General features: G+C 63.6%; 54 protein-coding genes and 1 pseudogene (2 of these 55 running past the window's edge). 28 read left to right on the top strand and 27 right to left on the bottom strand.

Annotated elements, in window-relative coordinates:
- Together EJO71_RS20520 and cueR are read left to right on the top strand one after the other, a co-directional pair.
- Nucleotides 1-182, top strand: the 3' portion of a protein-coding gene (locus tag EJO71_RS20520; RefSeq protein ID WP_019653627.1) for a cation transporter. 13 nt of this gene lie to the left of the window's left edge; the window shows 182 of its 195 coding nt (coding positions 14-195); the start codon falls outside the window, past its left edge; the stop codon is at nt 180-182.
- Nucleotides 179-580, top strand: coding sequence for a Cu(I)-responsive transcriptional regulator (gene cueR / locus EJO71_RS20515; protein ID WP_093300364.1), 402 nt, complete (start codon nt 179-181; stop codon nt 578-580). The genes EJO71_RS20520 and cueR overlap by 4 nt, the downstream gene beginning before the upstream one ends.
- A gap of 109 nt (nt 581-689) precedes the next feature.
- Here cueR and EJO71_RS20510 read toward each other — a convergent pair whose 3' ends face one another.
- A complete protein-coding gene (locus tag EJO71_RS20510; RefSeq protein WP_125950194.1) occupies nt 690-1,646 on the bottom strand; it encodes a TerB family tellurite resistance protein in 957 nt (318 codons plus the stop codon).
- A gap of 566 nt (nt 1,647-2,212) precedes the next feature.
- Here EJO71_RS20510 and creB point away from each other — a divergent pair.
- Nucleotides 2,213-3,004 carry a two-component system response regulator CreB gene (gene creB, locus EJO71_RS20505; RefSeq protein ID WP_125950195.1) on the top strand — a complete coding sequence of 264 codons (792 nt, stop codon included), beginning with the start codon at nt 2,213-2,215 and terminating at the stop codon, nt 3,002-3,004.
- 124 nt (nt 3,005-3,128) lie between these two features.
- A complete protein-coding gene (gene creC / locus EJO71_RS20500) occupies nt 3,129-4,568 on the top strand; it encodes a two-component system sensor histidine kinase CreC (protein ID WP_125950196.1) in 1,440 nt (479 codons plus the stop codon).
- Here the strand turns inward: creC and EJO71_RS20495 are convergent.
- The 5 genes from EJO71_RS20495 to creD all read right to left on the bottom strand — a co-directional run bounded on the left by EJO71_RS20495 (nt 4,557) and on the right by creD (nt 11,375).
- Complete coding sequence (locus tag EJO71_RS20495; protein WP_125950197.1) at nt 4,557-5,474, bottom strand: acyl-CoA desaturase; 918 nt, start codon at nt 5,472-5,474, stop codon at nt 4,557-4,559. The genes creC and EJO71_RS20495 overlap by 12 nt on opposite strands.
- A gap of 11 nt (nt 5,475-5,485) precedes the next feature.
- Complete coding sequence (locus EJO71_RS20490; protein ID WP_125950198.1) at nt 5,486-6,091, bottom strand: hypothetical protein; 606 nt, start codon at nt 6,089-6,091, stop codon at nt 5,486-5,488.
- Between the two features lie 97 nt (nt 6,092-6,188).
- Nucleotides 6,189-8,591 (bottom strand): PBP1A family penicillin-binding protein, encoded by a 2,403-nt coding sequence (locus tag EJO71_RS20485; protein WP_125950199.1) that lies wholly within the window; start codon nt 8,589-8,591, stop codon nt 6,189-6,191.
- Between the two features lie 16 nt (nt 8,592-8,607).
- Nucleotides 8,608-9,900: a glycoside hydrolase family 3 N-terminal domain-containing protein gene (locus EJO71_RS20480; protein ID WP_125950200.1), complete on the bottom strand. Its 1,293-nt coding sequence runs from the start codon at nt 9,898-9,900 to the stop codon at nt 8,608-8,610.
- Nucleotides 9,897-11,375, bottom strand: coding sequence for a cell envelope integrity protein CreD (gene creD / locus EJO71_RS20475; RefSeq protein ID WP_125950201.1), 1,479 nt, complete (start codon nt 11,373-11,375; stop codon nt 9,897-9,899). The genes EJO71_RS20480 and creD overlap by 4 nt, the downstream gene beginning before the upstream one ends.
- 202 nt (nt 11,376-11,577) lie before the next feature.
- Here creD and EJO71_RS20470 point away from each other — a divergent pair, with 202 nt between their 5' ends.
- From EJO71_RS20470 to EJO71_RS20440, 7 genes are all read left to right on the top strand, one after another.
- Nucleotides 11,578-13,638: a VIT and VWA domain-containing protein gene (locus EJO71_RS20470; protein ID WP_125950202.1), complete on the top strand. Its 2,061-nt coding sequence runs from the start codon at nt 11,578-11,580 to the stop codon at nt 13,636-13,638.
- A gap of 24 nt (nt 13,639-13,662) precedes the next feature.
- A complete protein-coding gene (xrtQ, locus tag EJO71_RS20465; RefSeq protein WP_125950203.1) occupies nt 13,663-14,592 on the top strand; it encodes an exosortase Q in 930 nt (309 codons plus the stop codon).
- Nucleotides 14,573-15,145 carry a hypothetical protein gene (locus EJO71_RS20460; protein WP_125950204.1) on the top strand — a complete coding sequence of 191 codons (573 nt, stop codon included), beginning with the start codon at nt 14,573-14,575 and terminating at the stop codon, nt 15,143-15,145. Before xrtQ ends, EJO71_RS20460 begins: the two co-directional genes overlap by 20 nt.
- Nucleotides 15,146-15,156: 11 nt before the next feature.
- On the top strand, nt 15,157-16,425 hold the full coding sequence (locus EJO71_RS20455) for a biosynthetic peptidoglycan transglycosylase (RefSeq protein WP_125950205.1): 1,269 nt from the start codon (nt 15,157-15,159) through the stop codon (nt 16,423-16,425).
- Nucleotides 16,425-17,195: a GNAT family N-acetyltransferase gene (locus EJO71_RS20450; RefSeq protein WP_125950566.1), complete on the top strand. Its 771-nt coding sequence runs from the start codon at nt 16,425-16,427 to the stop codon at nt 17,193-17,195. The genes EJO71_RS20455 and EJO71_RS20450 overlap by 1 nt, the downstream gene beginning before the upstream one ends.
- A gap of 84 nt (nt 17,196-17,279) precedes the next feature.
- A complete protein-coding gene (locus EJO71_RS20445; RefSeq protein ID WP_125950206.1) occupies nt 17,280-18,176 on the top strand; it encodes a pirin family protein in 897 nt (298 codons plus the stop codon).
- Nucleotides 18,177-18,361: 185 nt separating this feature from the next.
- Nucleotides 18,362-18,937, top strand: coding sequence for a Spy/CpxP family protein refolding chaperone (locus EJO71_RS20440; RefSeq protein WP_125950207.1), 576 nt, complete (start codon nt 18,362-18,364; stop codon nt 18,935-18,937).
- Nucleotides 18,938-19,027: 90 nt separating this feature from the next.
- Here EJO71_RS20440 and EJO71_RS20435 read toward each other — a convergent pair whose 3' ends face one another.
- Nucleotides 19,028-19,456, bottom strand: coding sequence for a serine/threonine protein kinase (locus tag EJO71_RS20435; RefSeq protein WP_125950208.1), 429 nt, complete (start codon nt 19,454-19,456; stop codon nt 19,028-19,030).
- A gap of 181 nt (nt 19,457-19,637) precedes the next feature.
- Here EJO71_RS20435 and EJO71_RS20430 point away from each other — a divergent pair, with 181 nt between their 5' ends.
- The 4 genes from EJO71_RS20430 (at nt 19,638) to EJO71_RS20415 (ending at nt 23,430) form a co-directional block, all read left to right on the top strand.
- Nucleotides 19,638-20,435, top strand: coding sequence for an endonuclease/exonuclease/phosphatase family protein (locus EJO71_RS20430; protein ID WP_125950567.1), 798 nt, complete (start codon nt 19,638-19,640; stop codon nt 20,433-20,435).
- 11 nt (nt 20,436-20,446) lie between these two features.
- Nucleotides 20,447-21,730 carry a cardiolipin synthase ClsB gene (clsB, locus tag EJO71_RS20425; RefSeq protein ID WP_125950209.1) on the top strand — a complete coding sequence of 428 codons (1,284 nt, stop codon included), beginning with the start codon at nt 20,447-20,449 and terminating at the stop codon, nt 21,728-21,730.
- An 18-nt stretch (nt 21,731-21,748) separates the two neighbouring features.
- Nucleotides 21,749-22,711, top strand: a complete 963-nt coding sequence (locus EJO71_RS20420) for a lysylphosphatidylglycerol synthase domain-containing protein (RefSeq protein ID WP_171022559.1) — start codon at nt 21,749-21,751, stop codon at nt 22,709-22,711.
- 221 nt (nt 22,712-22,932) lie between these two features.
- Nucleotides 22,933-23,430, top strand: coding sequence for a polyhydroxyalkanoate granule-associated phasin (locus tag EJO71_RS20415; RefSeq protein WP_125950211.1), 498 nt, complete (start codon nt 22,933-22,935; stop codon nt 23,428-23,430).
- 10 nt (nt 23,431-23,440) lie between these two features.
- On the opposite strand, the gene EJO71_RS20410 is transcribed toward EJO71_RS20415, so the two are convergent.
- From EJO71_RS20410 to EJO71_RS20400, 3 genes are all read right to left on the bottom strand, one after another.
- The gene (locus tag EJO71_RS20410) at nt 23,441-24,691 is read right to left on the bottom strand and encodes a metallophosphoesterase (protein ID WP_125950212.1); all 1,251 of its coding nucleotides are present in this window, start codon (nt 24,689-24,691) and stop codon (nt 23,441-23,443) included.
- Nucleotides 24,692-24,825: 134 nt separating this feature from the next.
- Nucleotides 24,826-25,317 (bottom strand): hypothetical protein, encoded by a 492-nt coding sequence (locus EJO71_RS20405; RefSeq protein WP_125950213.1) that lies wholly within the window; start codon nt 25,315-25,317, stop codon nt 24,826-24,828.
- Nucleotides 25,318-25,441: 124 nt separating this feature from the next.
- A complete protein-coding gene (locus EJO71_RS20400; RefSeq protein ID WP_125950214.1) occupies nt 25,442-25,963 on the bottom strand; it encodes a hypothetical protein in 522 nt (173 codons plus the stop codon).
- Between the two features lie 262 nt (nt 25,964-26,225).
- Between EJO71_RS20400 and EJO71_RS20395 the strand changes: the two genes are divergently transcribed.
- Complete coding sequence (locus EJO71_RS20395; RefSeq protein WP_125950215.1) at nt 26,226-26,879, top strand: hypothetical protein; 654 nt, start codon at nt 26,226-26,228, stop codon at nt 26,877-26,879.
- Nucleotides 26,880-26,931: 52 nt separating this feature from the next.
- On the opposite strand, the gene EJO71_RS20390 is transcribed toward EJO71_RS20395, so the two are convergent.
- Nucleotides 26,932-28,197: a radical SAM protein gene (locus EJO71_RS20390; RefSeq protein WP_164546856.1), complete on the bottom strand. Its 1,266-nt coding sequence runs from the start codon at nt 28,195-28,197 to the stop codon at nt 26,932-26,934.
- Between the two features lie 227 nt (nt 28,198-28,424).
- Between EJO71_RS20390 and EJO71_RS20385 the strand changes: the two are divergent.
- Nucleotides 28,425-28,505: pseudogene (locus EJO71_RS20385) on the top strand (XRE family transcriptional regulator); the annotation flags it as partial.
- A 575-nt stretch (nt 28,506-29,080) separates the two neighbouring features.
- Here the strand turns inward: EJO71_RS20385 and EJO71_RS20380 are convergent.
- Nucleotides 29,081-30,646, bottom strand: a complete 1,566-nt coding sequence (locus EJO71_RS20380) for a carboxylesterase family protein (RefSeq protein ID WP_125950217.1) — start codon at nt 30,644-30,646, stop codon at nt 29,081-29,083.
- A 193-nt stretch (nt 30,647-30,839) separates the two neighbouring features.
- On the opposite strand from EJO71_RS20380, the gene EJO71_RS20375 reads away from it, so the two are divergent.
- A complete protein-coding gene (locus tag EJO71_RS20375) occupies nt 30,840-31,607 on the top strand; it encodes a helix-turn-helix transcriptional regulator (protein WP_240651856.1) in 768 nt (255 codons plus the stop codon).
- A gap of 39 nt (nt 31,608-31,646) precedes the next feature.
- Here EJO71_RS20375 and EJO71_RS20370 read toward each other — a convergent pair whose 3' ends face one another.
- From EJO71_RS20370 to EJO71_RS34780, 3 genes are all read right to left on the bottom strand, one after another.
- Nucleotides 31,647-31,889 (bottom strand): hypothetical protein, encoded by a 243-nt coding sequence (locus EJO71_RS20370; protein WP_125950219.1) that lies wholly within the window; start codon nt 31,887-31,889, stop codon nt 31,647-31,649.
- 110 nt (nt 31,890-31,999) lie between these two features.
- Nucleotides 32,000-32,632, bottom strand: coding sequence for an OmpA family protein (locus tag EJO71_RS20365; RefSeq protein WP_125950220.1), 633 nt, complete (start codon nt 32,630-32,632; stop codon nt 32,000-32,002).
- Nucleotides 32,633-32,821: 189 nt separating this feature from the next.
- Nucleotides 32,822-33,055 (bottom strand): hypothetical protein, encoded by a 234-nt coding sequence (locus tag EJO71_RS34780; RefSeq protein ID WP_240651467.1) that lies wholly within the window; start codon nt 33,053-33,055, stop codon nt 32,822-32,824.
- Here EJO71_RS34780 and EJO71_RS20360 point away from each other — a divergent pair.
- Nucleotides 32,961-33,272, top strand: a complete 312-nt coding sequence (locus tag EJO71_RS20360; protein WP_240651464.1) for a hypothetical protein — start codon at nt 32,961-32,963, stop codon at nt 33,270-33,272. The genes EJO71_RS34780 and EJO71_RS20360 overlap by 95 nt on opposite strands.
- A gap of 470 nt (nt 33,273-33,742) precedes the next feature.
- Here the strand turns inward: EJO71_RS20360 and EJO71_RS20355 are convergent, their stop codons facing one another.
- Nucleotides 33,743-34,765, bottom strand: a complete 1,023-nt coding sequence (locus tag EJO71_RS20355) for a hypothetical protein (protein WP_125950222.1) — start codon at nt 34,763-34,765, stop codon at nt 33,743-33,745.
- Between the two features lie 67 nt (nt 34,766-34,832).
- On the opposite strand from EJO71_RS20355, the gene EJO71_RS20350 reads away from it, so the two are divergent.
- On the top strand, nt 34,833-35,864 hold the full coding sequence (locus EJO71_RS20350; RefSeq protein WP_164546857.1) for a hypothetical protein: 1,032 nt from the start codon (nt 34,833-34,835) through the stop codon (nt 35,862-35,864).
- Nucleotides 35,865-35,866: 2 nt separating this feature from the next.
- Here the strand turns inward: EJO71_RS20350 and EJO71_RS20345 are convergent, their stop codons facing one another.
- On the bottom strand, nt 35,867-37,465 hold the full coding sequence (locus EJO71_RS20345; RefSeq protein ID WP_240651452.1) for a helix-turn-helix domain-containing protein: 1,599 nt from the start codon (nt 37,463-37,465) through the stop codon (nt 35,867-35,869).
- Between the two features lie 356 nt (nt 37,466-37,821).
- On the bottom strand, nt 37,822-38,643 hold the full coding sequence (locus EJO71_RS34395) for a hypothetical protein (RefSeq protein WP_164546859.1): 822 nt from the start codon (nt 38,641-38,643) through the stop codon (nt 37,822-37,824).
- Between the two features lie 272 nt (nt 38,644-38,915).
- Between EJO71_RS34395 and EJO71_RS20340 the strand changes: the two genes are divergently transcribed.
- Complete coding sequence (locus EJO71_RS20340) at nt 38,916-39,248, top strand: hypothetical protein (protein WP_125950225.1); 333 nt, start codon at nt 38,916-38,918, stop codon at nt 39,246-39,248.
- 290 nt (nt 39,249-39,538) lie between these two features.
- On the opposite strand, the gene EJO71_RS20335 is transcribed toward EJO71_RS20340, so the two are convergent.
- The 3 genes from EJO71_RS20335 to EJO71_RS20325 form a co-directional block, all read right to left on the bottom strand.
- A complete protein-coding gene (locus EJO71_RS20335; RefSeq protein ID WP_125950226.1) occupies nt 39,539-39,964 on the bottom strand; it encodes a helix-turn-helix transcriptional regulator in 426 nt (141 codons plus the stop codon).
- A 337-nt stretch (nt 39,965-40,301) separates the two neighbouring features.
- A complete protein-coding gene (locus EJO71_RS20330) occupies nt 40,302-40,913 on the bottom strand; it encodes a histidine phosphatase family protein (protein WP_125950227.1) in 612 nt (203 codons plus the stop codon).
- A gap of 48 nt (nt 40,914-40,961) precedes the next feature.
- Complete coding sequence (locus tag EJO71_RS20325) at nt 40,962-41,171, bottom strand: helix-turn-helix transcriptional regulator (protein WP_346428059.1); 210 nt, start codon at nt 41,169-41,171, stop codon at nt 40,962-40,964.
- 111 nt (nt 41,172-41,282) lie between these two features.
- Between EJO71_RS20325 and EJO71_RS20320 the strand changes: the two genes are divergently transcribed.
- From EJO71_RS20320 to EJO71_RS20305, 4 genes are all read left to right on the top strand, one after another.
- A complete protein-coding gene (locus tag EJO71_RS20320) occupies nt 41,283-41,765 on the top strand; it encodes a hypothetical protein (RefSeq protein ID WP_125950229.1) in 483 nt (160 codons plus the stop codon).
- 776 nt (nt 41,766-42,541) lie between these two features.
- Nucleotides 42,542-43,285: an HNH endonuclease gene (locus tag EJO71_RS20315; protein ID WP_125950230.1), complete on the top strand. Its 744-nt coding sequence runs from the start codon at nt 42,542-42,544 to the stop codon at nt 43,283-43,285.
- Entirely contained in the window at nt 43,282-43,509 is a 228-nt protein-coding gene (locus EJO71_RS20310) for an ABC-three component system middle component 6 (RefSeq protein WP_125950231.1), read from the top strand. Before EJO71_RS20315 ends, EJO71_RS20310 begins: the two co-directional genes overlap by 4 nt.
- Nucleotides 43,506-45,251 (top strand): DUF2326 domain-containing protein, encoded by a 1,746-nt coding sequence (locus EJO71_RS20305; RefSeq protein WP_125950232.1) that lies wholly within the window; start codon nt 43,506-43,508, stop codon nt 45,249-45,251. The genes EJO71_RS20310 and EJO71_RS20305 overlap by 4 nt, the downstream gene beginning before the upstream one ends.
- 102 nt (nt 45,252-45,353) lie before the next feature.
- On the opposite strand, the gene EJO71_RS20300 is transcribed toward EJO71_RS20305, so the two are convergent.
- The 3 genes from EJO71_RS20300 to EJO71_RS20290 all read right to left on the bottom strand — a co-directional run bounded on the left by EJO71_RS20300 (nt 45,354) and on the right by EJO71_RS20290 (nt 48,005).
- Nucleotides 45,354-46,115, bottom strand: coding sequence for a hypothetical protein (locus EJO71_RS20300; RefSeq protein WP_125950233.1), 762 nt, complete (start codon nt 46,113-46,115; stop codon nt 45,354-45,356).
- A 19-nt stretch (nt 46,116-46,134) separates the two neighbouring features.
- Entirely contained in the window at nt 46,135-46,821 is a 687-nt protein-coding gene (locus EJO71_RS20295; RefSeq protein ID WP_125950234.1) for a DUF2971 domain-containing protein, read from the bottom strand.
- Nucleotides 46,822-46,925: 104 nt separating this feature from the next.
- Nucleotides 46,926-48,005, bottom strand: coding sequence for a DUF3800 domain-containing protein (locus EJO71_RS20290; RefSeq protein WP_125950235.1), 1,080 nt, complete (start codon nt 48,003-48,005; stop codon nt 46,926-46,928).
- A 219-nt stretch (nt 48,006-48,224) separates the two neighbouring features.
- On the opposite strand from EJO71_RS20290, the gene EJO71_RS20285 reads away from it, so the two are divergent.
- A complete protein-coding gene (locus tag EJO71_RS20285) occupies nt 48,225-49,940 on the top strand; it encodes a phage integrase family protein (RefSeq protein WP_125950236.1) in 1,716 nt (571 codons plus the stop codon).
- Nucleotides 49,941-50,134: 194 nt separating this feature from the next.
- On the opposite strand, the gene EJO71_RS20280 is transcribed toward EJO71_RS20285, so the two are convergent.
- Nucleotides 50,135-51,076 (bottom strand): DUF2971 domain-containing protein, encoded by a 942-nt coding sequence (locus EJO71_RS20280; RefSeq protein ID WP_125950237.1) that lies wholly within the window; start codon nt 51,074-51,076, stop codon nt 50,135-50,137.
- Between the two features lie 26 nt (nt 51,077-51,102).
- Here EJO71_RS20280 and EJO71_RS20275 point away from each other — a divergent pair, with 26 nt between their 5' ends.
- Together EJO71_RS20275 and EJO71_RS20270 are read left to right on the top strand one after the other, a co-directional pair.
- Nucleotides 51,103-51,393, top strand: coding sequence for a hypothetical protein (locus tag EJO71_RS20275; RefSeq protein WP_125950238.1), 291 nt, complete (start codon nt 51,103-51,105; stop codon nt 51,391-51,393).
- Nucleotides 51,383-52,369 carry a hypothetical protein gene (locus tag EJO71_RS20270; protein WP_125950239.1) on the top strand — a complete coding sequence of 329 codons (987 nt, stop codon included), beginning with the start codon at nt 51,383-51,385 and terminating at the stop codon, nt 52,367-52,369. The genes EJO71_RS20275 and EJO71_RS20270 overlap by 11 nt, the downstream gene beginning before the upstream one ends.
- A 473-nt stretch (nt 52,370-52,842) precedes the next feature.
- On the opposite strand, the gene gyrB is transcribed toward EJO71_RS20270, so the two are convergent.
- Nucleotides 52,843-55,449: a DNA topoisomerase (ATP-hydrolyzing) subunit B gene (gyrB, locus tag EJO71_RS20265; protein ID WP_125950240.1), complete on the bottom strand. Its 2,607-nt coding sequence runs from the start codon at nt 55,447-55,449 to the stop codon at nt 52,843-52,845.
- 136 nt (nt 55,450-55,585) lie between these two features.
- Nucleotides 55,586-56,276, bottom strand: the 3' portion of a protein-coding gene (gene dnaN, locus EJO71_RS20260; protein ID WP_125950241.1) for a DNA polymerase III subunit beta. 416 nt of this gene lie beyond the right edge of the window; the window shows 691 of its 1,107 coding nt (coding positions 417-1,107); its start codon lies off the right edge, out of view; its stop codon occupies nt 55,586-55,588.

The raw sequence follows: 56,276 nt of genomic DNA, 5'->3' as shown, positions 1-56,276 counted from the left end.
TCCAGGTCACAGGCATGAGCTGCGGCCACTGCGTGAATGCAGTGCAGAACGCGGTGCAGACGGTGGATCCCGAGGCGCAGGTCACGGTCGATCTGGAAACGGGTCATGTCGACGTGCTGAGCGAACAGCCGCGCAAGGACATCGTGGCCGCCATCGAAAACGCGGGGTACGCGGTTCAATGACAGTGGGCAACGTCACCATCGGCGAGGCGGCGCAACGCTCGGGCGTATCGGCCCGCATGGTCCGCCACTACGAGGGACTGGGCCTGCTGCCGGCGGTGGCTCGCACCGAGAGCGGCTACCGCCAGTACGGCGAAGCCGACATCCACACGCTGCGCTTCATCAAGCGCTCGCGCGACCTGGGATTCTCGATGGAGGAAATCGCCGAGCTGGTCGGGCTGTGGAACAACCGGCGGCGCACGAGTTCGAGCGTGAAGCGCATCGCCGAGAAGCATCTCGGCGAACTGGAACAGCGCATTGCCGACATGCAGTCCATGCGCAACACGCTGGCGCACCTGGTTCACTGCTGCCACGGCGACGCGCGCCCCGACTGCCCGATCCTCGACGATCTCGCGAACTAGGTACTCCCCCAGGCTTCGCGCACTTCGTGTCGCTTCGCCTTCCCCCTCGCCGGGGGCAACACCTGAGGCCCGGCAAAGCCGGTTCCTCGGTGTTCCTGGAACTGACGGCTCAGGCGCCGCGGACGAGCGAGAGCACTTTGCCTGCATCCAGGGTTCGGGCCTTTTCCTGGATGGCGGGCAGGTACTGCGTCTGCAGGCTCTGGCCTTCCTTCACCACGCCGGAGAACGCGTCCTTCAGCATCTGCGTCGACAGCGTGCGGCCGCCGGCGTAGTAGCGCTTGGCGACGTGGCCGAGCGCGTAGGTCGATGCGAAGCTCATTCCCGAACTCACGGCCTGGTTGCCCAGTCCGCGCAGCAGGCCGCCGCCGACCTTGCCGAGCAGGCCCCCGAGCAGCTTGCGTCCGGCCTGTTCCAGGTACTGCGAAGTCAGGCCCACGCCGACCGTGGCCAGGAAATCCTTGATGTGGCCGCTGTCGAGCTCGTAGCCGTACGACTTGCCGATGCGGTAGACCAGCTTCATCTGCAACGGAATGATCGCCATGGTCGACAGCGTCTCGGGCAGCAGCTCGAGCGCACCGTTGAGGATGGAGGCGTTGAGGATCGACTTGTCGAGCTCGGCGGTGTCGGGGGTTTTCGGCGCCGAAGTGGCCGCTGCAACCGCGGTACCGGCGGCAGTCGCGGCGGCAGCCACCGGCACCGCGGCAATGTCTTCCGCCTGCTGCGAGAACGCCGCCGCGGATGCATCCAGCCCCAGCGACGTGCGCACATCCGCCAGGAACATGCGCTCCGCCTGCGACTGCGTGCCGTCCGCGTCGCAGACGCACACCGCCATTTCATAGGCGAGCTGCCTCGACTCGGGGCTCTTCAGTTCGCCCGCCACCGAGGCCAGCGACACGCGCTTCATCAGCACGTCCTGGTACAGCGTCGGCAGGTTCAGGCCGTCGGCCTGCGACAGGCCTTCCGCAATGCGCTTGATCTCGGCGCGTTCGCGCTCGTGCTTCTCGCCGTCGACGAAGGCCGCCAGCAGGCTCAGGGTCACGATCGACTTTGTTTCTGAAGGTGTCATGTTCGGTATTTCCGCAATTTCAACGACCCGTTGAGGTCGCGACCCGCGCCAGAAGGTTCCACCGCCCGTTCTCCCCACAAACCTTGGGCAACTCTGTGGATAACGTCGGCACTTCTGTGTAGGGGTCTTGCAAGCTGTTGATTTAAAAGGGGAATCCTTGCATTGCCCATTTTTTCAGCAATGAATTTCTCCGGGCAAAAACCGCCTTTCGCAGATTTTCGAAGGGCCGTCAAAGGACAAGTCTGGGGACATTTCTTGAACAAGGCATGGTTTATCCACAGGCCCGAAGGGTTACCCAATGTTGTCCATGTCGCGGGTACAAACCGGAAGCACGGCTGCGCACAGTGACAGCTGCATGACAAGTGCTTGTCGCATAACGAAAAAAGCGGCATGTCCACAGAAGGGTGCGACCCTTATCTACTACTACTAATTTGAATAAGAAGAATAAGAAGATGGGGAAAGGGAAAGCTGCGCCCGAAAAAAAAGCCGCGAACGGCCGCGGCGGTCCCGGAAGCCGCCGGACAAAACCGGTCCTCCCGGTTCCCTCCCCTCGCTAACATTCGCGGATGAGCTTCAAACCCCGGATCCTGATCGCCGAAGACGAATCGGGCATCGCCGACACGCTTCAATACGTCCTGAAGAGCGACGGATTCATCCCGGTCTGGTGCGCCACGGCCGAAGAGGCCATCGCCCAGTTCGCGCAGGAACCGCCTGCGCTGGCCATCCTGGACATCGGATTGCCCGATCTCAACGGTTTCGAGCTCTTCAAACGCCTGCAGGCGCTGAACCAGTCAATGGGCGGACCGGAGGTACCCATGGTGTTCCTGACGGCCCGCAGCGACGAAATAGACCGCGTGGTGGGCCTCGAGCTGGGAGCGGACGACTACATTGCCAAGCCGTTTTCACCGCGCGAACTGGTCGCGCGCGTACGGACCATCCTGCGGCGCAGCGCCAGAAACGGCTCAGGAGCCCCTGCAGCAGCCTCGGGCGCAAACCAAGGGGCCCCCCATCAAATTCCGGCCCACGCGTCCCCTGCGGGCTCTCAGGCGCCCGCAATGCCATTCGCGCTCGACAACGAACGCATGCAGATCCGTTATTACGGACGCCTGCTGGAGCTCTCCCGTTACGAATACGGCCTGCTGAGACTGCTGGTGCAGCGCCCCGGCCGCGTCTTCACGCGCGACGAACTGCTCGAGCTGGTCTGGGACGACTCGAGCGACAGCTTCGACCGCACGGTCGACGCGCACATCAAGACCTTGCGCGCCAAGCTCAAGGCGATCGCGCCGGAAGTGGAGCCGATCCGCACGCTGCGCGGTACCGGCTACGCACTGAACGAAGAGCTTCCGTCAAAGGCATGACACCGGCTCCGGCATGCCTTTTCGCGGAATACCGCGGAACCGGCCTTGCCGGGCCGCAGGTATTGCCCCCGGCGAGGGGGTTGGCGGCCACACGAAGTGGGCAAGCCTGGGGGAGAGCCAGGCCTTGACACGGCGCACGCGCATCTTCATCGGCATCCTGCTGATCTACACGGCGGGCATCGCCTTCCTGCTGTACCGGGTCGTTTCCGACATCGATCCGCGCTACCGCGAATCGGCGGAAGAATCACTGGTCGAGACCTCGCAGCTCGTGGCCAGCCTGGTCGAGCAGGACGTGATCGCCGGCGCCATCAACACCGCGCGGCTCGAACCGCTTTTCCGCACCGTCTACGCGCGCGAGTTCTCGGCGCAGATCTACAACCTGCACAAGAGCCGCGTCGAGCTGCGCGTGTACGTCACCGACCGCAACGGTCGCGTGATGTTCGATTCGCTCGGCAGGCACCTCGGCGCCGACTATTCGAAGTGGAGCGACGTGAGCCGCACGCTCGCCGGCCTGTACGGCGCGCGCACCTCGCGCGACGTCGACGGTGACCCACGTACCTCGGTGATGTACGTGGGCGCGCCGATCCGCTGGAACAACGAGATCGTCGGCATGGTCAGCGTCGGAAAGCCTGTGCAGAGCTTCGGCCAGTTCGTGGAAGACGCGCGCGGGCGAACCATCTGGGTCGGCGTGGGCTCGGCGTTGGCGCTGCTGCTGCTCACGTTGATCGTTTCGGTCTGGCTGGTGCGACCCTTCGGCCTGATCCGCGACTACTGGACCTGGGTGCGCGCCCAGCGCAGCCTGAGCCTTTCGCGCATGGCGCGGCGCGCGGTCGATGGCGTGCGCACCGGCTTCAGCGAAATGCGCGACGCACTCACTGGCCGCAACTACGTGGCCGACTATGTCCAGACCTTCACGCACGAAGTGAAGAGCCCGCTCTCCGCCATTCGCGGTGCCGCCGAACTGCTGCAGGAGCCGTCGATGCCGCATGCGGAGCGCGAACGTTTCCTGAAGAACATCGAACGCGAGACGCAACGCATCCAGGAAATCGTCGACCGCATGATGGAGCTCACCGCGCTCGAGACGCGGCGCGCACTGGACCGCACCGAGCCGGTGGCGCTGGCCACGCTGATCGACGACATCGCCATCAGTGCGCAGCCTGCCGCGGCCAAGCGCAACATCAGGCTGCTCGTGAACATCCGCAACGAGGCCAGCACCGAAGGCGACCCGTTCCTGCTGCGCCGCGCGATCAGCAACCTGCTCGACAACGCCATCGACTTCTCGCCGCGCGACAGCGAAGTGCTGCTCACGCTGGAAACGACATCGAAGCTCGCCCGCCTGAGCGTGCGCGACCACGGACCCGGCATTCCGGAATACGCGCAGGAAAAAGTCTTCGAGAAGTTCTATTCGCTCGCCAGACCGCACAGCCAGAAGAAGAGCACGGGGCTGGGCCTGGCATTCGTGAAGGAGATCGCGGCTTTGCATCACGGCCGCATCGATCTCGGCAACGCATCGCGCGGCGGCGCGGTGGCCACGCTCACCTTGCCGCTGCTGTCACATCACTGAAGAACGGATCTCGACGAGTTCGGGACGCGGCGGCAGCGATTCAGGCAGACGCAGGTCCCACACCAGGCCGACGCGCTCGAGCAGCCTGAGCATCCACCAGCCCGGATCCCATTCACCGGGCGCGAGTCCAAGCCGGGCCGAGCCTGGGAAAGCATGGTGGTTGTTGTGCCAGCTTTCGCCCATGGTCAGCAGCGAGGTCCACGGAATGTTGCGCCCTTGCACGGCGGCGCCGCGCACTTCGTAGTTCATCGCACCGTGGTTGTGAGCGAACCAGCCGATCAGCCAATGGCCCAGGACGCCTGCGGTGACGCGTGCGCATACACCCCAGAAAACGAAGGCCCAGCCGCCCCAGAGGTAGAAGATTGCGGCGACAGGCAACTGCTGCAGCATCCAGGTTCTTTCGAGCCAGTACAGGAAGCGATCGTTGGCAACGAGAGGTTCGATCCGGATACTGGGGGAGCGCGAGAGGTGCAGCTCGCAGTGAAGTTGCCACCAGGCATCGGTCCAGAAACCACGGCCATGCCGCAGGTAGTCGTGGCAGACAGGCAGGCGTTGCGCGTAGTCGCGCAACTCGTGCTGTCGAAGAATGCCCAACGGCCCCGCCAGGCCCACAAGAACGCCGCAATAGATCAATGCACGGCGCAACCATCGAGGGCACCGGAAGCTGTGATGAATCAGTTGGCGATGGCTGCCCAGCGAGTGACCGAAGAGCAGCACGAATGCTGTGCTGAAGACGAAAAGTGCAAAGGCGTCCCACCGAGGGAAGAAACAGCCGCCGACCAGCGCCGCGACGGCCATGCCGGAAAACCAGAGCGACTTGATGGGTGCATATCGAACTTCGCCTTCAGAAGAGAAGTCCCCTTGCCCTGCATGAACCCGATGGTGATCGAGACCTGTGGGCTGCATGGAAAGAAGCCTCAGCGACCGATCAGCGCGCAATAGGCTTCGCGCGTCTCCGGACTCACCGCACCGAGCGCCTGCAGGTACTGCGTCTGGTGCTGCCCGATCATGCGCGCCGATGCCACCGTCTTCGAGCGGCAATACCAGTGGCAGGTGTGCTGCATCAGGAACAGTTCCGCGGACATGGTGTATGCCTTGGACTTGGGCGTGCGGCTCGACTCGTTGCGCATCACGCCGGCAATGCCGCGCGCATGGATGAGCAGTGCCTGGCGCATGTCGAAGGTCGCGGCCGGAAAGAGTTGCGCGAACAGCGGGATGGCCACCGGCAGCTTGCTCACGCGCGTGATGGCTTCGGGCATGCGCGAGAACTCGGCAGCGAAGCTGTCGAGCTGGCCGGACAGTTTTTCCTCGGTGGTGTCGAGCAACAGCCAGATCTGGCGGCGGCGCTCGGCGTCGTCCTCGCCGAGGCAGCGCATATAGCCGGAGGTCAGGCTCTCCATCAGCTTCTCGATCTGGTAGCGGCCGAGATGGCTGGCCAGCACCGCGATGCGCATGCGCTGTTCCCTGGACTTGAGGATGTAGAAGCCGGCGGCGAAAAGTGCCACCAGGGTGAGAATTTCCATGGATGCGAGAAGAAGAAAAAAAGAGAAGGCGGGAGGCAGTACCGAGTGTAGGCACCGCGACCCGCCTTCTCTTTTCAACTTCGTGAAGAGAGCCTGGCTACCGGAAGAAATCGAGGATCCGGTTGCGCTCTTCAGGTGGAGGCGGCGCACCGACCGGTGCGCCGGTGAGTTCCTCGGCCGGCGGCGGTAGCGCGTCGCTGTTCTCCAGGCCCAGGCTCGCCACGTTGTGGCCCGGCGTGAAGTCGTCGAAGTACCACTCGCCGTCCATGTTCACCACGCCGGCGGGCTGCGCCGGCAGCGTCACGGGCACGCCCTGCAGCGCGGTCTGCATGTAGCCGGTCCAGATCGGCAGGCTCAGGCTGCCGCCGGTCTCGCCGCGCACGCCGAGCTGGCGCGGCGTGTCGTAGCCGACCCACGCAATGCCGACCATGGTCGGCTGGAAGCCGGCGAACCAGGTGTCGAAGGAGTCGTTGGTGGTGCCGGTCTTGCCGTAGAGGTCGTCGCGCTTGAGCGCCTGGTAGGCCTTGAAGCCGGTGCCGTTTCTCACCACGCTCTGCAGCAGCGAATCCATGATGAAGGCGTTGCGCTGCGGAATGGCGCGGCGGCTTTCGTCGAGCACCGGCGGCTCGGTCTCCATGATGACCTTGTCCTTCATGTCGGTGACGCGCGTGACGAGGTAAGGATTGACGCGGTAGCCGCCGTTGGCGAACACCGAGTAGCCCACCGCCATCTGCATCGGCGTAACCGAGCCGGCGCCCAGGCCCATCGGCAGGTTGGCCGGGTGCTTGTCCTTGTCGAAGCCGAACTTCGTGACCCAGTCCTGCGCATAAGGCGCGCCGATCGACTGCAGCACGCGCAGCGTGACGAGGTTCTTCGATTTCATCAGCGCGGTGCGCAGTGGCATCGGGCCTTCGTAGGTGCCTTCGAAGTTCTTCGGCTCCCAGGGCTGGCCGCCGTTGGCGCTGGCGTCGAAATACAGCGGCGCGTCGTTCACCACGGTGGCGGGCGTGAAGCCTTTTTCGAGCGCGGCGGAGTAGATGAAGGGCTTGAAGCTCGAACCCGGCTGGCGCCAGGCCTGCGTGACGTGGTTGAACTTGTTCTTGCCGTAGTCGAATCCGCCCACCAGCGCCTTGATGGCGCCGCTGCGCGGGTCCATGCCGATGAAGGCGCCTTCCACCTCGGGCAGCTGCGTGATCTCCCAGGTGTTCTTCGGCGTCTTCGCCACGCGGATCACCGCGCCACGGCGGATCTTGATGTTGGGCGGAGCCTTCGCGGCAAGGCCCGACTGGGCGGGCTTCAGGCCGTCGCCCGTGATCTGGATGGTTTCGCCGTTCGCGCGCACGGCGCTGATTTCCTTCGGGCTGACGTCGAGCACCACGGCCGCGATCACGTCGCCGTTGTCGGGGTGCTCGGCCAGTGCATCGTCCACCGCCTCGTCGACTTCCTTTTGCTCGGTCGGCAGGTCGACGAACTTCTCGGGGCCGCGATAGGGCTGGCGGCGTTCGTAGTCCATGATGCCCCTGCGCAGCGACTTGTAGGCAGCGACCTGGTCGGCCGCCACGAGCGAGGTGTAGACCTTCATGCCGCTGGTGTAGATGCTGTCGCCGTACTGCGCGTACATCATCTGGCGCACCGTCTCGGCCACGTATTCGGCATGCAGCCGGTTCGGATCGGCGGCGTCGCGCAGGTGCAGTTCTTCCTTCTTCGCGGCGGCCGCCTGCTCGGCTGTGATGAAGCCGGTTTCCTGCATGCGGTCGATCACATAGAGCTGGCGCGCACGCGCGCGTCGAGGGTTGGCCACCGGATTGTTGGCGCCGGGCGCCTTCGGCAGTCCGGCCAGCATCGCCGCCTCGGCGACAGTGACGTTCTGCAGCGGCTTGCCGAAGTAGATCTCGGAGGCGGCGGCAAAACCGTAGGCGCGGTTGCCGAGGAAGATCTGGTTCAGGTAGATCTCGAGGATCTGGTCCTTGGTGAGCTGCTGCTCGAGCCGCATCGCCAGCAGGATCTCGTAGGTCTTGCGGCTCACCGTCCGTTCGGAGGTCAGGTACACGTTGCGCGCGACCTGCATCGTGATGGTCGATGCGCCCTGCTTGCGGCCGCCCTTCAGGCTGGCGACCGCCGCCCGCAGGAAGCCTTTGTAGTCGACCCCGCCGTGGTCGTAGAAGCGCGCGTCTTCCACGGCAAGCACTGCGTCCTTCATGACCTTCGGAATGTTGGCGAAGGGCGTGAGGTTGCGGCGCTCTTCGCCGAACTCGCCGATCAGCTGGCCCTCGGTCGAATACACGCGCAGCGGCAGCTTGGGCCGGTAGTCGGAAAGCGCCGAGACGTCGGGCAGTTTCGGATAGATGGTGACCACCGCGACGATGGCCGCGACCAGCACCACCAGCGCGCCGGAGCCGACGGCGATGGCGCCCCAGCCGGCGATGCGCTTCCACGGGAGGCGGGGACCATTCGGCGCCGCGCCGTCGCCGGAAGGTTTGGAGTTTGAGCGTTTGAACATCGGAAATGCCTGTTGGCTAGCGAAAGGATTGGAGCCGCCGCGCGTTGCCGCGTTCCAGCATCCGGAAGTCGAGCGTGCCTTGCCGCGCAGCCTGCTGTGCGCAGTGCATGGCATCGAAATACTTGTCGTGGTCGAAGGCGATCAGCAAAAGATCCACGCCGGCATTCAGGGCGTGGACGGTGGCGTCGCAAAGACCGCGGTTGTAGGCCGCGCCCATCGTGAGATCGTCGGTGACGAGCAGGCCCTGGTAGCCCCATTCGCCTCGAATCACCCGCTGCACGATTTTGCGCGAGAAAGAGACCGGATATCCGGCATCGAGTTCCGCGAGGATGACATGGCCCAGCATGATCGCGGCATCCGAATGTTTCGACACGTCTTGAAACGGCTTCCAGTCGTGCGCGGCGAGCCGGGCGACCGGCGTGCGCAGTTCGGCGGCGAAATGGTGGGTGTCCTCGGTCACGCCGGCAAGGCCGGGAAAGTGCTTGAGCGTGCCGCGCACGCCCGCCGATTCGAGGCCCAGCTCGTAAGCGAGCGCCACCTGCGCGGTGACCGCCGGGTCGGTCGAGATGGCCCGTTCGTCGATGCGGGTGTGCAGGTCCCAGCGGCCCGGCGCGCGGCCGGTGCGCAGGTCGACCACCGGGCTGAAATTGAGCGTGATGCCCAGGGCGGCGAGCGCCCTGCCCTGCTGTGCGCCGTAGGCGCGGGCGCGTTGCGCGAGCTCGTCGTCGGGCAGGTCGGCATCGAGCAGCGAGGCGAGCGTGGGCTGGCGTTCGACCAGGGGAGACAGGCGCGAGACCGCGCCGCCTTCCTGGTCGGTCGCGACGATCAGCGGCGGCAGGCCGGCGGAGCGGCGCAATGCCTGCAGGCCCGCGATTTCGTCGCGGAGTTCGTCGGCCGTGCGGCCCCTGACATTGCGACCGGTTACGAAGATTCCGCCGATCAGTCCTTTCCTGGCCAGTTCGCGCAGGTTTCCCGCGTCGTCGTAGCCGACGATGAAGTGCGCGCCCAGCGCCTGTGCGAGCGGGCCTTCCGACGAATTCACCTCCGCGCGGTGCCAGTGCGAGGCAGCCTCGTTGCACAGCGTCGTGAGCAGGGCCGCGAACGCAAGTCCCAGCGCCACGGGGCGTAGCCTGCCGCGTGCAAGCCGCCACGCGACCATGACGGCGGCCACCAGCATTGCCAGCAGCAGCGGCACCTCCCATGCACGCATGAAGAGCAGGTGCGGGTCCTTCAGGTGCCAGGCCCAGAACCACAGCGTGGCCAGGGCCAGCCAGCCCGATGCACTCGCGATGACCCGCAACAGCCTCATGCTGCCTGAGCTTCCGGTGCCGTGACCGGCGTCGTTTCGGTGCGCCGCGAGAGCGCGTACCAATCGACCTTGCGCGTGACGAGCATCAGCGTGGCCAGCATGCCGAAGATCAGCAGCGCACCGAGCAGCAGCGCATTGCTTTCCGAAGCCAGCAAGCCATAGAGCGCCCCATACAGCAACGCCACGAAGGCGCCGAACGAAAGGCCGCGCCGCCAGCCGCCAAGCACCGCGCTGAAGTACACGGCCAGCAGCGCGACGCTCGCCGAGGCGGCACCCGTGTAGGCCATCCAGAAGGCGAACTTCTCCGACAACGCGAGCAGCAGCAGGAAGAAGAGCGCGATCGACAGGCCGACCAGTCCGTACTGGATCGGATGCAGGCGCAGCTTGCGGAACAGCTCGAACATGAACGCGGCCATCAGCACCAGTCCGATGAACAGCGCTCCGTACTTGCCGGCGCGGGTGCTCATCGAATAGACGTTGATAGGCTGGGCCAGCGATACGTCGAAGGTCTGCAGCGGGCCCATGTTGCGGTGCGTTGCAGGAGCGACGGTTGCCGCTTCGGCGCTGCCGGCCACGTCGGCCGGGCCGCCACGGCCCGAGAGGCCGGCGCGCACCTGTTCGCGTGCCGAGGTCACGAGAGACGACACGCGCCAGTGCGCGTCGAAACCCTGCGGCGTCACGCTGCGTTCGGCCGCGAGAAAGCGGCCGCCGAAGCTGGGATGCGCCCACGGCGAACGCAGATGCGCAGTCGTTTCCTCCGCGATGGGTGCGATGGCGAGCGTGTCCTGCCCGACCAGGCCCAGCTTCATCTCGAAGGGAACCGGCTTGCCGGCCTGCCAGGCTGCGAGCGCCGCGCCCGTGACGGGTGCGTGGATTCCGTTGGCGAAAGAGGCGTCGTCCGCCAGGCCCGGCACGCGCTGCTTGAAGCGCAGTGCCTCGCCGTCCATCGCGATCGTGGGCGAGCCGTCGAGGCCGCGCAGGTCGCTCACGTTGAAGGCGATGAGCGGAGCCTTGAATTCGATTTTCGAATCGGCTTCGCTGTGCGAAACGGCCTTGGGGTCGAAGGCCGCGAAGCCGCCGGTGAGCGTGGCGTCGAGCGTGTAGAAGGGAATCCTGAAGATGCCGCGGTAGCGCTCCTGCGGCGCCATCGAGCCTTCGACGTGCAGCTTGTCGGGGAACACCACGTGGGCCATCTCCTTGCTGCGCGGCTCCTGGCCGATCACCTTGCCCTGCGCGTTGCGCAGCGGTTCCATCCACTTCTCCACGTAGGGCACCAGCAGCAGCGGGCCGACCATCGTCTGGCGGCCTGCATAGGTGGCGGCGAGTTCGGAGGCTGCCTCGCGCTGGCTTTCGCCGCGGGCGCGGTTGATCGAATCGATCTCCCCCAGTGGAATGCACAGGAGCAGCAGCAGGAAGAACAGGCCGGCAACCTTGGCCAGCATGGAACTCTGGAGCGCCTTGAGCAGCTGAAGCATTTTTTCTCTCCTCGTCTGTAGCGAAGCCGCGATGCTCGTTGCGGCGCCAGAAGGCCGTGTGAAGCGCCTGCGCCGCCTCGCTTCACACAGACTTCACACAGCGGGCGCGGGCCACAGGCGACTTCAAGACGCCTTCCAACTGCCTTCTCGCGCGGTGACGAAAGTTGCGGCCGTGCAAGTTCGCACGGACAAGGACCCCGCCATGGATGCCCAAACCACCCCACGCCCCGGCCGCTGGCTCTGGCTCGCCACCGTGAGCCTGGCGACCGCGGGCTTCATCGCCATGGGCGTGCGCCCGGCGCACGCGCAGGAAGCGCCCGCCGGGCCGCGCCTGAAGACCGAAAGCCCCTACTTCTTCGTGAAGAGCGACGACCCTTCGGTCGACCGCCTGCCCCTGAAGGGCACCGAGGTCTCGGTGAAGATCTCGGGCGTGATCGCCGACGTGACGGTCGTGCAGACCTACCGCAACGAAGGCCAGCGCGCCATCGAAGCAAAGTACGTGTTCCCCGGTTCGACCAAGGCGGCGGTGAGCGGCCTTAACGTGCGCCTGGCTGACCGGCTCATCACCGCGCAGATCCGCGAGAAGCAGCAGGCGCAGATCGAGTACGACACCGCCAAGAAGGAAGGCAAGACCGCCGCGCTGCTCGAGCAGCACCTGCCCAACGTGTTCCAGATGAACGTCGCCAACATCCTGCCGGGCGATGACGTGAAGGTGGAGCTGCGCTACACCGAGCTGCTGGTGCCGCAGTCGGGCAACTACGAGTTCGTGTTCCCGACCGTGGTCGGGCCGCGCTACAACTCGTCGCAATCGGAGAACGCGCAGGCCAAGTGGGTTGCCCAGCCTACGTTGCGTGCAGGCGCGGACGCCGGCACCAGCTTCAGGCTCAAGGCCAGCATCGACACGCCGATGGGCATCAAGGAGATCCGCTCCGCCACGCACGCCATCGACGTGAAGAAGAGCGACGAGGACCAGCACGCCGACATCGTGCTCACCGCCGACGGCCGCCCCGCCGACAACCGCGACTTCGTGCTCGACTACCGTCTCGCGGGCGAGAAGATCGAATCGGGCCTGATGCTCTACAAGGGCCAGGGCAACAACGCGGAGAACTTCTTCCTCGCGATGGTCGAGCCGCCCAAGGCCGTGGCCGCCAGCGCGATCTCTCCGCGCGACTACATCTTCGTGGTCGACATCTCGGGCTCGATGCACGGCTTTCCGCTCGACACCGCGAAGACGGTGCTCGAACGCCTGATCGGCGGCCTGCGCCCGAGCGACACCTTCAACGTGCTGCTGTTCTCGGGCAGCAACAAGATGCTGTCGCCGAAGTCGGTGCCGGCCACGCGCGCCAACATCGAGCAGGCGCTCTCCACCATCAAGAACTACAGCGGCAGCGGAAGCACCGAGCTCATCCCGGCGCTCAAGCGCGTGTACGCCGAGCCGAAGGAAGAGAACGTGTCGCGCACGGTGGTGGTCGTGACCGACGGCTACGTGACGGTCGAGCGCGAGGCCTTCGAACTGGTGCGCAACAACCTCTCGAAGGCCAACGTGTTCGCCTTCGGCATCGGTTCGTCGGTCAATCGCAGCCTGATGGAGGGCATCGCGCGCGCCGGCATGGGCGAGCCCTTCATCATTACCGACCCGATCCAGGCGCCCGAACAAGCCGCGCGCTTCCGCCGCATGGTCGAGTCGCCGGTGCTCACGAACGTGAAGGCCACCTTCGGCGGCCTCGACGTTTACGACGTGGAGCCGCAGGCGCTGCCCGACGTGCTCGGCGAGCGCCCGGTGATCGTGTTCGGCAAGTGGCGCGGTGAAGCCAAGGGCCGCGTGATCATCGAAGGCCAGAGCGCGAGCGGCCCCTATCGCCAGGAAGTGCGCATCGACGACCGCACCCGCCAGGACACGGCCGCGCTGCGCACGCTGTGGGCCCGCCACCGCATCCAGAGCCTGAGCGACCAGGAAACGCTGGAAGGCGGCACGGCCTTCAAGGAACGCATCACCGAGCTGGGCCTGAAGTACAGCCTGCTCACCCAGTACACGAGCTTCATCGCCGTCGACAAGGTGGTGCGCAACGTGGCGCCGCAGGACAGCGTGGGCGTGAACCAGCCGCTGCCCCTGCCGCAAGGCGTGAGCGAGCTGGCGCTCGGCGCCGAGGTGCCGAGCACGCCGGAGCCCGAATCGCTGGGTGCCATCGCCGTCGTGCTGTCGATGCTCGCCATGCTGCGCCGCCGCGCGCGCCGCAACGACGCGCGCCGCTTCACCGCCTGATCCATAAATACAGAGAGAAGAAGAATGTCATTGGCAATGCTCGCCCACCGTCATCCGCGCATCGTGGACTGGGGCATCCACATCGACCGCACGCCTGCCGCCGGCTGGATCGGGCTGCAGTTCGTCGCGCTGATGCCCACCTGGGTCTGGATGGCCCAGCGCATGCGCGACGGCTCCGACGATCCGCTGGGCCTGCTGGCGCTGGTCGCCCTCGCCGCGTTGGCCTGGAGCCGCCGGCGCGAGCTGCGCGCATCGCCCCGCCTGGGCTGGCTCGCGCTGGCCGGCGCGGGCACCGTGCTCGCGACGCTGCTGCGCACGGGGCTCGGTTTCTTGCCCGCGCTGCCGCCGCTCGCGGCCGGGCTGGTGGCGGTGCTGTCGCTGGCGTGCGGGCTGCTGGCTTTCCTGCCGCGCCGCGTCGCGGCACTGCCGGTAGCTGGTCTCGCGGTGCTCGCGCTGCCGCTGCTCTCGTCGCTGCAGTTCTATGCCGGCTATCCGTTGCGCGTGGTGACGGCCGAGGTCAGCCGCTGGCTGCTGGCGCCGGGCTCCGACGTGGCGCGCGAAGGCGCGAGCCTGGTCGTCGACGGCAGGCTGGTGATCGTCGATGCGCCCTGCTCGGGCGTGCAGATGGTGTGGCTCGGCTACTTCACGGCCTGCGCGGTCGCGCTTTGGGCTTCCCGCAGCGGCCGGACCTTCATGCAGCGGCTGCCGCTGGTCGGGCTCTTCGTGCTGGCCGGGAACATCGTGCGCAACAGCGTGCTGATCGCCTTCGAAGGCGCCGGCCACCCGCTCGCGTCCTGGGCGCACAACGCGCTGGGCCTGCTGGTGCTGGCCGTGGTGTGCGGTGCCATCGCCCGGCTGATGGTGCCGGCCCGTCCCGCGCCCGAACCCGCCGAATTGCCCATTCCGGGCCTGATCACCACCCAGGGAGGCCGCCATGTCGACACCGTTCTTTGAGCGCTGGTTTGCGAACCATTTCATCAATCGCATCGGCCACAAGACGGCTTTCGCACTGGCGATGCTGCTGTGCATGCTGTGGTCGGCCACTGCCGCCCTGCGCGTGCCGGCTGAAGCGATGCCACCCGCCGTGGCGTCGCACGAGTGGCCCAGCCAATGGGACGGCGTCGCGCTGCGCCCGCTGGCCCTGAGCGACGTCGAGCAGCGCTTCGCCGACCGCTTTCCCGGCGCCATCGGCCGCATGACCGACGGCACCCAGACCCTGGTGATGCGCGAGGTGAGCCAGCCAACGCGCATGCTGCATCCGGCGACGGACTGCTATCGCGCGCTGGGTTATCGCATCGAGCAGGCGCGGCTGGAACGCGACGCACAGGAGCGCATGTGGCGCTGTTTTGTTGCTCAACGGCACGGAGCGCAAAAAATCCGCGTCTGCGAGCGCATCGTCGATGCCCAGGGCACGGCTTTCACAGACACTTCAAGCTGGTACTGGGCAGCGGCCAGCGGCCAATCGCATGGGCCGTGGCAAGCTGTCACCCTGGCGAGACCGATCTGAGAAACGTGCCTGTGAAGAAGACCCTGCGATTCGTGTTTTTCGGGCTGCTGGCCCTGGTCATTACGGCCTGCGTGGCTATCTTTTTGATAGTCAAGCTGGCGCTCGCGCCGACCGCGGGCGAGTGGAGCACCACGGGGAAGGCGGGACCGCTGAACTTCGAGATCGGCGTGCCGACGGCGGTGCGCGTCGCCACCTCGACGTGGTTCGCGCCCTACCTCGACGGGCGCTCGCTCGATACCCGCTTCGGCACCGTGCGCTTCGCCTGGAAGCCGGCCGGCGAACTGCTGGAGATGCAATGCGCGCCCTGCAGCGCCGAGGTGCCGGCGCTCGGCACCCAGCCGATCCGCGTCGAGCGCCTTGTCGCCACCGCGAAGCGCGACGGCAACACGCTCAACGGCACCTTCGAGGCCACGCCGCAGGGCACCGACGCCACGAAGCTGCAGGGCAACTGGGACGGCAGGCTCACGCCGAAGAACATCCACCTGAACGCCAGCGTGCAGGACGCGCCCATCGCGCGCTGGTACGCGGTGCTGGTGCCGGCCCTGCCCGAACTGCCGCGCGCGCGCATCGGCGGCACGCTGGCGCTGCGCGGCCAGCTCGTGCTGCCCGAGGCCACCTTCGCGGTGCAGCCGGCCATCAGCCAGTTCACCGTCGAGGGGCTGGGCACCGAGGCCATGCTCAACGCGCGCACCAGCTGCGGCCCGTCGGCGAAGCTGGCCAACGACAGCTGGCTGGCGCGCGCCGTCATTGCCGCCGAAGACCAGCGCTTCTTCACCCACGGCGGCTACGACCTGACGGAAATCCTCGCCTCGATCGACAACAACCAGAAGCCCGGCCAGGCACGCCGCGGCGGCAGCACGCTCACGCAGCAGCTGGCCAAGCTGCTCGTGACGGGCAGCGACCGCACCGCCGAGCGCAAGCTGCGCGAACTGCTCTACGCGGTCGAGATGGAGCAGACGCTGGGCAAGGCCCGCATCCTGCAGCTGTACCTGGACAACGCACCCTGGGGCGGCAACCTCTGCGGCGCCGAGGCCGCGGCGCGGCGCTACTTCAAGCGCAGCGCGCGCACGCTGGAGCCGGCGCAGGCCGTGTGGCTCGCCGCCATGCTGCACAAGCCGCAGGCCGTGCTCGAACAATGGCGCCGCGACGGCCAGATCGACGCAGACCGCATCAAGTGGATTGCCGAGGGCATCCGCGGAATCAGCCGCAACCAGCGGGAAGTGCTGCTCAAGGGAGTGGCGGCGGCGAAATTCACGGCGCCGGAGGCCGTCTCGCAATGATGAAAACTGTTGCCCTGACCGTTCCCGACATCGAGGCCATCGAGCGCGCCACCATCGCGGCGGTGTCGCCCGACCTGACCGAGGAACTCGACGGCTGGCTGCTGCCCTTCGCCGGAGGCACCGTGAAGCGTGCCAAGTCGGCCGTGCCGCTGCACCGCAGCTCGGTCGATCAAGCCACGCTGGACCGCATCGAGGACCGCTACGACAGCCGGCAGGCGGCACCCGCTCTGCGGCTGGCCGATGCGGCCTGCTTCGACGGGCTGCGCACCGAACTCGAGCGACGGCACTACATCGGCGACAGCCCGACCTGCGTGCAGGTGACTTCGGTGCGGCGCATGCGGGAGGTGGTCGCCCAAGGCGGCGCGCTGGCAGACGTCGACCGCGCGCCCGATGCCGCCTGGTCGGCGCTGTTCCTCGGCGAAGGCTTCGACCCGGTGGATGGCGCCCATCGCGTGCGGATGCTCTCGCGCGCCAAGGGCACGCTCTATGCCAGCGTTCGCGAAGGCGGCCGCACCGTGGCGGCAGGCGCGATGGCCTTCGGCCACGGTTGGGCCAGCGTGCACGGCATGCGCACCGATCAGGCGCAGCGCGGCCGGGGGCTGGCGGGGCGCGTGCTCGCCGGGCTGGCGCAGGCGGCGGCGGAACGCGGCTTCGAGCGGGTGTTCCTGCAGGTCGATGCCAGCAACCACGCGGCGCTTGCGCTCTACCGCCGGGCCGGCTTCGAGACGCGGTGGAAATACAGCTACTGGCAGCGCCAGCAGTGGCCCTGACGCTGAAATCTGCCTGGATATCTCGGGCTGCCGGCTGACAGCGCGCAGGTGGCGCGGCGAGCGCGTTAGTGCCACCATGGACGCATGACGAACGCCAACCACCACGCCAACCACCCCACCGATCCCGTCGCCACGCCGCGCGGCATCGACCACATCGTGGCCGGTGTTTCCACCAGCGACGGCGACGGCGTGAAGCTCACCCGCGTGCTGCAGCAGCCCCTGCAGAAGCGGCTCGATCCCTACCTCATGCTCGACGCCTTCGGCAGCGACAACCCGGGCGACTACATCGGCGGCTTTCCCAACCATCCGCACCGCGGCTTCGAGACCGTCACGTACATGATCGCGGGCCGCATGCGCCACCGCGACAGCGCGGGCCACGAGGGGCTGCTCGAAAACGGCGGCGTGCAGTGGATGACCGCCGGCCGCGGCCTCGTGCACAGCGAGCTGCCCGAGCAGGAAGAAGGCCTGATGGAAGGCTTTCAGCTTTGGCTCAACCTGCCCGCAAAGGACAAGATGCGCGAGCCCTGGTATCGCGACATCCAGAGCGAGGAGATTCCCGAGTTCACCACCACCGGCGGCGCGCGTGTGCGCGTGATCGCGGGCGCGAGCCACGGCATCGAGGGCGCCGTGCGGCGTGCCCACACCGAGCCGCTCTACCTGGACATCGAACTGCCGCCGGGTGCGGAATTCGCGCAGCCCCTGCCGGACGACCACAACGCGCTGGTCTACGTGTTCCGCGAATCGCTGTGGATCGCGGGCAGCGAGATCCCGACGCGGCGCATGGCGATCCTGGCCAACGACGCGGGCAGCGACGGCGTGGTGCTGCGCGCCGGCGCGACCAACCACAGCCCGGCGCGCGCGCTGCTCATCGCCGGCAAGCCGCTGCACGAGCCGATCGCGCAGTACGGCCCCTTCGTGATGAACACGCCCGAGCAGGTCCGGCAGGCGGTGCACGACTTCCAGAACGGCAAGCTGGGCTGAGGGAACGGCGCAGGCCAGGGCTGCAATGGTGAATAAGTCACGCGAAGGCCCGTTCCCAAGGCCCGCAGTTCATCATTCTTTACGCAAGCTCACGCCGGGCTAACCGACGCGATACAGACCTCTTCCACACTTCGTCTCACCTGCTGCCCATCGGCGGCGGGCTTCTTCGAAAGGAAGCACTTCTCATGATTTCTCTTCGCCAACGCATCGTCTGGGCCAGCCTGCTCGGTTCGGCCGCCCTCGCCTCTTCGGGCGCCTTCGCTCAAGCGCCGGCAGCCGCTCCCTCCGCAGCCGCGCCCACCGCCGCGGTGGCCCAGGCCGACGGCGCTGCCGCCGCTCCCAAGGCGCAGCACAAGCGCATGGATCCCGCCAAGCGCATGGAGCGCATGCAGGAGCACCGTGCCAAGCGCCTCGCCGCCCTGAAGGACAAGCTCAAGCTCACCTCGGCGCAGGAAGGCGCATGGAGCACCTTCACCACGGCGACGCAGCCGCCCGCCGGTCCGCGTCCGCACATGGACCGCGCCGAGTTCGCCAAGCTGACCACGCCGGAGCGCCTGGAACGCATGCAGGCTCGCCAGGCCGAGCGCAGCGCGATGTTCGCCAAGCGCGCCGATGCCACGAAGACCTTCTATGCCACGCTCTCGCCCGAGCAGCAGAAGACCTTCGATGCCGAGACCGCGCACTTCGGCGGCCCGCGTGGCCACGACGGTCACCGCGGCCATGACGGCCAGCGCGGCGCGCCGGCACCCGCCAAGAGCTGATCTCCGCCATCGATGCGCCGGCGACGGCGCCATCGACGACAAAGCCCGCAACGCTTTCGCGCTGCGGGCTTTTTTCTTTGGGGCTCGTCGCTACTTCGGCGTGCCCGTCCTGTCCGTCGGGTTGGTCACCACGTCGGGGCGTTCGCCCTTCTGGCCGAACTGGGGCTTCACCTTGCGCCCGGTCTGGCTGACCTCGGCGCGCGACATCTCGCCGGTCGGCTGCGGCATGGCGTTGGGCTGGTGGTTGACGGTGGTGGTCGCCTCGCCCTTGGGCACCATGCTGTTGGCGTTGTTGCGGTTCTGCGCGCGGGCCTCGGCCTTCACCGACTCGCGCGACAGCGGCATCGAGTTGTCGGGGCGCTGCGGCGGATTGGCGACGCCGGCCGGCGTCATGGTGCTGGCCTCGCCGCCCACCGACGGATCGGGCTGGGCTGGAATGGAGGTGGTCTGCGCGCTGGCGATGCCTGCTGCGCCCAGCAGCGCGGCGAGAACGGTGGCGTGGAAAGCGGCTTGTTTCATGGGTGTGCTCCTTGTCTGTCGGATTCACCGTAGGAGCTCCGCAATTCCGCCCGTGTGGGGTCGCGGCAGGCCTGCCTGTAGGAGCCGGCCGCCCGGGCGTGAAAGTGGCGTTGGATAGGCGCGAGAAGGTGGCGCGTTCCTACAGTCAGGACGGGCGCGGCAACGTACAACCCGCATGACGATGTCTTCCTCGCCCATCATTCCCGACGCCGAGCCGGCGACGCCGCTCGTGCCGGCCTCGCTCAAGGTCATGACGGTGAACACCCACAAGGGTTTCACCGCGCTCAACCGCAGGTTCATCCTTCCCGAGCTGCGCGATGCCGTGCGCACGGTGGGGGCCGACGTGGTGTTCCTGCAGGAGGTGCTGGGCACGCACTCGCGCCATTCGCGCAGGGTGAACAACTGGCCCGAGGCGCCGCACTACGAATTCCTGGCTGACACGATGTGGCCGCAGTTCGCCTACGGGCGCAACGCGGTGTACCCGAAAGGCCACCACGGCAACGCGGTGCTCTCGAAGTTCCCGATCGTGCATTTCCGCAACCACGACGTGTCGGTGAGCGGCCCCGAGAAGCGCGGCCTGCTGCACTGCGTGCTGCGGCTGCCGGGCCGCGTCGTCGACGTGCATGTGATCTGCACCCACCTCGGGCTGGCCGAGGGGCACCGGCAGCAGCAGCTGGAGCTGCTGTGCCACATCGTGCGCGACGAGGTGCCCTCCGATGCGCCGCTGATCGTGGCGGGCGACTTCAACGACTGGCGCGGCCGCGCGCACGACATCCTGGAAAAAGGCGCCTCGTTGCGCGAGGTGTTCGTGCACGCCACCGGCCGCGCGGCCAGGACTTTTCCGGCGCGCTTCCCGGTGCTGTCGCTGGACCGCATCTACGTGCGCAACGCCGGTGCGCACGCGCCGGTGGTGCTGCCGCGCCGGCCGTGGTCGCACCTGTCGGACCATGCCCCGCTGGTGGCGGACATCGACCTGTGAGCGGGCACCGCATGAACCGCGACAACCACTGGATCGGCGGCAACCGCATCGGACTGCTGGAAAACGGCGAGGAGTTCTTCCCGCGCGTGTTCGACGCCATCCGGCAGGCGCGGCGCGAGGCGATCGTCGAGACCTTCATCCTGTTCGAGGACAAGGTCGGCCTGCAGCTCCATGCCGCCATGTGCGAAGCGGCGCGGCGCGGCGTGAAGGTCGACCTGATGGTCGACGGCTTCGGCTCGCCCGACCTCTCGCGCGAATTCATCGAGGGCCTGACCTCGGCCGGCGTGAAGGTGCGGGTGTTCGACCCGGGCCGCCGCTTCATGGGGCAGCGGCTCAACGTTTTTCGCCGCATGCACCGCAAGATCGTGGTGATCGACGGCGAGCGTGCCTTCGTCGGCGGCATCAACTATTCGGCGGACCACGTGCTCGACTTCGGGCCCATGGCCAAGCAGGACTACGCGGTTGAGCTTGCCGGGCCGATCGTCGGCGAGATCCACCAGTTCGTGCTGCGATCCATCGCAATGGGGGGCCTGGGCGGCAAGGGCGCGGGCTGGTTCCGGCGCAGGCTGCGGCAGGCGCCGCAGGCCGATGAAAAGGCACAACCCGCCGGCACGGCCGATGCCATGTTCGTCACGCGCGACAACCGGCGCCACACCAACGACATAGAGCAGCAGTACCGCGCCGCGATCCGTGCCGCGCGCGAGCGCATCGTGATCGCCAACGCGTATTTCTTTCCGGGCTACCGGCTCATCAAGGAGCTGAGGCGCGCCGCGCGACGCGGCGTGGACGTGCGGCTCATCCTGCAGGGCGAGCCCGACATGCCGATCGTGAAGACCGCCGCGAGCATGCTGTATCACCACCTGCTGCACGCGGGCGTGCGCATCTACGAGTACTGCGAGCGTCCGCTGCACGGCAAGGTCGCGCTCATGGACGACCGGTGGAGCACCGTGGGCTCGAGCAACCTCGATCCGCTGAGCCTGTCGCTCAACCTCGAGGCCAACGTGGTGGTGCGCGACACGGCCTTCAACAACCTGCTGTGGGAGCGCATGGACCGGCTGATGCAGCACAGCTGCAAGCAGGTGGAGGCGGCCGACCTCGCCAGCGAATGGAGCGGCTGGCGGCTGGTGCGCAGCTTCTTCGTCTTCCACATCCTGCGCTGGTATCCGGCGTTGCTGGGCCGCCTGCCGCGCCACGTGCCGCGCCTGGCACCGGCCGAGGCCACCGATCTCGCGAGCCGGCGCGACAGGCCGCATGGAGACCCGGCCGGCGGCGCCACGCAGACGGAAGCCGCCTGAGCCGGAGGGCGCATCGCGATGAGCACCATGGCCCTTTCGCGCCACAGCTGGTGGCCCTGGGCGCGCCGCGCGGCGGTGTGGGGCTTCTTCGCGCTCATCGCGTGGCTGCTCGTGCGGCAGGCGCGCACCATCGAATGGGAAGATGTGTTCGACGCGGTCCGTGCGCTGCCCCTGATCTTCCTGCTCGCGGCGGGCGCGCTGGCGGCCTGCAGCTTCGCGCTCTACAGCACCTACGACCTGCTGGGCCGGCACCTCACGCGACACAGGCTCGGCACGGGCACGGTGATGGGCGTGACCTTCATCAGCTATGCCTTCAACCTCAACCTCGGTTCGCTGGTGGGCGGCGTGGCGTTCCGCTACCGGCTCTATTCGCGGCTGGGCCTTGCGAACGACACCATCACGCGCGTGCTCGGCTTCAGCATGCTGACCAACTGGCTCGGCTACCTGGTGGTTGCCGGCGCGGCCTTCTGCTTCTGGCCGATGACGCTGCCGCCCGACTGGAAGATCGGCAGCGAGGGCCTGCGCGTCCTCGGTGCGGTGCTGCTGATGGCGGCGCTGGCTTACCTGGTGCTGTGCGCCGTGTTGCAGGGGCGTGTGTGGCGGGTGCGGGGCCACGCGTTCAAGGTGCCGGGGCTGGCGATGGCGCTGCTGCAGCTGGCCATGTCGTGCACCAACTGGTCGCTGATGGGCGGCGTGATCTGGTTCCTGCTGCAGGGCCAGGTCGCCTATGCGCAGGTGCTCGCGGTGCTGCTGGTGGCGGCGGTGGCCGGCGTCGTCACGCACGTGCCGGCGGGGCTCGGTGTGCTCGAGGCGGTGTTCGTGGCGTTGCTCTCGCACGAAGTGCCGCAGGCGCAACTGCTCGGCGCGCTGCTGGCGTATCGCGGCCTGTACTACCTGCTGCCGCTGGCGGTGGCCGCGCTGGGCTATCTGGTGACGGAGGCGCGGGCCAGGCGGTTGCGTGTGGCGCCGCGCAAACGCTAGAAAGGTGCAGCGCAGCCGGACGAAGCCCTCGCCCGAGGCGGAAATAAGACGGCATCATTAATTTCCGCCGCATCCAACATCCGTTTCGCACGTAATTTCCACATCGGAAAACGGAACTTGATCAACAAAAATGCAGAGCCAAATTTGTTGCACCGCAACATTCGCGGCCTCCGAAGCCTATAGTGGTCTGACCTCCTTCAAGCCCAATCGCGCCTTCCCACATGTCATCTCTTACATCCGCCGCCCGTCTGACCCATCCGCTCATGCAGTGGTTCGACCTGGCGCTCAAGACCCACGAGATGCTGCTGTCGTCCGGCCTCGTGATCGGCATGCGCACCGGGCGCATGGCCCGCGCAGGGCTCGCGCCCAGCGAGGACGATCTTGCCGAGTTCCAGCTCATGGGACAGGAGAAGCTCGCGGCCGCGAGCGAATCGGGCATGGCAATGGCGAAGCAATGGCACAGCAGCCATTTCTCGCTCGCCAACCGGGTGGTGCAGCAATGGTTTCAGAGCACGACGGCTTTCTTCTCGCTCGCGGGCAGCGTCACGCCGGCGCAGGCGGCCGCGCATGGCGATGCCTTCGTGCAATCGGCCGCCGACACGGTCGATGCGGCGAGCGAACTGCCGGCAATAGCGGCGCGCATTGCGCGCCAGGGCCTGAAGCCGATCCACGCCGCGGCAACCTCCAATGCGCGCCGGCTGTCGGGGCTGGATTCCTGACCGAGATTCTTCAGTTCTTCGCGGTCACCAGCGTCAGCAGCGTGATCTCGGAAGGCGCGCCGAAGCGCTTCGGCGGGCCCCAGTAGCCGGTGCCCCGGCTCACATACACCCACATGTCGTGCAGGCGGTGCAGGCCGGCCGTGAAGGGCTGCTGCATCGGCACGAACAGGTTCCACGGGAAGAACTGGCCGCCGTGCGTGTGGCCCGACAGCTGCAGCTGATAGCCGGCCGCGGCCGCCAGCGGCGCGCTGCGCGGCTGGTGCGCGAGCAGCACGCGCGTGTGCACCAGCGGCGGTGCGTCGTGCAGCGCCAGGTGCGGATCGCTCGCGTGGGCCGCGTCGAAATGCCCGGCGGTGAAGTCGGTCACGCCGGCCAGCACCAGTGCGCTTTCGAACAGCTCTTCGTCGGTCTGCGCGCCGCGCACGTTGCGCGTCTGCAGCACCACGTGCTCGTTGAGCAGCACCTTCAGGCCCAGCCGGCGCAGTTCGTCGATCCAGGCATGCGCGCCCGCGTAGTACTCGTGGTTGCCCGTGACCACGAAGGTGCCGTGGCGCGCGCGCAGCCCGGCCAGCGGTGCGATGTGCTCGCGCAGTTCGGGCACGCTGCCGTCGACCAGGTCGCCGGTGATCGCGATGGCGTCGGCGCCGAGGCGGTTCACCGCGTCGACGATGCGCTGGATGTAGGCGCTGCGGATCGTCGGCCCCACGTGGATGTCGCTGAGTTGCGCGATGCTGAAGCCCTCGAGCGCCTGCGGCAGGCCGCGGATCGGCACGTCCACCCGCTTCACGCCCGCCGTGCGGCGCGCGTTGAGGAAACCGATCGCCGACGTGGCCGTGGCCATCGCCAGCACCGCCAGCGCGCTCCACGGGCGCAGGGCGTTCCATTGCACCTGCACGCCGCCCAGCGCGCCCGCGAGCCAGGCCAGCAGCAGGCTGGCATCACGCACCAGCGTCAGCACGAACATCGACGAGAACCAGCCCATGCTGATCAGGCCGATCCACTTCAGCACATCGCTTCGCGGGGAGCTGCGCCCGCCACGGCGCGACGAGACGAAAGGCAGCGGAATCGTGGCCGCCGACACCACCAGCGCGAGCAGCGCCAGCGGCCATGCGGGCGTGAGCACCGCCAGCGCGGGCAGCAGGCGCAGCGCGATATAGACGTGCAACAGCGCGGTCAGGGCGCTCAGGGGACGGATCGGCATCGGGGCAACGGGGTCGGGCACTGCCCGGGACATGCCATCTGCAAGGCGCATGCCGCGCATTCAAGATACCGCGAGGCGCCTCGGTCGCTATTTTTTCTATAGCGCAAGGCACCCGGATAGCAGGCCTTGTGGCTTCACCCGGCCTGCGGTTTGCGCGCCGGCCGGATGCGGTGCCGGCGCCCACTTTCGCTGTGTTACTGCACCGGGCGCGTGCCCGCCGAAGCCATGTCGGTGCCGGCGGGCCAGACGAAGGTCGCCTTGGCCGGCGCGCCCTGCGGCACGCGCAGCTCCTGCTTCAGCACCTGGCTGCCGATTCGTGCCTCGACCTGATAGTTGCCCGGGTCCAGGCGCGCGACCATGAAGGGGCCGCCCGAGACCACGTTGTCGAGCAACGCCACGCCGCTGCTGTCGCGCACCGTCACGTGCACGTTGGCCGCGAAATCGGCACCCTTGTGGTCCTTGATCGCGAATTCGAACGTCGCGGGCCAGCGCGGCGATACCGTCTCCATCAGCTGGGCCTCGTCGCTGCCGATGCCGCCGCTCATGTACTCGACACCGTGCGTCATGTAGATCGGCGGGTTCACCGCCGCCTGGGCCGACGACAGCGCGCCAAGCAGGACGGCACCGCAGAACATCGCGGCCGCCAGCGCCCGCATCGGACGCAGTGATGGAAGACGGGGGGTCATGGTCTGAATCCTTTCTTTCCTGGCGTGGCGGGAAGCCACGGTGCCACTGTGCGGGGCGCGGCTTAGGAAAAGCTGACCTGGAAAAAGAGCGGGCACGCGGTGGAGCGTGCCCGTCGCTGCCTGCTCAGCGGGCGGCGGAAGAGGTCTGCGCCAGCGTCTGTGTTTGCGGCGGCGTCACCGAGGCCATGTCGAAATTCGACGGCCACACGAACGAGGCTCGCGCCGGCACACCGGCAATCACCACCAGTGATTGCGTCAGCGTGAGACCGCCGAGCGTCACGTTCACGTCATAGGCGCCTGGATTGAGGCGCGCGAGCATGTAGGGGCCTTGCGACTGCACGTCCATCACCACCTGGCCGGTGTATTTCTGGCGCACCTCGATGGCGGCCTTGGCCGGGAAGCCGGGCTGCTGCGTGCCCTTGCCGTCGCTCACGCCGAATTCGATGGTCGCGGCCCAGCGCGGCGCCACCATTTCCATGAACGCGGCCTCGTCCTTCGCGGCGCCACCGCACATGTATTCGATGCCCTGCGCCACTTGGATGGGCGGGTTCGAGAACGCGTGGGCCGAAGTCACGGCCCCGAGGAATGCTGCGGTACCGCCCAATACCAGCGCGGCCAGCGGCCGGCGGAGACGCATAGGTTTCATTGCTGTGTGGTCCTCGATCTTGCGTGACGTGAAATCCGTTGGGGATTTTGCTTAGCAAGAGTCGGGCTAGATATAGCGTTTACGAGGAACGATCTTCGGATTGGAACTGAATGCTATTGTTTTCATAGCTGATGACGACCGTGTGACGCGGCTGCCGGCTACTTTTATTAACAAACCTCAGGGAAACCCTGATTCGGTGGGTCTGGGCACGGACTCGGCGAGGGTGGATGGCCAGGGTGCACAACGCAGATACTGCGGCTCCATGAGCACCGACGACGAACACGACGCGATGCGCGAACGCCGCGAGGCGATGACCGCGTGGGAGCGAGGCTTGCGGCCCAGGCCGGAGCGCCACCTGGCGCTGTGGCTGGCGTTGGCGGTACTCGTGGTGTTCCTGTTCTATCTGGCGGCCGAATGGTTGCTGACGCAACGCCCCGCGCACCGCCCGATCGCCACACCTCCTGTGGCAACACAGCCCTCGACAACCGCCCGCCCCTCGCCTCCTGTGGCGCCTTCGCCCTCCCAGGGAGGCGCGACCACGCCCGACACCTTCGAGGTGACGAAGTGCCTCGCGCCGTCAGGCAAGGCTGCGTATTCCGACGGGCCTTGCCCCGAAGGTTCGCGTGCCACCACCGTCCGCCTGCGGCGCGACGTGAACATCGCGGACGGAATGAGTCCGCAGGACCGCGAGGCATCGATCCGGAACAACGCGGTCATCGCTGCGCAACAGCAGCAGTACGAGCGGCAAGTGGCGCAGAACGTCGATCGCGGCATGGCCGAGTGCAGCGAACTCGCCGAGCGCATCAAGTGGCTCGATGCGCTCGGACGGCAGCCGCAGGGAACCTACTCGCAGGATTGGCTGCGCGAAGAGCGGCGGCGCACGCGGGACAGGCAGTTCAGGCTGGGGTGTCCCTAGCCACTCTGAAGTTCAGCCGGAGCCAAGCCTGGACTTTGCCGCGACAGGGTGATCAAGCCTGGGCAACGATCGAGATCACCTTTCGCCGAGCTGGGCGTCGGATGTCTCCTTCAATGCTTTCCAGCTTCAATCCCAAAGCCCGGCGCAACGTTCCGTCGAGGACGCCAAGGCCAAACTGGTATTCGTTCTCGCATGACTGGGCGAACTGCTCGCCTTCAAGATACATGCATGACCCCCCGCACAATTGAAGTACCGGGCAGTGGCTGCAGCATTCGCGATACGCCCAATGGGTGGATGTGTCGAGACGGATGTCATCCATTGCCAGGGCGGACCCGAGCCCGTGCTGCGCGTTGGCTCCGGTGTTGTGGCATGTGAGCACGTTGGAGTGCAGATCGACGGCGACGTGGTCGCTACGGTCCATCCCGCACTTCTGGCCCATCGAACTCGAGGGGGTCCCCATCAGGAGGGATTCCATGAAGCTCCTGGCTTTGTCTCTGAGGGCCGGGATCAGAAGTGCCTCGCCGGTCTCGAATGACGAGGCCACGGCGTTCTTCAGCGATCCGTATTGCTCGGGGCTCCAGACACCAGGCCCTGCAAGGGACTGGTCGTCGTGCGTGGCAACCACTCCCTCCAGCGAAGTAACGACCGACTCGTCGTTCAGTTTTTCGACAAACCAGCGGCGCAATGCGGCCGGATCGCTGTTGCCGGGAGTCAGCACCGAACTGAACCACATCCGCTCACCTGTTTTCCGCTCATTCCACAATGCTTTCAGCAGGCTGGCCCGGGGAGGGTTGTCGAAAGGATCCTCCCCGCGCAAATGCTGACCGGGGCCGTCATGGGACACGGTAATGCAGATGTCGTAGCGAGCGATGAAGTCAAGGATCTCCTGGGTCAGCAAACTCCCGTTGGTGACCATGCAGAACTCGGCGTCTGGAAATCTCCTGTCCAGCTCGGGAACAAGAATGGCGAGCTTTCTGAAGTACAGCAGGGGTTCTCCACCCCAGAACTCGATGCGCGAGGGAGGCTCCTTGAGCCATTTCTCCAGGTCCTGCAGGAACGAATGCGCGTCTGCCGTCTTGGTCATGGCCATCGAGTCGACCTGACTGGATTGATTGCAGTACGAGCAGGTGTAGTTGCATCCCAAGCCCAACTGGATCTTGAGAACGGATGGATTCGCGAGCTTTCGTCCAGGATGTCCTGGGCTGACGCGCACGGCATCTTCCCAGGCGGGATGCTCCCTGGCCTTCCGGTTCGCGAGAACCGGCGTTCCATCCATGTTGGTCAGTGAGCTCGCGTGAGGCGCGTAGCGCAGGCTCACGGACTTTCCGTCTGCATCCGAGCAGTGGAGGGTAAACATGCGAAAAGTCCGTTATCCGCTCAACGCTCGTCGGTGGTTTGGCTGCGGCGTTTGCTCTTCTTCTGCTCCGGCAGTGGGGAGAATGTTGATTTCCATCCAGAAGTGACCCAGTTGACGGTGTGATTTCCATCTAAAACTGACCCACGTAGTAACCCTAACCTGCTGCTTTTAGCGGCAGGAGCACAGGAGTGATTGACGTGGCGACACTGAGTGTCATCAGACGTTGGGCATTGCGTGAGCAACTGTCCATCCGAGATCGGGCAAGGAAGAGATTCGTTGTCTTTCGGGGACACCGCGTGTGTCGCGGCTACGCTAGCGCGTGGGGGGTCAAATGACGCGCTTCTGTACCCAGGGACTATGCGAAGAACCATGTACGACATGGCAGTCTCTGGGCCGGTCGCGCGGGTCCAGCGAGATGGACTGTGGTGATCAGAGGACCCGCCTCGACGGCAAGACCGTCAACTGCCAGAAGAAGACGACGACTTCGTGGCGGGGGAGCAACTGGAAAGCCAGGCTCTCCCGTCTGGCGCTCGACAGTCACTGCGAATCGCCGGGGTTCTTCGAGAAGCTCTAACCCATGTCGGCGGAAAGAGATGGGAGGAGCCGAAATTTGTTGCTAGCGGCAATTCCAGCATTAACCCGTAAGTCCGCAGGACTATTTGCCGGGTGACATGACAGATGAAAGGCGATGCGTTGATTTCAAAGGGATTTTCGCTTTTGAAGTCACGGGCGCGCTCGCGATGCCTTGCACAGGATCGCCTGTCCATCATCTCTTCATCCTTGAACGCAAAGTAAATCGGCCCGTCCACGCAATGCGAACTTCTCGAATCTCGATGCACACTTTTCATTGGCTTGGCCGCATTGGCCCATCACGCCAACGCACCGGCAAAACCCCGTCCTGCCTGAAACCGCTGAGAAAGCGAAAGCGCACAGCCTGCGGATTGACACCAGCCTCGACCGTCGAGCCGAAGATCTGCACGACGTCTTCCTCGCCATACGCTGGCCACGGCGGCAGTCCGGGGCCGTTGGGATCCCCGTACGTAGCGAAATTCACCCAATAGCTCATCATCGTCCGCGCCAGCGCGCGATCCGCGTCGGCCGGTGGCGTGGTGCTGCCGACCACCTGTTGCGGTGTCAGCGTGCCGAAGACGAACGGGATCTCGGTGACGTGCGAGGCGACCGGCGTATAGGGCGACGTGTAGCTGAACAGGTAGCCGTACACGGGCGCGCGGCTGCTTGCTCGATGCAGTCGAAGCCACTGCCAGCACTGCTCGCCGACCACTTGGTCGCCCGTAAGCGCGGCGGCGGAAGTCTTTGCCTGCGCGTCGGTGTCGGCCGGGTAGGCCTTCAGGAAATCCGCCATGCGCTCGCTGCCGAACATTTCCTCGGCCGCGGCACGAAAGGCTCGGACCGATCGATCGGGGAGCGACTGCGAAAGGAAAGGGAATTCCTCCGTGGCGTTCCAACCGGCCAGCAAGGGGATGTGCATCTGCTGCCCGCGCAGGAAACGCGCAGCAGGCGCGTCGGGCACCACGTGACGGTCGATGCCGGGCGAGAACGCCGCCACGACGGGGCTGGACTGGAAGCTCCAGGGCGCGGCCGCGTTCAACTGCTCGGCCGGCATGGCGCGCAAGGCCGTGATGGACGCGTTGCCCTGTTGACGGGCAAAGGCGAGGCCTCGTGCCCGGGCTTCTTCGAAACCCTGGAGCGGCCCGTGTCTGCCGTCCCAGAAGGCGCCGCTTTCGCCGATGGCCTTGTGGAACAGCCCGTGGCTGAGCGGCGAAGCCATCAGGATGCCGACGGCCATGGCGCCGGCGGATTCGCCGAACAAGGTGACGTTGTCGGGATCGCCGCCGAAGCCGGCGATGTTGGCCTTGACCCAGCACAGCGCCGCCAGCTGGTCCTGCAGGCCGTGGTTGCCCGACGGGGCTTCCAGGTCGAGATCGGGATGGGCGAGAAATCCGAAGATGCCGAGTCGGTAGTTGAAGCTGACAACCACGACACCCTTGGCCGCCAGCAGGCCTCCGTCGGTGGCGGGATTGGCCGATGAGCCGAATTGAAAGCCGCCGCCGTGGATCCACACCATCACCGGCCTCTTCTCGTCAGCCTGCTTCGCGGCGGTCCAGACATTGAGATAGAGGCAATCCTCGCTGCGTGGCCCCGGCCGATGATCGTTCTCGAGGGCCGAAAGGCACCCTGCGCCAAATTCCAGTGCATCGCGCACGCCGCTCCAGGGCGTCGGCGGCTGGGGCGCGCGCCAGCGCAGCGCCCCGACTGGTGGAGCGGCGTACGGCATGCCCTTGAACGCCAGCACACCGTTCGCATCCCGCTGGCGGCCGCGGACGTGACCGGACCGGGTGCGAACTTGCGGCCCCAGTTCGGCGGCTTTCGAGGTCATGAAGGCGTGCATGGCCGTACTCCTTGTCTTGCGGGCACCCGACCGGTACCCGCAATGGGCGCGAGCGACATGCTCCGGTCTGCCCGTTCGTCGATCGGAAATTTATCGACTCCCCTCTCGAATTAATTTGGATATCCCGTCAATCGATCGCTAAAAATAGGCAGTCATGCGGCAGTCTCTTCGCTACCCGTGGCCGGACCTCGACGTGGACGATGTCTCCGCGCCGGTGATTGCCGTGCGCGTCGATGTCGTCGGGACCAGGTCGGAGGTGCCCGATCATTCGCATCGCAAGGGGCAACTCGTCTTCGCGCTGGGAGGGGGCGTCACGTGTCGCGTCCCCAGCGGCCTTTGGATGGTGCCGCCTCATTGCGGGGTCTGGGTTCCGGGAGGCATGCCGCACAGCAACCTCGCCACAGCGAATGCCCGGCTCTTCTTCGTCTACATCGAGCCGGAGGTCGTCAGCCTGCCGGATCGATGCTGCACGCTTGCGATCTCACCGTTGCTGCGCGAGCTGATCGTCGAGTTGTCCGATCAGGCCGCTGATGATGACGGCGACGAAGGGAGAGAGGACCTCCTGACGAAGGTCCTGCTGCGCGAACTGCCCCGGATGGCCGTGCAGCACCTGCACCTGCCGCTCTCGACCGAGCCACGGCTGAAGCGGATCGCGTCAGCGCTGGCGGAAGACCCATCCGATCGCAGCACGCTGGCCGAATGGGCCAGCCGCGTCGCCCTCAGCGAGAGCAGCCTGGCACGTCTGGTCGTGAAGGAAACAGGGCTGACCTTCGGCCGCTGGCGTCAGCAATTGCACTTGGTCGTCGCAATACGGGAACTGGCCTCCGGCGCAAGCGTGCAGCAGGTTTCGGGCGATCTCGGCTATGAGTCGGTGACGGCCTTCATCACGATGTTCAAGAAGGCGCTGGGAAAGCCGCCGGCCAAGTATCTCGACAGCATCACGCAGGATGCCAGGTCCTGACCGATCGAAGGGACCTGGCCCTGGAGTCGCAAGCTGACTTCAGGATTTCCTGGCGTGCCGCTTGGCGTGGTGGTGACGAGCCTTGTGCTTGTTCACCTTGGCAGAGGTGCTGGGCGCCATCATTGCCGTCTTGTCCGCGGGCTGCGCCTGCAGCTGCTGCGCGTGATTCAGTACCGCCGCTGCACGAGCCGGGTCGGTGCTTACGCGGATGCCGCTGTCGGGTTGCGCAAATGCGCTGCCCATGCCCAGTGAAACGGTCAGAGCAAGAAGAAGGCTTTTCATGTGAGCTCCATTCGGAGTGAGTGAGGGGAGGGTTCCGACTCCCGCAACGGATGGCGTGCGGGCCGTGTTGACAGGAGCGCATTGCCGAATGCGCTCCCTCGGTCTGGGGACTACTGCGAAACCGGCTTCAGATAGATCTCGACCCGGCGATTCTGTGTGCGCCCATCTTCCGTGGCGTTGCTTGCCACCGGCTGCGTCTGGCCTCGTCCTTCGGTCGTGAGACGCGCACTCTTCACGCCATGGTCGACCAGATAGGTCCCCACGCTTTGTGCGCGTCGCTGCGACAGCGTCATGTTGTGCTCCGGATTGCCGGTGCCGTCGGTGTGGCCGACCACCCGTGCATTGATGTTGGGCTCTTGCGAGATCGTCTGGGCCACACCGTCGAGCACGGTGCGAAACGACGGCTTGATGGTGGCGCTGTCGGTGTCGAAGGTCACTTGGCTCGGGATGTTGAGCTTCAGCGAGCCGTCGGGCTGATCGACGATCTGCGTGCCGGTGTCCGCGGTCTGGCTGCTGAGCTTGTTGCGGATGTTGGTCCAGTTGTAGCCGACACCCGCGCCTACTGCCGCACCGACCGCGGCGCCGATGGCGGTGCTCTTCTTGTCGCGACCGATGAGGTTGCCCACACCGGCACCGACCGCTGCGCCGGCACCGGTGCCGACGGCCGTATGGGTTGCCTGCTCGGATGCGCAGCCGGCAGCAAGTGCTGCGACGATGGCGAGTGAGATCAGCTTGGCTTTCATGGTCTTTCCCTTTTTCAATCAATGGCCTGGATTGCGATTGACGACTCCGGCGGGTTGCCGGGCCTGAGTGCAATCTGAGGGAGACAACTCATGCATGCGAGCTCCCGCCGACAGCCGGGACCGCGTGGAGGCCATCGAAGCGAACTTGCTCTTTGCGAATGTGAAATAGGTCTCGCGCGGTACGGCTCGTCACACATCGAGCGACTGTTTGGTCAACCGGGCTACGGAGTTGACGTTGGCGACAACATGCACGTGTTTCCGTGCGGTTTCCTGAGGTGCAATCTTGAAAAAAACACTGTTCCTGCTGGCCGCCAGTTCCGCATTTGCGATTTCTGCCTTTGCACAGCAGCCGCCTGCTGCAGCAGCAGCAAGCAGTCCGGCCGCCGCGGCCCCGGCTGCTCCAGCGACTACGCCCGCACCCAAGCCTGCTCCTGCAGCCCCCGCAGCCAAGCCCGCCGCGGCGCCTGCTGCATCCGCCCCGGCTTCATCGGTCCCTGCAGCAGGGCAAGTGTGGGTGAATGGAAAGGTCTATCACTGCGCCAACGACAAGTACTTCGGCAAGACGAAGCGCGGCTCGTACATGTCCGAAGCCGATGCGAAGGCCAAGGGCGCGCACGCCGCACACGGCAAGGCGTGCTGAGTGCTGGCGACGATCTAGAAATGATCGTCTGAAGCGAGCGGTAAGTGCGGATCGGAACGCGCGAGGTTTCGAGCGTTCCGATCGGATGAAGATCGTCGCCCACGATCTTCATCCTGCGCGGCTGACGGGTGCCAACATATGTGAAATCAGACCCGTTGATTTATAAGGGGGTTTTCATTTTCTGTGGCACAGCGGAGGCTTGTTTGTGCCACGGAAAATGAAAGGATCGGATTTTTGTGACACAGAAAATGAAATGAATTTTTCGCATTCTTTTGTGCTCAATTTCTGAGCATCGACGCCTGCAAATGCGGCGTCGATGCGCACCCTCTAAAAGCGCGGAAAAGCGAAGAGCGTGATGGCACCCACGATGACGATGGCTGACCCCATCAGTCGCCTGAGTCGACGGGTGGTCACCCCTTCCCATCTAAAGGCACCACTCCCCTTTGTGAAGTCGGCCTCCAAAAAGATTTTCATGACTCGACTCCTTCGCGATGCAGAAGCTCTCTGAAGTACTGGAAGGTCTTTGAATACTCTTGCGTTGCAACAATGCGGGCCCATTCCTTGGTCTCCTTAGCAACGGCAGACTCCGGAATCACATAGTCGTCCGGGTGCCACGAGATGTGGCGCGGATTGCGCCCAATGACTGTGGCGGGCAAGGCCTCACCGTTGATCAGAAGGTCATAGTCTGCGGGCGCAAGGTGCCTGCCGTTGACGTAGATGCCGAGGTGGTACGCAAAATAGACTACGAGCTTGATGTGCTCTCGGCACGGCTGGTATGACCAGCGCCCCTCGTCCCAGGCTTCGAATGTCTGGAGGGTTTCTCCACCTGGCAGCGCCTTGCTGCGAGTCAGCATCGGTAGAAAGTGCGGTTGCCGGCTCCAGTCGTGACTGTCGTCGACCATTTCAAGATCGGCGCCTTGCTTGATGAACAACGTCAACTCTGTCTCGGTGCAGGAATGCTTGGCCTCGACCAGCTTCTCTGCTGCAACCTCCATCGACTTGTACCAACAATGCGGCGTGGGTCGGAAGACCTGATCTCCCTTGCCAGCCAGCCAGTCATATTCGACATAGAAGCGCTCTGCAACGCTGCGCAGCACAGGAGACGATAGCTTGAGCTGCAGCGACTCCACCGAAGCCAGATCCGCGAGCGTAATGCCGAGATCGGATAGCGCTTCCACCGCCGCAGGGAAAGACAGGTCGTGCTCTTTGATCAGGATGCCGAAGCGCTCTGCGACCCCTCGCAGCGCCGCGGCCCCGCTGTCGCGCCCCTGCGTGGCCATGGCAACGCCATCAAGAATGGCCCCAGCCACCCCGGCAATGGAGCCACCCAGGTATGCGGCTTGCGCCTCTAGGAACGCCCGCGTCTCCGGACGAACGACGACAGGAAAACGACCAGGGTTTGCGGATGCCGGCTGCTTCAGCGAAGCGTCCGTCGCCGCGCCTACCAACCGGTAGAGAATTTCTTGCAGGGAGGGAACAAAGCGGGTTGCCATATGAGCGATTCATTTTGATTCATGCGAATCTAGGTGAATCAAATTGAATCGTCAAGCGTTTTTCGCCTTGCCGCACGACTTCGCATTCGGTCGTCTGCGTGCCGGTGACACACTTCATTGGGTACACGCCCGACATATGCAAGCAGCAAATAGCACGCCCGACATAGCCTCCGATCTGACTTTGGCCAAGGTCTTGATCAAGGGCTCAGAGGAACAGCACGCGCACTACGCCTCCTGGGATGCGCCATACCTGGGTACACCGGCCATCGTCGTCTTGGCAGTCAGCGCCAGAGCGCCTTCCACGGATGCGCCCGGTCCGACACCGCCCGCGCAGCGAGAACCCTTGCATTTCATCCTGGTCGAGCGGCGCCTCAGCTTCACGCGGGCGGAAAACGGCGAGGTTGAACAAGCCCGTATCGAGCTGCGGTATGCCCGCATCGGGGGATGGGAGGCGGACTCTCGCAGTGAAGCCAAGGGCTCGATGAGTGCCGGATACTCCCGTCGCCTGAACACCGTTAGTCTGGCCAAGGACAAAGTCGACGGCACGACCGGGGCCGTCTTTCTGACCATGCAGGGCGGCATCCCCCGAGGGGTGCGCATCGGCACCTACCTGATGAACGAAATTGTTGTCTGGGCCAAACATTGGCCCGACGCCAAAGTGCAGCATATTGCGCTCGTGCCGGGTCAGGCTGTGGACGACGATGACCGGCAAACCCGCAATGCGTTCTGGAGGAAGTTCGGACTGACGCTTCATTTTGACGACGCCGACGAGCGTGGCGGCCACTCCCTCCCGATGAAGGCAAGCGAACTCACCCCGTGCAGAACCTGGACGGCCAACATTGCAGTCATCCCGCTGCTGAAGTTTGCGGCGCAACAGCAAGCGGCATGGAACATTGAGCGGCAGCGCAACGACCGGCTGAACAACCATGCGCAAGCTTCTGAAGCTGAACGTCAGGCGCAACGCCGCCACCCGTTTCTCTGGGCCTGGAAGGTCTTCTATCAAACGCGGATCGAGCCTTTCCTGGGGAGATTCTTCGCACTGGCGTTGCTGGCAGGTCTGACGTACGGACTCGGAAGATCGCTCTCGTGGTGGGGTTGATTTCAAGGCGAAGCCAACGGCGCGGCATCGATCAAGCAGGTGCGCGACACCACGCTCGCTGCGCGCCAGGCATCGATCTCGCAGCGCCTGTAAAAGTATTGCCGGACCCCGTTCAGGGTCGGTCCGCAAACGGGCACAAGCGTGCAGTCCCGCATCCAGGCGCGTGGGCCTTGCTTGCAGCCGCGGGCGATCTCGGCCAGCGCGACGTACGTGCTGCGAAACCGCGCGATGTCATCCGCGTGGACGCGCCGGGCGCTGCGCGTTTTTCTAGAACCTTCTTTCGCTGCTTTGCACCGGCGATCTACAGAATCAACGTGTGATTGCAGGAGGCCTGTGCGCACCAGCCCATAGACCACCTGTTGCTTGAGCCCGAGCATGCGTGCCGCTTCGTCCACCGACATCGTCTGCAGAGCGGGCCGCCTCATGGCCGTGACGAACGCCCTTACGGCGTTCACATCGAGCATCAGGACCCCCAGCGCCGAAGCGCCGGCTTCAATATGACTTGCGACAAGTTCACCCCGGCAAACGGCCTGCACCAGCGTGCAGAACTCGAACGCGCTCAGGTGCCAGTCGCGCGCGGCCTTGCGCAAAGACGCCGCCTGTGTCGGGTCCGGGATGCCTGCGTGCATTTGTTGGTGCGCAGGCCGCCACGCCGCCAGCGTGGCTCGCGTAATTTTCCACCGCATGCCCGCCTGATGGGAAGGCGCAGCGCCCGCTCGCCCTCGTGCTGAGTCTTGGTGAGGCGTTCCGTGCGCACGTCGATCGTGTTCAGAGGGTGCATGACGGTGCTGCTCGTCCTCGAGAAGCTGTCGTACCCGCTCGGCTGGCAATGCGAGTATCCGCGTCGCCTCGTCCAAGCAGACTAGGGCTGCCGCGTGAGATGCGAGTGGCCCGATCATCTCGATATGAATGGTGCGGAATCGCCGACCTTTCGGGGACAGGGTTTCATGCGCGACGACCAGGCCCTGCTGCACGAAGTGCTTCGTCGTCGCCACGTCGGTTTGCGACAGCACAGCGGCTTTGCCCACGCTCGTGCGCGGGTGAGACTGGATCGTGGATTGCTGGAGCGAGCGATTTCGTTTGCACAGCAGTCCCCGCCAGTGGTCGTGGAGGTATGTCTCGAACGCATCACGCAGGAACTGGAAACACGGCGATGGCAGCCGACGGTACAGCACCGCGTAGATCGGACCGAATGCACGTGAAAGACTGGCGGTGTTGTCTTGCATGGCCGCGGCGTCGCGCAGCAGCGCGTACAGCCCGAGGGGCCAGTCATCCAGGATCCGTGCTGCTGCTTGCGCGTATTTCGTCGCCACGGCCAGGTCATCCAGGCGCGCTGCCTGGCCCGCCCTGGCCGGTCGCGCCGAGCTGGCGAACGCGCCGAGGTAACGCACGAGCTTGAACCATTGCGCCGCCGTCCCGAAGGACGGGCGCGATGCATTGCCTGTCGGACCACCCGCGCCACCATCGGATGCAAGGTCCAGCTCAAAAACCGACGCCATCATGAATGCTGTTAGGTCGACCAGGCCGGCAGCTGCGACCGGTTGCTCGCCCGCATCCAGTTGCGCACCGCAGCGGCAGCGCAGGATGTCCTCACGCTCCATGCGCTGTGGAGCACCGCAGGCTTGGCAGCGGTCTCTCAAGAAGCAGGAATGCTGGGGACAGACACAGCACAGCTTGAGCCGCCATTCACCCCGGATGTAGCCCTGCTCCCTCAGGCACGCGGGGCACCAGCGCATCCTGACTTGCAAGAAATCTTCTCGACTCAGCCCGTAGAGCCGGTTCTTCGCAAGCCAGCAGGCTGGCACGTCGCTGGAGCCCAGAGTATTCGAGAGAGTCGAACTGCTGTTGTGGGAGGCCGAGGCTTGATCGACGTCCAATCGCATTTGCAACGCATGCACGTCTGTGCCCGAGCCGTCGCCGGCCGCGCGCAGCGCGCGCCAGAGGCGCCGTGGAGGCGCTAGCGCGTTGGCTGCCGATACACGTACGAGGTAGGCGTATTCTGATTCGCCTCGGTGACGTAGTGGTCGAACCAGCAATAGGCCGCGCTGCAGTCCGGACGCTGGCACGTTGTCTCGAAGGTGGAGGAAGTCCAACGCGGTACCCCGTGATAGTCGAGAAGTTCGCACATATGTTTAGGTCGTAGCCCGTCTGGCAAAGGAAGCTCCCTGACCAGCCTGCGAAAAGTCCCGCGGTGCAGATGCGGCGCATGGAGCATGCGCATGAATTCGACCAGGCTGCTTGGCTGCGACACGGGGAGCGACTGGGCAACTTCCTCAGCTATCGCCGACCACGCGCGGCTCAGGTTTTCGCGCGCATGCGCGCCGTCGGCGTGCATCAATCGGGGATTGAAGTAAAGCGCCTGGCCGGGGCGCACCGGTGATTCGCATGCGAGCAGCGTGCGCGCGATGCTCTCGCGCAAGAGGTTCAGGCATGCTGACATCGGCGCCGCTGCCAGCGCGTCTTGCACACGTGCAAGACCCTCGTCCTTCAAGCCGAAGACCAGCCAACCTGCGCGGTAGCGGAAGTTCCACAGCAGTAGTCGCCTGGTCAAGCGGTCGCGCTGCTCGTCGTCGTACGTCAGCCACCGTGCCTCCCACCAGCCCGGCGCTTCCCGCGCCGCCTTGCCGCGCTCGACCCGCCAACGGCTCTTGAAGAAATTGCCGATGCGCGGTTTCGGGGTAAGGCGGCGCAGTTCTTCGCGCATCGCATGGCCGAACACCAGCGCATCCATGATGTCTTCGACAAGATACGACGCATCGCTTGACGGCTTGCCGTGCATGACTGGCTTTGAACGACGCAGCTGCACCGCAGCTGCGCAAACCTGCGCAATGCGCAGCTGCGCCGGGCTCCGAGAACCTGCGTCAACCTCGAGGTCCTGAAGCGGCTGGCCACCGCAGCGGCCGCGGCACTGGGCGGCCTGCGGTGTGTTTGGGGATCGAACGCCTTGTGCTGCAGTGCCAGGCTGTAAATCCCCTTCAACGTGGAGAGCCGAGGCTCCAGACGCACAACCTCGTCCGTCAGCACGGAAAATCCAATGCCTGAGCGACGCAGGTGCGATTCGATGTGGTCGAGGCGCTCACGCCTTGGTGCCTCCTTGAGGCCATCGGCGTGCATGACCTCCACCAGAATCTTTTCTCCGCTGCGCAAAAGCAGCTCGAAGGCCGGCGTGTAGCGCCGCAGGCGCGCGCCGTGCGGGTAATTCAGGGTGCGGGGTTGTTCCTGGTAACTGGCAATGAGCGGCGATGTTTCGAACAGGTAGATCGCATCGAGCTCGAGCAGGCCTCTGTGATGGACCATCCGTGCGTTCTTGCGGCTTGGAAACTTGCCGCGCACGATGCCGCCGGACGGGCTGATCCGCCCGCTTCGGGTGGGCATGCTGACTGAGAAAGCGTGGGCCGCGTGCTGGCCGCTCGCTGGGGTACCGGGCATGGGTGCTCCTGGGTGCGCAGGGCCTGCAAAGCCCTGCGTACCAATGGCGTTGTCGATAGGTCTGTTTTTGGGCATGGCTGCGCCCAAGCCGGTCAGGGACCGGTCAAAAACAGGTAGTCAGAGGGGATGTCTTCGACTTGACGCTGGAAGGGGCACTGCCAGATACTGCGGGTGCGAACCGGTGCGTGTCTCTGTGCGATGCGTTCCCTAGAAAGCGGATCAGGCCGAAAGGCTTGGTCCGTTTTTTATTGCATGGTCGCCTCCTCGGATTGGCGGCGGCGCAGCCGCCGGGCGGGCCTGTCGGATTTCTCGGGCAGCTGATCGCTCTTGTTCAGCGCGATGAGGAGCGCCTGCACGGCAGCAGGGCCAAGGCGGGGGAGCTTGTCGCGTAGCGTGTCGACCAGAATGAACAGGTCCTGCGGCGCGTCTGCCGCGATCTCCAGCTTTCGGCCTGAGGCCTTGAAGGCCCAATGAAGCTGCGCTTGTTCCGCCTGTGACAACCGGAGCGTGCTCACCAGTCGTTCGATGAAGATGGACGGTGGCGGGCCCTTGTGTCCGTTTTCCAGGGCCGAGATGTAGCTCTGGTCGCAGCCGATCAGGCCGGCCAACTCGCTCTGTTTCATCTGGCGGCGCGTTCTCAGCGCTTGGAGGTGAGAGGAAAACGGACTCATGACTGTGCGAGGTTGAGCTCAAGTTATGCACGCGCAGAGTAATCTGTCAGACCGTGATCCGCAACAAAAAAATCGCAAAAAGTCATTTGTTTTCAATGACTTAGGAAGCGTTATGCCTCATTTTGAATCGACAAAATTGGGCATTTTGAGACTTCAAAACTGCAAGTATGTTTTCTGAATCTGATCGATGCCGCGCGGGGTGCTGACTTCATTTCTCGAATGCGACGAGCGGCCGTTGCAATGCGGACTGGGAAGAGGCCTGGCGCGAGGCTTCCAAGCTTGATCGACGGCTCTACCCTGGTGGTCTGTTCCGGCTCCTCGGCGCGACATATCCACTTCAGGAGGTCAGCGTGCGCCAGACCCCGCATTCCCCTGTCATTTCGAGTATCTCGCCATTCCCAATCGGGTTGCGCGCATTGAAGGACCAGAAGTTTTCCATGATCTGCTTGGCCGTCCATTGCGGATACGACAACAACATACGCGCCGCCTGCATGAACTGGCCGTGGCTGAAGGCGTACACCAGCGACTGGGGCGCCGATGCCCGGAGCAATTTCATCGTCTGATCGACACGGCCGAGCAAGCTCTCAAAGCTCTCGGCCCCAGGCCCGTCGCGATACGTCGGATCGGCCGTCTTCCAAAAGGCCTCGATCTGCGGCACGCGCTCGCTGCGCAGCGTGCCATTCCATCGCGAGGGTTCCAGATAAGTGAACTCTTCCATGGGCAGGACGTGCACCGGCACGTCCGCAAAGCGCGCGATCGTCGGTTCGGCCGTCAAGCGTGTGCGCAGGAAGCTCGAAGTCACGATCAGGTCTGGGCGAGCGTGCCAGCGGGCCGCGATGCCGGCGGCTTGCGCGCGCCCCAGCGCTGTCAGCGCCATCGTCGAATGGTCCTCGGCCGCAACGCCGGCGTTTCCCGTGCTCTCGCCATGGCGAACGAAGATGACTTTCAACCGGTTTCCCCCTGCCCCTTGGGCTTGGCCGCAGGCAAATGCGGTGGCCTAGATTCCTGCGTCAGCGATCAGGTCAGCAAGGGGCAGGCCCAGCGCATTGGCAACCTGCACAAGCTTCATCACGCTGGGGTTCTGAAGGCCGCGCTCAATGGAGCTCATGTACGCACGCTCGACGCTGCTGTCTTCCGCCAATCCTTCCTGAGACAGTCCGCGGGCCTTGCGAGCCCTGCGGATGGCTGCCCCCAGTGCGACGAGCACGGGGTCGCCAGCGTAGGAAGGGGATGGGGTCGGCATACCCCCAAATCGTTTCGCAAAGTATACGATCGGACTACGTCAGATAGGACACAAACAGGTTTGGAGATTGCGACAATGCTTCGTGTCGAAGACAGCTTCGAATTGAGGGATTCTGTGTTGCGCGCCCGCGCGCCGCAATTTCGGCAGTACCACGTGGTCGAACAGGTGTTCGAGCGCCCGCTGTGGATCGCCCGGGTGCTCCCCATGCGCGAACTCAAGCCCGGGGGCGACGCACCCCGATGGAGCCGCTACATATCGTCCAGCACGCGCGGCTTGCTCGGCATCGCGACCAATCCAGACTGGGAGCGCGTGCAGGTGCATGTGGTGCTGCCGGACTTCATGTGTTCGCACGGTGCCATGAAGCTGGCGCGTTGCATCACAATCTGGGAGGCTATGTCCACGGCAGCTCCTGTGCGAAGCACTTGGGTTTTTGATACCGACTGCGGTGCATTCACGGACCCGGAGTTCGGTCTGGATCTGCGCGCCGTGCGCCGGGACGCGCTTTGCTGGAGAGATTGCGAAGACGACTGGGACGAAAACGGCGGCCTCAAATTGTGACTCCAATTGCAAGCTCACACGACACGATGGCTGCTGCGCGACTTTGCGCCGGAGAGTGCGAGGTCTGTTTGCCTCAGTCAAGCCTATGGCGCCTCATCCTCGGCAAGTGACGCAATGCCTATCGATGCGCTCACCCGTTCGATTGATACCGAACTGGCGTCGCTGGCGGGCGCCTGTCGTCTCCGCGAGCGGCTGCCGCGGCCCTTGTGAAGGCCACCTATTGATGCAACTATCTAGGAATAGTTGCGACTTGTTGGCAGGCGCTGGCCAAACGACAAAGAGAACCCAAATTGAAACTCGCGTGAAAGAGAAAGATGCTCATACTTCAGCTTCGCAACGAAGAAGTGATCCAAGTGCAACTAGCTACTGGAGTGACTTTTTATGGAGGTGTCGTGATGGAAGGGAACGAGCGCTTCTTTGAAGGTCTTGTATCGGAGGAAACTTGGCGCGATGTAAAGCCGGTTCTGATTGAAAACAACTTCTGGCACGAGATTAGGACCGTAGACTCGATTTAAGCCCTCGACGATTCCATCCTGAAGACAGGGATCTGCCACTGAAGCTCGGGATGGATGTGACGCTTGGATGCAGAAGGCCCATCGGTTCTATGCGCTCGCAGGATCGGAAAATGGCTCAAGCCCTCAATCTCAATAACCTTTGTCAGTCATCACTGCGATGCCTTGCCTGACGCCGTAGGACAACGTTACGTTACATTCGGGTTTTGGGCATCAGAGGCCATCAACGTAGGTACTCCACACGCCCTGCGGTAGCTATCCATCGTGAGCGCAACTTACCCGACCAAAATCATTCTTGCCTTCCGCAGCGGCGGCGTCTGCGCGTTTCCGGGATGCGGCAAGCACCTGACGTACGAGTCAAAGCTGGGAGCGGATACCTACGTTGGTGAAGCAGCTCACATCCGAGGCGAGAAGCCAACCGCTGCGCGGTATGACGCAACGATGACCGATGAGGAGCGCGACAGCGTGGACAACCTCATCTACCTGTGCACCGATCACCATACGGTCATCGATAAGGTTCCCGCCGACTGGTCTACTCCCACATTGCAAGCCCTAAAACAAGAACACGAAGGCAAGGTACGTCAAGCGATGGAGGATGCCTTCACAGATCTCGCCTTCCCGGAGCTGGAGAGAGCGATCTCGTGGGTGAACACTGAAATCCCCGCGGCACACGGATCTTTCGACATCATTTCGCCGGACGAAAAAATCAAGAAGAATGCGCTTTCCAATGGTGCCCGCCACATCATCGCCGCTGGCCTGATGTCGAGAGCGACGGTGTCCGCCTATGTTGAAGCCGAGGCGCAGTTGGATGCAGATTTTCCGGAGCGATTGAAGGCCGGTTTTCTCGCAGAATACTATTCACTTCGCCAGAGAGGCCACAAGGGGGACGAGCTGTTTGAGTTGATGTGCTCGTTCGCGCAACGCGGTGTCAAGAGTCAAGCAGATCGCACCGCGGGGCTGGCTGTATTGGTCTACCTGTTCGAGATCTGCGACGTGTTCGAAAAATGATCCTGCCGACAAAGCATATTCCACAGAATGAAGCGCTGATCGGCGTAGGTGCAACCGTCCTCGGGCATCTTGATACGCCGCGGACGGTATCTAGCCTGTGGGACCGCTTGAAGTCTGAGCCAAACGTAGGCACATTCGAACGATTCGTACTTGCCACCAATCTGTTGTTTGTGATCGGTGCGATCGACTTGCGAGACGGGCTGTTGACCCGGAATCCATCATGATTCGCGCGATAACAGCCAACCATGCTGGTTTTCGCCGAATCAGTTTCACTCCTGGCGTTAACCTGGTGCTCGCTGATCGCTCTACATCTGCTGGCGACAAAGACACGACGAACGCATTGGGGAAGTCGACACTGATAGACATCATCGACTTCTGCCTCGGCAGCAACACCGCCCCCGGAAAAGGGCTAAGGGTCGCGCCTTTGCAGGGCTGGGCATTCACACTGGAGTTGGACGTTGCGGGTCAATCCGTTTCAGTCACTCGCACTACAGATGCACCAGGTTTCGTTGCCATCCAGGGAGCGCCAGACGGATGGGTCATATCGCCAGTCCAGAGCAAGGATGGCCCGCCGACGCTTGACATCAAGCGTTGGCGAACCGTTCTCGGCTGGGCCATGTTCGGCCTCAGCGAATCTGGACTGGAACGGGGCTACCGGCCTTCGGCGCGATCGCTGCTCTCCTATTTCACCCGAAACCAACCGGCCGCCTACAACTCACCGTTCAAGCATTTCGACAACCAGAAGACCTGGGACGTTCAAGTCCACAATGCGTACCTTCTCGGCTTGGACTGGGAAAAGGCCGCGACTTGGCAGAAGCTCAAAGATCAAAAAAAAGCGCTTGATGCGCTTACTCAAGCAATCAAGACCGGAGCCATCGACGGAGAACTAGCGTCCCTTGGCGAACTTGAGGCTGAACGCCTGCGCCTTTCAACCCAGTTGGAACGGGAAGCCGCCTCACTGTCAAACTTTCAAGTCCTGCCTCAGTACCGCGAGATCGAGGTTCGGGCCAACTCGCTCACTGCAGATATCCACCGCTTGATCAATGCCAACATCGTCGACAAACGGCGATTGGAACGCTACCGCGAGGCCATTACACAAGAGGGATGGCCAACGGATGGGCGACTCGAGTCTCTATATAAGGAAGCCGGAATCGCACTGCCTGGGCTTGTCGTTAGGACTCTGCATGAGGCTCGCGCCTTCAACGAGACGATTGTTCTCAACCGCCGCGATTTCATAGCTGGTGAGGTAACTGCGCTTGAGTCGCTGGTAGAAGAGCGAAATTCCGATATTGCTGTTCTCACTCTTCTAAGGGGTGATCTTCTGAGCGCATTGGCCGGGCAAGGGGCGCTCGAGGAGTTGATGCATTTGCAAGCGCTTCATGCCGCCACGCGACTCAAGGTCGACGAGCTTGCGAACCGCATTGTCCAGTTGAAGCAGATGACATCTCGCGCCGATACCATCAAGGTTGAGGCGGTGGAGCTGAAGCGAGCGGCAGCGATTGATTACGAGGAGCGGCGCGCCCTTTGGTCACGGCCGCTTAGTCTCTTCTCAGACTTCTCGGAGCAGCTGTACAAGGCGCCGGGGCGCCTGGTTATCGACATCGGCGATACCGGCTACAAATTTGATGTCGAGATTGCAGGAAGTCCGAGCGAAGGTATCGGCAAGATGAAAATCTTCTGCTACGACCTGATGCTCATTTCGTTCGCGCGAGATCGAGGCCTTGGCATCGACTTCCTTATTCACGACAGCACCATCTTTGATGGCGTGGATCCTCGGCAGCGCGCTCACGCACTGGAGCTTGCGGCGAAGATGGCAGAACGCTACGGATTTCAGTACATATGCGCGCTGAACACGGACATGGTTCCCCAGAATGACTTTACGCCGGGATTCGACGTCGAGGAGCTAGTGCGACTCAGACTGACCGACACCGATCCCAGTGGCAGCTTGCTCGGGTTCCGCTACTGAACGGCGAAATCACACCCGCGGAGCCCACGACAAGCTGCACACCAGCTCACGATGTTGGACTCGCCAACATCTATCGATGGTGGCAGCATCCAAAGCCGAGCTTCAATTTCCCCTCCCCGGCCAACCCGGCCAATCTGTACCACCGGGATCAAGACCCAACGCCTTCCGCACATCAAGTCGCATGTCCTCAGGCATCCGCTCAGGGCGGTGAAGCCATACATCAGGTAGTTTCCAAGGCCTCGGCCCCATGAATTTTTCGAGCAGCGCGATGAATCCTGTGCGAGCCAGCCACAAGGTCTTCAGGTCTTCGACATCTACTTCGAGGTCAGAGGGATGCTTCGGGTGCATCACACGATCTCGAACGTGGACGGAGCCCGCTAAGCAGCGGAACCAGATCGAATTTCTGTCCAGTTGCTTTTCTAGCCCGTGTAATCGCTCCTGCAGCCTGACCATAAACAACAGGTTCTGCATGAATGTGATGTTCGCTGGCTTGTACTCCACGACACCGTTGTCCCTCATACGCCATGTGCACTCAAGCACTGCATCGACCTCGCAAGGTTCAAGCGGCTGATCTAGTAGTCCAAGCTGGATCATCGCGTACTGCTTCAGACTGAACACTGTGCCCTCTACATACGCGAAGAATGCACGGAAGATTTCGCGACTCAAAGATTCGCGCTCACCGTCGTACTCTTGGTACTGCTCACGTGTCACACCATTCGCGAACATCGTTTCCAAGAGCTTGTCGTACCTAGCAATGATGCGTTCGACGTCGGCATCAAGCATCTGGATCAGCGCGGCGGCGATTTCCTGAGGATTCTCGTCCTCCTCATCATCGTCACGCGCTGAGACATTCGTGTCTGTCATGGATGCATCGTAACCATGGTTAGTCCCCGAGATCTCCGTCCGCTCGAGTCGCTGCCAAGTTCTCAAGAACCTCGAATCGAGTGAAGGCAATCCGTGCCTTCGTGACATTGATTGGCTTTTCGGAGACTCTTGCGGCCAGCGCACGAAGGTCTTCGATCTTGTATACGCAACGTGGCCCAAGCACGATCTCTCGCAGTTTCAGCTCATCCGAAAACGGAACGAAGTGCATTCCACCCTCTGCTGCGTCGAGATCTAGCGCGACAAACATCCGCACCTCTTTCTCGTACCCCCAGTCGTAGAACTTCGTGCTGATCAGCCTCTCGACGGTGCCTGGTCCAGGTTTTTTGGTCATCGGATCAAGCTTCAAGTCGAACAGTTTCTTGGCGTACGTCACTTCCGTGAGCATGTCGGAAGGCACGTCGAACCCCAGAGCCATCCCCGCATGCTTCTCAGCATAGTGCCCCCACATCAGCGGGTTCTTCCAGTTCGTAGTGAAGCAGATCATTCCCCGTTCTTCATTGAGCTTGTCGCGTGTAGCTTTAAACGCCTTCCTCACAGCTTTGTCACCAACGTTCACGCCCATCAACTCGAATGGATCGTTCAGATCGCTAAACCTTGAAACTTTCAGGCGGCCGAGAGCGATGCTGGCGATTGCCGGCATGCAACCTGTGAGGTAGAAGACGCGCTTGATCTTGGTGTTCTGCATCGGATTGCACACGGAAAAGGATGTTGAAGTCTAGGTCGCCACGTCGTGGTCTCAAGGGAGGGTTGAGCCACAGTTTCTATCGCGGGGATCCGGGACCAAAAGTCCTAGGTTGGCTGGCCGCGGGTCGCACCGATCTCAGTCATAAAAGCCACCGCACCATCTACTAGGTTTGACTCTCCTGGACCAGGTGGGTTGTTTCCTACGATGTTTTCGATTGAAGGCAGCATGCCGTCGATTTCCAAACTCGCAAGCCGCGTTGATTGCATCTGTTTGTGATAGTCGTTTGCAGGTCGCTTGTTTGACCAAGCCAGTAGGCAATCGACCACAGCGCCAGCCACGATGTCTGCAAGCTGCAGTTGCGGGTGATCTTTCGAATCGGCAAACTCAAATTTTGAAACCCGCAACGGCAATTCCGCCTTCCGCTTGCCGTAGCCGATCATTCGCGCGGACACCGGTTGCATCATGGACCGCAGAAATCGCTCGTTTCGCTTCAAGGGTTTTGACTGGTCATGAACAACCTCCAATTGGCCAGGGTGCAACGCCATCCACTTGTTGATCAGGTTGATGAACATGTCGTTCGCTGGGTCAAAAGCATCTGCGTCTAGGACACCGATGAATTCGGGCAACCGTCCGCGTGCGAGCAGCAAGCCTGTCACAAAATCTCGATTCTCCGGCGCAGAGTCCACCGCCGCGCGACCTAGAACATCATCGAACGCCCCAAACGCCGAAGGATTTCGCTCACGCAGAGCCCTTACAAACGCTGCTTTTACTTTTCTCCAATCTCCGTTGCGGAAGATAGTGTGGCCCGTGAAGTACCACAGGTTGACCAGCCCAACGTGGGCATCATCTTTGTATAGGTCGTGTCCGGCTTCGTGGAGCGGTGGCTCGATCAACTTATCAACCAGATGGGTAATGACGTAGTAGTCTTTGTCCGCTGCTAGAAATTTGACTGTGTCCGAGGTCAGCTCCGGAGCTGAAAAGAATTCCACCAGTGCCCTCTGACCCGACGCGGAGCCCTTCAACTTCGAGTATTTCGCTTCAGTCTGGCCCTGTCGCAGAAGGCGGCGCACAAGTCGCGAACAGGTGTCCGCATCAAGATTTGTTGAAGCGATGGAAAAAATAGGTTGCGCCTCGTTCAGAAGATCAAGACCAGTATTGCCAGATTCGTCGCAATAAATTCGCAAAGATCGCTCCCAGGTTCCCGCGGCCAGGCTGGCATAGCCTTATGTGCAGGAGTCTCCAGCTACATCATGATGCGAGCATATCCTCGAGATTGATGCCTTGGCTAGCAGGCGGGTCGCTCTACGGCAGACGCTGAACTACAGGCGGCGCCAAGTTATTTTGCTGCTATTACGATAACTCTTCTTATCGCAATATTCATCTCATTTGAATAAACTGCCAAAATGAAAAGTAGCCAGGCCCTCAGCGCAGCGCAAAAGAAGGCGCAGCCAGAGGTCTTCTCGGGTGCCGATGCGTTCGCCGTATTGCGTGCCTGGTACGCAGGCATGAGCACTACCGAGGCGGTCGCGCAATACCTGCCGGAGGTCAAGGCGTCGGGCCGATCGTCGCGCGCGGTGCTCGGCGACATCCGTCGCCGGCTGGCGGACCATGCCGGCAGATGCCGTCGCGATGACCTGGCGCAATTGATCATGCACCCCACATCCGAGCGGCAGAAACGCGCCCGCGCGGTGATGGACGCGATCGAGATGCTGCGTGGGATGGCTGTGCCGCAGCCGCTGGTGACGGATGCTGTCGAGCGCTGGCTGCCAGCGCGCATCATCAATCCCTTGCTGGCCCGTGGCCTGCGCACTCTTGCGGACCTCACGGTGCGCGTGCCGCGTCGGCGGCGCTGGTGGTCGACCATTCCCGGCCTGGGCGCTACCGGCGCCCGCCAGGTCGAAGCCTTTTTCGCGGCGCACCCCGAATTGACCGCGAGCGCTCGCGCCCTGGTGCCCGTCGGCGCACCGCAAGACGTGGTTCCCTGGGAGCGCTTGTACATACCTCATGAGGTCGACGGCTCGCGCGGCTCCTTTCGCGCGCCGCGAGAGACTTGCATCCTGGGCGCAGGCAACGACTACGAGGCGGTGCAAGCCTGGCTATCGCTGCACGAGTCGGTGGCTACCCAGCGAGCCTACCGCAAGGAAGCCGAACGGCTGATCCTCTGGGCGATTGTCGAGCGCGGTAAGGCGCTGTCTTCGTTGACGACAGAAGATGCAGTGGCGTATCGAGCCTTCCTGCGCCACCCGGCACCGCGTGGGCGCTGGGTTGGGGCGGCCGCGCCGCGGTCCTCGCCCGAATGGCGGCCTTTCACGGGTGCGCTGTCGGCGCGTTCGGTGGCCTACGCGCTGTCGGTGGTGGGGGCGCTTTTTCGTTGGCTGATCCAGCAACGCTATGCGTTGGCCAATCCCTTTGCCGGCATCAAGGTGCGAGGCGCGTCTCGTTCGGAGCCGCTGGCGCTTACGCGGGTCTTCGGCGAAGGGGAGTGGGCGATCGTCCAGGCGGTGGCCGAAGGTCTGGAATGGGTGCACGACTGGGAGCCCGCAGCGGCCCAGCGGCTGCGCTTCGTGCTGGACTTCGCGTACGCGACCGGCTTGCGCATCGGCGAATTGGTGAGCGCGATGCTCGACCAGATCGACACGGACGTCTACGGCGATCACTGGTTGCGCCTGATGGGCAAAGGCGGCAAGCCTGGCAAGGTGGCGCTGCCGCCGCTGGCCCGAACTGCGCTGGATCGATACCTCATGCAGCGCCAGTTGCCGATCACGCCGGCCCGGTGGGATCCGAGAACGCCGCTGGTCGGCAGCCTGGAGCTTGACAGTGCCGCCGGCATCACGGCCACCCGCCTGTGGAGCGTCATGCGGCGCTTCTTCCAGAAGGTGGCCAAGGTCATTGAGGTGGACAGCCCGGCGCTCGCGGAAAAGCTGCGCCGTGCAAGCCCGCACTGGATGCGCCACACCCATGCCACACATGCGCTGGCGCGTGGCGCAGAGCTCACCACCGTGCGCGACAACCTGCGCCATGCCTCGATCACGACCACCTCAATCTACCTGCACGGCGACGAGGTCAAGCGGGCGCGTCAGATGGATGCCGCGTTCGCGGCACGTGGCTCGAACTCATGAGCCGGCGTTGCGCAGGGCGCGCAACTCTCGGCGCACGGACTCGCGGATTTCTGGCTATCTGCGGCGATGAGCAAAGCGTACCAATTTGCACGGAAAGGATGATTGATCGGGAAAAGACGAAATCCTAAGTGCTCGTCAACATTGAAGATTATTTGGTGAAGCGCACCAATTTGCACGAAAAGAACGATTGCCCCTCATAGAGCTACGGGAGTCATAGCGAAATGACTCCGCGAGTGCCCCATCTTGAACATCGAAATTCCCTTATTGCTGCAGATTTCTTTGAGCGTCGCTTCATCCGCAGGAAGGATGTGAGAACCCAAATATACAGCGGTGGGAATAGGCATTTTCCACGGTTGTGGTTTATCAAGCAGCCCATTTGCGAAAACCAGCCGCCACTCTTCCTCGTAGCTCCAATCTTTCCCTTTTATAAGTGCCGCACGATTCAGATGAATGTTATTGAATTTCGGTGTATTAACTAGAATCATGCATTCCGTGGCATCGAAGACCTCATCTCGATATACCACAGGAAACATAAAACGGGACCGAAGGTCACTCGGTGGAAGTTCTTTGATGTTGTATTGAACACAGAATCCTTGGTGATTGCGTGCGTAGTGAGACCACATAAGGGTCGAATCGACCCGCGCTGAGAATGAGCAAAGTCGGAAGCCGGCTTTAATCTCGTCGCCAGCCTTGGCTATTTTTTCAAATAGAGCATTTCGTCCTGCGAGCAACCCGGCCTTCAAAGCCGCGCGTTTAATTGGCTCTTCTTCTCCGAGCAGCGCGTCTATAAGCACACCCGTCGGATCCTCTGCCGTGGCCAAAATTTCTTCAAGTCCCGAAACTTTATCCACCGGAAGCATTTTACGAATTTCTGGAGAGAGGGTTCGCAACGAACGATCCATGAGGCCCTGATGGTTAATAAAATGATGGCAATCATAGGGATCATTAAATGAATTTGGATCGGCCAGCCAAATCGTGTCCTCTTGAAGGTTTTTTATAGAATTGGGGTTGCAATCGCGATATTTGAAAAGACGCTCCGGAATATGGGTAAATTTAAGTACGAAACCTGCCTCGATTTGCAGATTCGTGGCATCTACCGGGAAAACGCGTTCAACAAAATCATCAATCCATGTCATCTGCAACTCTCGTTCTCTAAGCAACTATGCTGGACAGCGACTACCGCCAGATTGCGCCGACTTCGGCGCAGCCCACCGACTATCCGCGATTTCGAACCGATCGCCGGCTGGCGACCATGCGAGTTTGGGCAAACCCCCGCAGGCAGAGCGATGATGCTCGTGATGCGAGGGCCTCGCCGCGCGTGCGGTTGCGCGGTCTCGGCCGCGATGCGCCGCTCGGTGCCTGCAGCACCTGCGCCATGGTTGCAACGTCACCACCGCCGAGCTTCCGCGGCTACGATCTCGGCAAAACCGAGGAGAGAGACAATGCCGATTGATTGGCTGCAAGCAGTGGAGACGAGTGGCCGTTACTTGGTCGACAACCCCACCATCATCGCCGCAGCAATTGCAGGCATCGTGGCAATTGTGGCAACCCGCACCACGCTCCATGGAGTGAAGCTCTCACTTGCTGCAAGCGAGGCAAAGACCAAAGCCGAACTCGCTCACTCTGTCGAGCAAGAGAACCGTAACCGCGAACATACTAGGCAGCAGGCAGAGCAAGAGCGCGCTTTGGACGCCCAAAAGGACCGGCACGGCCGTCTGATCGACATGCGACGAGAGGTCTACCTGCAGGCGGTTAGCGAGATGGTGAAGTTCCAAGGCGCGATTGGTGCACTTGCGAATAAGGACGTTGCCTCATGGGATGTTTTAGGCACCATTACAGGACTTTCGCTGGCCATACAGCGCGTGACCCTTGTCGCCGAGCAGGCCACAGCCGTTTTGGCCCGTGAGACCTTCAATGTTTATATGCGGATCTTCATTTCGGCGATGACGAAGGTTATTCCGATCGGCGGAATCAACGCGTCTATCAAGGCCATCGAGATGATGCGCGCGCAGTCGCTACAAAGAGGTGAATCCTATGTCGAGGCTATGCGTCAGTTCAACTTGGCCCAACGCAAGGACTTCGAAGCGCTTGGCGCGATTCAAGCGCAGCACAGAATGTCTCTCGAGGAGTTCAACAATTTTGGAGGGCAGCTACAGCCACTCTATCAACAGCGAACTGCGGCCGAGCTTGCCTATAGCGAATTTGTGAGACAAAGCCTCCGAAACGATGTGTCAGATCGCTTGGACCGCCTTGCTGTAGCAATACGAACGGAGCTTGAGCTTTCGAGCGATCTCGACGTGTTTCGCGCACAGTCCCAACAGACACACGTTGAAATCGAAGCGGCCATGCAGGAACTTAAAGCTGTGCTCGCAAAGATCATGGGCAAGCCGGATGACTCAATTAAGGCGCCCAACTCCTTCGATTCCTAGCCCTCTCGGCGCGGTGGTTGAGCCGGTCATAGAGCCTGCCCCTATTCTTTTTGATAGCGGCGCGGCGGGCAACCGTGATGTACTCCGGCCCCACTTCCTACAGGCGCCGAGCGTGAAGCGGGTGAAAGGCTGGCTCATCGCACGCAGACCGAAAAGACGACGGCCGCCCAGTTTAAGGGGCGGCCGTCGCATGCGAGGCTCTCTTCGCGCTTCCGCGCTATTTCCACTCCAGGTGGAACCCGTTGCCGGGTGGCGCCATCTCCCTATCTCTCGCCGGAAGACAGCCTTAGAAAAACGTTTGAAACAAAGGATGGCACCGTTGATTGCCACCGAAGATTGACTCGATTATGGAGTGAATCCATCGACTGGACCAAGTCGGCCTTATCAGGCCGATTCTTTTCACTTTCTGTGTCTGCGCCTTTTCATTTACCTGGCACGCTTTTCACTTTCCGTGTCACCCGACAGCGGCGAGACTAGACGTCGATGTTCGCCGCCCGCAGCGCGTTCTGCTCGATGAACTCCCGACGCGGTTCCACTTCGTCGCCCATCAGCATCGTGAACACGCGGTCCGCTTCGATCGCGTCGTCGATCTGCACCCTGAGCAGGCGGCGCACATTCGGGTCCATCGTGGTTTCCCACAGCTGCTCGGGGTTCATCTCGCCCAGTCCCTTGTAGCGCTGGCGCGAGGTGGCGCGTTCGGCTTCGCCGATGAGCCACTTCATGGCCTGGCGGAAGTCGTCGACCTTTTCTTCCTTGGCGCGTTCGCCTTCGCCGCGCTTCACCAGCGCGCCTTCGGAGCTCAGCAGGCCGCGGAAGGTGTTGGCGGCCTCGGCGAGCGCGGCGTAGTCGGCGCCGTGCACGAAATCCTGCGTGAGCACGCTGCTCTTGATGTTGCCGTGGTGGCGGCGGCTGATGCGCAGCAGCGGCTTGTCGGTGCGGGTGTCGAACTCGCTGCTCACCTCGGCCGGCACGCCGGTCGTGTTGAGCTCGCGCAGCTTGGCCTGCAGCGCCACGGCCGAGGCCTCGGCGGCGGGCGTGGTGTCGAGGTCGAGCGCCACGCCGTCGGCAATGGCGCGCAGCGCTTCTGCGTCCATGAAGTTGCGCAGGCGTGCGATGACGGCCTCGGCCACCTGGTGCTTGCGCGCCAGTTCGGCCAGGGTGTCGCCGCTCAGCGTGGTCGAGCCGGCGCCGCCGGTCTCGATGCGTGCATCTTTCAGCGCCACCTTCAGCAGGAAGGCGTCGAGCGCGGGGCCGTCCTTCAGGTACTGCTCTTCCTTGCCGACCTTGACCTTGTACAGCGGCGGCTGCGCGATGTAGATGTGACCGCGCTCCACCAGCTCGGGCATCTGCCGGTAGAAGAACGTAAGCAGCAGCGTGCGGATGTGGGCGCCGTCGACGTCGGCGTCGGTCATGATGATGATGCGGTGGTAGCGCAGCTTGGCGACGTTGAAGTCGTCGGCGCCGCCGCCCGGCGTGCTTGCGCCCGCACGGCCGATGCCGGTGCCCAGCGCGGTGATCATCGTCAGGATTTCGTTGCTGGTCAGCAGCTTCTCGTAGCGTGCCTTCTCTACGTTCAGGATCTTGCCGCGCAGCGGCAGGATGGCCTGGAACTTCCGGTCGCGGCCCTGCTTGGCGGAGCCGCCGGCGGAGTCGCCCTCCACCAGGTAGACCTCGCACAGCGCGGGGTCCTTTTCCTGGCAATCGGCCAGCTTGCCGGGCAGGCCCATGCCGTCGAGCACGCCCTTGCGGCGAGTCATTTCGCGGGCCTTGCGAGCGGCCTCGCGGGCCTTGGCGGCCTCGACGATCTTGCCGCAGATGATCTTGGCGTCGTTCGGGCGCTCCTGCAGGTAGTCGGTGAGCAGCTTGCCGACGATGTCTTCCACCGGCGCGCGCACTTCGCTGGACACCAGCTTGTCCTTGGTCTGGCTCGAGAACTTGGGCTCGGGCACCTTCACGCTCAGCACGCAGCACAGGCCTTCGCGCATGTCGTCGCCGGTGACTTCGACCTTCGCCTTCTTCGCGAACTCGTTCTCTTCGATGTACTTGTTGATGACGCGGGTCATCGCCGCGCGCAGGCCCGTGAGGTGGGTGCCGCCGTCACGCTGCGGGATGTTGTTGGTGAAGCAGAGAACCTGCTCGTTGTAGCCGCTGTTCCACTGCATCGCGACTTCCACGCCGATGTGCGTGCCGGGAATGCCGCCGTAGGTGTCGGCCGGGCGCTCGCCTTCGGCGTAGAACGAGTTCGGGTGCAGGACGGTCTTGCCCTTGTTGATGAACTCCACGAAGCCGCGCACGCCGCCGGCGCCGGAGAAGTCGTCTTCCTTGCCGCTGCGCTCGTCCTTCAGGCGGATGCGCACGCCGTTGTTCAGGAAGCTCAGTTCGCGCAGGCGCTTGCTGAGGATCTCGTAGTGGAAGTCCGAGTTCTCCTTGAAGATCTCGGTGTCGGGCAGGAAGTGCACCTCGGTGCCGCGCTTGTCGGTGTCGCCGATGATCTTCATGGGCGAGACCTCGACGCCGTTCACCGTCTCGAGCAGGCGGTTCTGCACGAAGCCGCGGCTGAATTCGAGCTCGTGGATCTTGCCTTCACGGCGCACCACCAGGCGCAGCCTCACGCTCAGCGCGTTCACGCAGCTCACGCCCACGCCGTGCAGGCCGCCCGACACCTTGTAGCTGTTCTGGTTGAACTTGCCGCCCGCGTGCAGCTCGGTCAGCGCGATCTCGGCGGCCGAGCGCTTGGGCTCGTGCTTGTCGTCCATCTTCACGCCGGTGGGAATGCCGCGGCCGTTGTCGGTGACGGAGATCGAGTTGTCGGAGTGGATGGTCACGACGATGTCGTCGCAGTGGCCGGCCAGCGCCTCGTCGATGGAGTTGTCCACGACTTCGAAGACCAGGTGGTGCAGGCCGGTGCCGTCGGAGGTGTCGCCGATGTACATGCCGGGGCGCTTGCGCACGGCTTCAAGCCCTTCGAGGATCGTGATGGAGCCTTCGCCGTAGCTGGTGTCGGCTGGCACGGTGTCGATCTCGGGGATGTAGACGGGCTCGGTGTGGGGCACGTCGGGCTTGTTCTCTTCTGCACTCATTCGGGTATTCCTCTGTCTCTCACGGCATTCGCGCGTGATTTTTCGGGCTCTCAAAAGCTCAATTCGCCGCCTCTTGAAAGCGCAAACCCGCGGAGGGCCGCGGGTCGTGTGCGCAAGGCGCCGTGTGGTGTGTCTTCTAGATACGCATCGGCATCACGACGTACTTGAAGGATGCGTTCTCGGGGATGGTCAGCAGCGCCGAGCTGTTGGAGTCGGCCAGGTCGAGCTTGACCATGTCCTGGTCCATGTTCGACAGCGCGTCGATCAGGTAGGTCACGTTGAAGCCGATCTCGATGGTGTCGCCGCCGTAGTCGATGTCGAGCTCGTCCTGGGCTTCTTCCTGCTCGGCGTTGTTCGACGCGATGCGCAGCGTGCCCGGCTCGATGTTCAGGCGCACGCCCTTGAACTTCTCGCTGGTCAGGATGGCGGTGCGCTGCAGGCTGGCCAGCAGCGGCGCGCGGCCCAGCGTGACGGTGTTCTTGTGGTTCTTCGGGATGACGCGGTTGTAGTCGGGGAACTTGCCCTCGACCAGCTTGGTGACGAACTCCATGCCGCCGAAGCTGAACTTGGCCTGGTTGTTCGCGAACTGCATCTCGATGGCGCCTTCGGCGTCGGACAGCAGGCGCTGCATTTCGAGCACGGTCTTGCGCGGCAGGATCACTTCCTGGCGCGGCACTTCGACGTCGAGCGTGGCGGAAGAGAAGGCCAGGCGGTGGCCGTCGGTGGCGACCAGGCTCAGCTGCTTGCCTTCGGCCACGAACAGGATGCCGTTCAGGTAGTAGCGGATGTCGTGCACGGCCATCGCGAACGAGACCTGCGAGAGCAGG

Origin of the sequence: Variovorax sp. 679, from assembly GCF_003952185.1 — a bacterium.
In the GTDB taxonomy this organism is placed as follows: Bacteria; Pseudomonadota; Gammaproteobacteria; order Burkholderiales; family Burkholderiaceae_C; genus Variovorax.
The sequence above is the reverse complement of the archived record's forward strand: the minus strand, read 5'-3'. Positions and strand labels throughout refer to the sequence as shown.

Bases quoted from the DNA above. Each gene is read 5' to 3' on its own strand.
- EJO71_RS20270 (WP_125950239.1), top strand. From the start codon at position 51,383: ATGCCGATTGATTGGCTGCAAGCAGTGGAGACGAGTGGCCGTTACTTG.
- EJO71_RS20420 (WP_171022559.1), top strand. From the start codon at position 21,749: ATGAGCACCATGGCCCTTTCGCGCCACAGCTGGTGGCCCTGGGCGCGC.
- EJO71_RS20400 (WP_125950214.1), bottom strand. From the start codon at position 25,963: ATGAAACCTATGCGTCTCCGCCGGCCGCTGGCCGCGCTGGTATTGGGC.
- EJO71_RS20395 (WP_125950215.1), top strand. From the start codon at position 26,226: ATGAGCACCGACGACGAACACGACGCGATGCGCGAACGCCGCGAGGCG.
- EJO71_RS20495 (WP_125950197.1), bottom strand. From the start codon at position 5,474: ATGCAGCCCACAGGTCTCGATCACCATCGGGTTCATGCAGGGCAAGGG.
- clsB (WP_125950209.1), top strand. From the start codon at position 20,447: ATGAACCGCGACAACCACTGGATCGGCGGCAACCGCATCGGACTGCTG.
- EJO71_RS20275 (WP_125950238.1), top strand. From the start codon at position 51,103: ATGCTGGACAGCGACTACCGCCAGATTGCGCCGACTTCGGCGCAGCCC.
- EJO71_RS20510 (WP_125950194.1), bottom strand. From the start codon at position 1,646: ATGACACCTTCAGAAACAAAGTCGATCGTGACCCTGAGCCTGCTGGCG.
- EJO71_RS20410 (WP_125950212.1), bottom strand. From the start codon at position 24,691: ATGCGCGGCATGCGCCTTGCAGATGGCATGTCCCGGGCAGTGCCCGAC.
- EJO71_RS20485 (WP_125950199.1), bottom strand. From the start codon at position 8,591: ATGTTCAAACGCTCAAACTCCAAACCTTCCGGCGACGGCGCGGCGCCG.
- EJO71_RS20450 (WP_125950566.1), top strand. From the start codon at position 16,425: ATGAAAACTGTTGCCCTGACCGTTCCCGACATCGAGGCCATCGAGCGC.
- EJO71_RS20335 (WP_125950226.1), bottom strand. From the start codon at position 39,964: ATGAGTCCGTTTTCCTCTCACCTCCAAGCGCTGAGAACGCGCCGCCAG.
- EJO71_RS20285 (WP_125950236.1), top strand. From the start codon at position 48,225: ATGAAAAGTAGCCAGGCCCTCAGCGCAGCGCAAAAGAAGGCGCAGCCA.
- EJO71_RS20355 (WP_125950222.1), bottom strand. From the start codon at position 34,765: ATGGCAACCCGCTTTGTTCCCTCCCTGCAAGAAATTCTCTACCGGTTG.
- EJO71_RS20470 (WP_125950202.1), top strand. From the start codon at position 11,578: ATGGATGCCCAAACCACCCCACGCCCCGGCCGCTGGCTCTGGCTCGCC.
- creB (WP_125950195.1), top strand. From the start codon at position 2,213: ATGAGCTTCAAACCCCGGATCCTGATCGCCGAAGACGAATCGGGCATC.
- xrtQ (WP_125950203.1), top strand. From the start codon at position 13,663: ATGTCATTGGCAATGCTCGCCCACCGTCATCCGCGCATCGTGGACTGG.
- EJO71_RS20300 (WP_125950233.1), bottom strand. From the start codon at position 46,115: ATGACAGACACGAATGTCTCAGCGCGTGACGATGATGAGGAGGACGAG.
- EJO71_RS20405 (WP_125950213.1), bottom strand. From the start codon at position 25,317: ATGACCCCCCGTCTTCCATCACTGCGTCCGATGCGGGCGCTGGCGGCC.
- EJO71_RS20435 (WP_125950208.1), bottom strand. From the start codon at position 19,456: ATGAAACAAGCCGCTTTCCACGCCACCGTTCTCGCCGCGCTGCTGGGC.
- EJO71_RS34395 (WP_164546859.1), bottom strand. From the start codon at position 38,643: ATGCACGGCAAGCCGTCAAGCGATGCGTCGTATCTTGTCGAAGACATC.
- EJO71_RS20310 (WP_125950231.1), top strand. From the start codon at position 43,282: ATGATCCTGCCGACAAAGCATATTCCACAGAATGAAGCGCTGATCGGC.
- EJO71_RS20430 (WP_125950567.1), top strand. From the start codon at position 19,638: ATGTCTTCCTCGCCCATCATTCCCGACGCCGAGCCGGCGACGCCGCTC.
- creD (WP_125950201.1), bottom strand. From the start codon at position 11,375: ATGCTTCAGCTGCTCAAGGCGCTCCAGAGTTCCATGCTGGCCAAGGTT.
- EJO71_RS20305 (WP_125950232.1), top strand. From the start codon at position 43,506: ATGATTCGCGCGATAACAGCCAACCATGCTGGTTTTCGCCGAATCAGT.
- EJO71_RS20280 (WP_125950237.1), bottom strand. From the start codon at position 51,076: ATGACATGGATTGATGATTTTGTTGAACGCGTTTTCCCGGTAGATGCC.
- EJO71_RS20460 (WP_125950204.1), top strand. From the start codon at position 14,573: ATGTCGACACCGTTCTTTGAGCGCTGGTTTGCGAACCATTTCATCAAT.
- EJO71_RS20380 (WP_125950217.1), bottom strand. From the start codon at position 30,646: ATGCACGCCTTCATGACCTCGAAAGCCGCCGAACTGGGGCCGCAAGTT.
- EJO71_RS20345 (WP_240651452.1), bottom strand. From the start codon at position 37,465: ATGGAGCGTGAGGACATCCTGCGCTGCCGCTGCGGTGCGCAACTGGAT.
- EJO71_RS20295 (WP_125950234.1), bottom strand. From the start codon at position 46,821: ATGCAGAACACCAAGATCAAGCGCGTCTTCTACCTCACAGGTTGCATG.
- EJO71_RS20320 (WP_125950229.1), top strand. From the start codon at position 41,283: ATGCTTCGTGTCGAAGACAGCTTCGAATTGAGGGATTCTGTGTTGCGC.
- EJO71_RS20490 (WP_125950198.1), bottom strand. From the start codon at position 6,091: ATGGAAATTCTCACCCTGGTGGCACTTTTCGCCGCCGGCTTCTACATC.
- EJO71_RS20365 (WP_125950220.1), bottom strand. From the start codon at position 32,632: ATGAAAGCCAAGCTGATCTCACTCGCCATCGTCGCAGCACTTGCTGCC.
- EJO71_RS20440 (WP_125950207.1), top strand. From the start codon at position 18,362: ATGATTTCTCTTCGCCAACGCATCGTCTGGGCCAGCCTGCTCGGTTCG.
- EJO71_RS20480 (WP_125950200.1), bottom strand. From the start codon at position 9,900: ATGAGGCTGTTGCGGGTCATCGCGAGTGCATCGGGCTGGCTGGCCCTG.
- EJO71_RS20445 (WP_125950206.1), top strand. From the start codon at position 17,280: ATGACGAACGCCAACCACCACGCCAACCACCCCACCGATCCCGTCGCC.
- EJO71_RS20370 (WP_125950219.1), bottom strand. From the start codon at position 31,889: ATGAAAAGCCTTCTTCTTGCTCTGACCGTTTCACTGGGCATGGGCAGC.
- EJO71_RS20415 (WP_125950211.1), top strand. From the start codon at position 22,933: ATGTCATCTCTTACATCCGCCGCCCGTCTGACCCATCCGCTCATGCAG.
- cueR (WP_093300364.1), top strand. From the start codon at position 179: ATGACAGTGGGCAACGTCACCATCGGCGAGGCGGCGCAACGCTCGGGC.
- gyrB (WP_125950240.1), bottom strand. From the start codon at position 55,449: ATGAGTGCAGAAGAGAACAAGCCCGACGTGCCCCACACCGAGCCCGTC.